At 45.8% G+C, this 57,671-nt stretch carries 40 protein-coding genes (2 of these 40 running past the window's edge); 29 read left to right on the plus strand and 11 right to left on the minus strand.

Features of this window, described 5'->3' with window-relative positions; translation table 11 throughout:
* Together ACSQ8O_RS12540 and ACSQ8O_RS12545 are read left to right on the plus strand one after the other, a co-directional pair.
* A protein-coding gene (locus ACSQ8O_RS12540; RefSeq protein WP_436241822.1) for a hypothetical protein crosses the window boundary here: on the plus strand, positions 1–1,291 show its 3' portion. Its footprint begins 521 nt before the window's first position; the window shows 1,291 of its 1,812 coding nt (coding positions 522–1,812); its start codon lies beyond the left edge, outside the window; the stop codon is at positions 1,289–1,291.
* A complete protein-coding gene (locus tag ACSQ8O_RS12545; RefSeq protein ID WP_436241823.1) occupies positions 1,288–2,733 on the plus strand; it encodes a glycosyltransferase in 1,446 nt (481 codons plus the stop codon). The genes ACSQ8O_RS12540 and ACSQ8O_RS12545 overlap by 4 nt, the downstream gene beginning before the upstream one ends.
* Positions 2,734–2,790: 57 nt before the next feature.
* Here ACSQ8O_RS12545 and ACSQ8O_RS12550 read toward each other — a convergent pair whose 3' ends face one another.
* A complete protein-coding gene (locus ACSQ8O_RS12550; protein WP_420794167.1) occupies positions 2,791–2,874 on the minus strand; it encodes a YjcZ family sporulation protein in 84 nt (27 codons plus the stop codon).
* A gap of 154 nt (positions 2,875–3,028) precedes the next feature.
* Here ACSQ8O_RS12550 and ACSQ8O_RS12555 point away from each other — a divergent pair, with 154 nt between their 5' ends.
* Positions 3,029–4,114, plus strand: a complete 1,086-nt coding sequence (locus ACSQ8O_RS12555) for a hypothetical protein (RefSeq protein ID WP_056616191.1) — start codon at positions 3,029–3,031, stop codon at positions 4,112–4,114.
* Positions 4,115–4,186: 72 nt separating this feature from the next.
* On the opposite strand, the gene ACSQ8O_RS12560 is transcribed toward ACSQ8O_RS12555, so the two are convergent.
* Positions 4,187–4,816, minus strand: coding sequence for a nitroreductase family protein (locus ACSQ8O_RS12560; RefSeq protein WP_436241824.1), 630 nt, complete (start codon positions 4,814–4,816; stop codon positions 4,187–4,189).
* A 211-nt stretch (positions 4,817–5,027) separates the two neighbouring features.
* On the opposite strand from ACSQ8O_RS12560, the gene ACSQ8O_RS12565 reads away from it, so the two are divergent.
* The 9 genes from ACSQ8O_RS12565 (at position 5,028) to ACSQ8O_RS12605 (ending at position 15,670) form a co-directional block, all read left to right on the plus strand.
* Positions 5,028–5,309 (plus strand): hypothetical protein, encoded by a 282-nt coding sequence (locus tag ACSQ8O_RS12565; RefSeq protein WP_056616186.1) that lies wholly within the window; start codon positions 5,028–5,030, stop codon positions 5,307–5,309.
* A gap of 72 nt (positions 5,310–5,381) precedes the next feature.
* Entirely contained in the window at positions 5,382–5,855 is a 474-nt protein-coding gene (gene queD, locus ACSQ8O_RS12570; protein WP_056616183.1) for a 6-carboxytetrahydropterin synthase QueD, read from the plus strand.
* Entirely contained in the window at positions 5,855–6,535 is a 681-nt protein-coding gene (locus ACSQ8O_RS12575) for a 7-carboxy-7-deazaguanine synthase QueE (RefSeq protein ID WP_436241825.1), read from the plus strand. The genes queD and ACSQ8O_RS12575 overlap by 1 nt, the downstream gene beginning before the upstream one ends.
* Positions 6,536–6,599: 64 nt before the next feature.
* Positions 6,600–7,295, plus strand: a complete 696-nt coding sequence (gene queC / locus ACSQ8O_RS12580) for a 7-cyano-7-deazaguanine synthase QueC (protein ID WP_236285787.1) — start codon at positions 6,600–6,602, stop codon at positions 7,293–7,295.
* 29 nt (positions 7,296–7,324) lie between these two features.
* The gene (locus tag ACSQ8O_RS12585; RefSeq protein ID WP_436241826.1) at positions 7,325–8,002 is read left to right on the plus strand and encodes a response regulator transcription factor; all 678 of its coding nucleotides are present in this window, start codon (positions 7,325–7,327) and stop codon (positions 8,000–8,002) included.
* Positions 7,999–9,393: an ATP-binding protein gene (locus ACSQ8O_RS12590; RefSeq protein ID WP_436241827.1), complete on the plus strand. Its 1,395-nt coding sequence runs from the start codon at positions 7,999–8,001 to the stop codon at positions 9,391–9,393. The genes ACSQ8O_RS12585 and ACSQ8O_RS12590 overlap by 4 nt, the downstream gene beginning before the upstream one ends.
* A 107-nt stretch (positions 9,394–9,500) precedes the next feature.
* Complete coding sequence (locus tag ACSQ8O_RS12595) at positions 9,501–12,614, plus strand: efflux RND transporter permease subunit (protein WP_056616168.1); 3,114 nt, start codon at positions 9,501–9,503, stop codon at positions 12,612–12,614.
* Positions 12,615–12,626: 12 nt separating this feature from the next.
* Positions 12,627–13,925: an efflux RND transporter periplasmic adaptor subunit gene (locus ACSQ8O_RS12600; RefSeq protein WP_436241828.1), complete on the plus strand. Its 1,299-nt coding sequence runs from the start codon at positions 12,627–12,629 to the stop codon at positions 13,923–13,925.
* A 35-nt stretch (positions 13,926–13,960) separates the two neighbouring features.
* Entirely contained in the window at positions 13,961–15,670 is a 1,710-nt protein-coding gene (locus ACSQ8O_RS12605) for a hypothetical protein (protein ID WP_436241829.1), read from the plus strand.
* 81 nt (positions 15,671–15,751) lie between these two features.
* Here ACSQ8O_RS12605 and ACSQ8O_RS12610 read toward each other — a convergent pair whose 3' ends face one another.
* Positions 15,752–16,660 (minus strand): AraC family transcriptional regulator, encoded by a 909-nt coding sequence (locus tag ACSQ8O_RS12610; protein ID WP_436241830.1) that lies wholly within the window; start codon positions 16,658–16,660, stop codon positions 15,752–15,754.
* 150 nt (positions 16,661–16,810) lie between these two features.
* On the opposite strand from ACSQ8O_RS12610, the gene ACSQ8O_RS12615 reads away from it, so the two are divergent.
* The 3 genes from ACSQ8O_RS12615 to ACSQ8O_RS12625 all read left to right on the plus strand — a co-directional run bounded on the left by ACSQ8O_RS12615 (position 16,811) and on the right by ACSQ8O_RS12625 (position 20,223).
* A complete protein-coding gene (locus ACSQ8O_RS12615) occupies positions 16,811–17,653 on the plus strand; it encodes a sugar phosphate isomerase/epimerase family protein (protein ID WP_436241831.1) in 843 nt (280 codons plus the stop codon).
* 2 nt (positions 17,654–17,655) lie between these two features.
* Positions 17,656–18,675, plus strand: coding sequence for a Gfo/Idh/MocA family protein (locus ACSQ8O_RS12620; RefSeq protein WP_436241832.1), 1,020 nt, complete (start codon positions 17,656–17,658; stop codon positions 18,673–18,675).
* A 165-nt stretch (positions 18,676–18,840) separates the two neighbouring features.
* A complete protein-coding gene (locus tag ACSQ8O_RS12625) occupies positions 18,841–20,223 on the plus strand; it encodes an MATE family efflux transporter (RefSeq protein ID WP_436241833.1) in 1,383 nt (460 codons plus the stop codon).
* A 160-nt stretch (positions 20,224–20,383) separates the two neighbouring features.
* On the opposite strand, the gene ACSQ8O_RS12630 is transcribed toward ACSQ8O_RS12625, so the two are convergent.
* From ACSQ8O_RS12630 to ACSQ8O_RS12640, 3 genes are all read right to left on the minus strand, one after another.
* The gene (locus tag ACSQ8O_RS12630) at positions 20,384–21,145 is read right to left on the minus strand and encodes a MerR family transcriptional regulator (protein WP_436241834.1); all 762 of its coding nucleotides are present in this window, start codon (positions 21,143–21,145) and stop codon (positions 20,384–20,386) included.
* Between the two features lie 49 nt (positions 21,146–21,194).
* Positions 21,195–22,538: an amino acid permease gene (locus tag ACSQ8O_RS12635; RefSeq protein WP_436241835.1), complete on the minus strand. Its 1,344-nt coding sequence runs from the start codon at positions 22,536–22,538 to the stop codon at positions 21,195–21,197.
* A 76-nt stretch (positions 22,539–22,614) separates the two neighbouring features.
* Positions 22,615–22,914, minus strand: a complete 300-nt coding sequence (locus tag ACSQ8O_RS12640; RefSeq protein ID WP_436241836.1) for a Rieske (2Fe-2S) protein — start codon at positions 22,912–22,914, stop codon at positions 22,615–22,617.
* Positions 22,915–23,018: 104 nt separating this feature from the next.
* Between ACSQ8O_RS12640 and ACSQ8O_RS12645 the strand changes: the two genes are divergently transcribed.
* Both ACSQ8O_RS12645 and ACSQ8O_RS12650 read left to right on the plus strand, forming a co-directional pair.
* Positions 23,019–24,110, plus strand: coding sequence for a threonine aldolase family protein (locus ACSQ8O_RS12645; protein ID WP_436241837.1), 1,092 nt, complete (start codon positions 23,019–23,021; stop codon positions 24,108–24,110).
* A 346-nt stretch (positions 24,111–24,456) separates the two neighbouring features.
* On the plus strand, positions 24,457–26,097 hold the full coding sequence (locus ACSQ8O_RS12650) for a family 16 glycoside hydrolase (RefSeq protein WP_436241838.1): 1,641 nt from the start codon (positions 24,457–24,459) through the stop codon (positions 26,095–26,097).
* Between the two features lie 533 nt (positions 26,098–26,630).
* Here ACSQ8O_RS12650 and ACSQ8O_RS12655 read toward each other — a convergent pair.
* A complete protein-coding gene (locus ACSQ8O_RS12655; protein WP_436241839.1) occupies positions 26,631–27,614 on the minus strand; it encodes a 2-hydroxyacid dehydrogenase in 984 nt (327 codons plus the stop codon).
* Positions 27,615–28,276: 662 nt separating this feature from the next.
* Here ACSQ8O_RS12655 and ACSQ8O_RS12660 point away from each other — a divergent pair.
* From ACSQ8O_RS12660 to ACSQ8O_RS12690, 7 genes are all read left to right on the plus strand, one after another.
* A complete protein-coding gene (locus tag ACSQ8O_RS12660) occupies positions 28,277–29,593 on the plus strand; it encodes an ABC transporter substrate-binding protein (RefSeq protein WP_436241840.1) in 1,317 nt (438 codons plus the stop codon).
* An 88-nt stretch (positions 29,594–29,681) separates the two neighbouring features.
* On the plus strand, positions 29,682–30,602 hold the full coding sequence (locus ACSQ8O_RS12665) for a carbohydrate ABC transporter permease (RefSeq protein ID WP_436241841.1): 921 nt from the start codon (positions 29,682–29,684) through the stop codon (positions 30,600–30,602).
* Positions 30,603–30,614: 12 nt separating this feature from the next.
* Entirely contained in the window at positions 30,615–31,427 is an 813-nt protein-coding gene (locus ACSQ8O_RS12670) for a carbohydrate ABC transporter permease (protein ID WP_436241842.1), read from the plus strand.
* A 52-nt stretch (positions 31,428–31,479) separates the two neighbouring features.
* Complete coding sequence (locus ACSQ8O_RS12675) at positions 31,480–33,321, plus strand: sensor histidine kinase (RefSeq protein ID WP_436241843.1); 1,842 nt, start codon at positions 31,480–31,482, stop codon at positions 33,319–33,321.
* 9 nt (positions 33,322–33,330) lie between these two features.
* Positions 33,331–34,920 (plus strand): response regulator, encoded by a 1,590-nt coding sequence (locus ACSQ8O_RS12680; RefSeq protein ID WP_436241844.1) that lies wholly within the window; start codon positions 33,331–33,333, stop codon positions 34,918–34,920.
* 77 nt (positions 34,921–34,997) lie between these two features.
* On the plus strand, positions 34,998–36,305 hold the full coding sequence (locus tag ACSQ8O_RS12685) for an ABC transporter substrate-binding protein (protein WP_436241845.1): 1,308 nt from the start codon (positions 34,998–35,000) through the stop codon (positions 36,303–36,305).
* A gap of 122 nt (positions 36,306–36,427) precedes the next feature.
* The gene (locus ACSQ8O_RS12690; RefSeq protein WP_436241846.1) at positions 36,428–37,117 is read left to right on the plus strand and encodes a metal-dependent hydrolase; all 690 of its coding nucleotides are present in this window, start codon (positions 36,428–36,430) and stop codon (positions 37,115–37,117) included.
* Between the two features lie 17 nt (positions 37,118–37,134).
* Here the strand turns inward: ACSQ8O_RS12690 and ACSQ8O_RS12695 are convergent, their stop codons facing one another.
* Positions 37,135–37,509 carry a helix-turn-helix domain-containing protein gene (locus ACSQ8O_RS12695; RefSeq protein WP_436241847.1) on the minus strand — a complete coding sequence of 125 codons (375 nt, stop codon included), beginning with the start codon at positions 37,507–37,509 and terminating at the stop codon, positions 37,135–37,137.
* A gap of 243 nt (positions 37,510–37,752) precedes the next feature.
* Between ACSQ8O_RS12695 and ACSQ8O_RS12700 the strand changes: the two genes are divergently transcribed.
* The gene (locus ACSQ8O_RS12700) at positions 37,753–37,971 is read left to right on the plus strand and encodes a helix-turn-helix domain-containing protein (RefSeq protein ID WP_327205105.1); all 219 of its coding nucleotides are present in this window, start codon (positions 37,753–37,755) and stop codon (positions 37,969–37,971) included.
* A gap of 644 nt (positions 37,972–38,615) precedes the next feature.
* Positions 38,616–46,979, plus strand: a complete 8,364-nt coding sequence (locus tag ACSQ8O_RS12705; protein WP_436242007.1) for an endo-alpha-N-acetylgalactosaminidase family protein — start codon at positions 38,616–38,618, stop codon at positions 46,977–46,979.
* 75 nt (positions 46,980–47,054) lie between these two features.
* Here the strand turns inward: ACSQ8O_RS12705 and ACSQ8O_RS12710 are convergent, their stop codons facing one another.
* From ACSQ8O_RS12710 to ACSQ8O_RS12720, 3 genes are all read right to left on the minus strand, one after another.
* A complete protein-coding gene (locus ACSQ8O_RS12710) occupies positions 47,055–48,446 on the minus strand; it encodes an ABC transporter substrate-binding protein (RefSeq protein ID WP_436241848.1) in 1,392 nt (463 codons plus the stop codon).
* An 89-nt stretch (positions 48,447–48,535) separates the two neighbouring features.
* The gene (locus ACSQ8O_RS12715) at positions 48,536–49,357 is read right to left on the minus strand and encodes a carbohydrate ABC transporter permease (RefSeq protein WP_056616099.1); all 822 of its coding nucleotides are present in this window, start codon (positions 49,355–49,357) and stop codon (positions 48,536–48,538) included.
* Entirely contained in the window at positions 49,354–50,313 is a 960-nt protein-coding gene (locus tag ACSQ8O_RS12720; protein ID WP_056616096.1) for a carbohydrate ABC transporter permease, read from the minus strand. Before ACSQ8O_RS12720 ends, ACSQ8O_RS12715 begins: the two co-directional genes overlap by 4 nt.
* A gap of 215 nt (positions 50,314–50,528) precedes the next feature.
* Here ACSQ8O_RS12720 and ACSQ8O_RS12725 point away from each other — a divergent pair, with 215 nt between their 5' ends.
* The 3 genes from ACSQ8O_RS12725 to ACSQ8O_RS12735 form a co-directional block, all read left to right on the plus strand.
* Positions 50,529–51,251 carry a glycerophosphodiester phosphodiesterase gene (locus ACSQ8O_RS12725; RefSeq protein ID WP_436241849.1) on the plus strand — a complete coding sequence of 241 codons (723 nt, stop codon included), beginning with the start codon at positions 50,529–50,531 and terminating at the stop codon, positions 51,249–51,251.
* Positions 51,252–51,383: 132 nt separating this feature from the next.
* A complete protein-coding gene (locus tag ACSQ8O_RS12730; protein ID WP_436241850.1) occupies positions 51,384–52,850 on the plus strand; it encodes an alpha/beta fold hydrolase in 1,467 nt (488 codons plus the stop codon).
* Between the two features lie 227 nt (positions 52,851–53,077).
* Positions 53,078–57,671: the 5' portion of an S-layer homology domain-containing protein gene (locus ACSQ8O_RS12735; RefSeq protein WP_436241851.1), read on the plus strand. Its footprint extends 2,348 nt past the window's final position; the window shows 4,594 of its 6,942 coding nt (coding positions 1–4,594); its start codon is at positions 53,078–53,080; its stop codon lies beyond the right edge, outside the window.

Here is a 57,671-nt window from a genome sequence, read left to right on the forward strand (position 1 = left end):
TGTTACTCAGGATCAAGTAATAGACTTACTTGAAAATATTAGCCCATTGTCTGTTCAGAACTCGGATCCGTTTGAGTACAATATTGTCAATACAGCTCCTGTTCAAGTTTATCCTAGCTCATCCTATTTTTCCGTAAAAGAAGGAGAGCAAATTTACTTAGGGGAGATTCAGGAGCGAGTTCATAATTATTTTCATGATAAAGATTATGATGATATATCTCTAGTTTCAATCGAGAGTAATGCGGATTTTAGTGTTTCCACGGATTCTGAAGGTGATCGTATATATGATTACACAATAACCCCTTTGAAATTTGGTGATCTAAATCTGGATGTTGTTGTGACGGATCACAAAGGAGGATTCACGAAGGGGCAAATTCCTATTCACCTTGAACAACAATATAAATCGAATAGTGTTCTCGCAAAGCATTTTAATTCACCAGAACTCAACTACCCCGTTCTATACTTATCGAATGATGCAGAGATTAATTTAACAGAAATTTTCTACGATGCAGAAACTAATTTATACGATTACAAATTATTTGTTGAATATACGTCGGGTAATACAGTCGAAACAGAGATTGACATTCCCAATAGTGCGTTTTCTTGGCAATCACTTATGAATTTGCAATATGGTGTAACAAAAATCAAGCAACTTCGTGCATATAATTCGCAGAATACTTTAGAGGAACCAATGGTTCTAAATGTTGATATTGAACGAACAGACAAGGATCCTTTTCCTCAATCTTTAAATTTATATCAATCAATTCAAGATGTTGGAGTGAGTAGTTATATTCTAGATTACAGAAGCTCGAAAGGATTTAATGACGAGTCAATTACAATAAATAATTCAGATATTCAAAATTATGCCCAGAGTAGGGTTACAGCTGCTGTATATCAAGATCACTATCTGAAGTTTGATGCTGGATATGGCTCAGTTGATTGGACAACGAAAATGAAGGTTTATGCGCATGATTCCAAACCTGAACGTTTGTATCTAGATGATTTTAACTTTAATTTGGTGTCTGCTGAGCAAACGAAGGATTATTATTCCAGACCAGCGATACATATCACTCGGTTATATCCGGATTATCAATCCTCTTGGGATATGTTCTATGGACATATCAATGAGTATGTGTCACTTAATACTCCGACTTACATAAATTTCGGATATGTATCTGGTGCTTTGACCGCACACTATGGTAGTGGGGCTACACAAGGAACTTCCGAGGTCATGAAAATAGATCCGTTCAATGGGGCGAGTGTATTCTACGTTCCTTTCAAAAAACAATGACGTCCGAAGTAAGCCACATCATCACCCTTATCCAATCCCATAAACCCCAAGAAGCCGAAGCCGAGCTCTTCCAAGCCATTCGCCAAAAACCCTTGGAGGCGCAGCTTTGGGTGATGCTCGGTGAAACGCTGCTCCTACAGCAACAAGCTGGGGCAGCGAAGCGGGTGTTCGACCGCGCTTGGCTGCTGGATCCACAAGCCAAGTGGGTGAATCACATCTATAAGGCGATGCAGGAGATGCCGCTTGGCGAGTCGCGCCACGACATCGAGGATCTCTTATATGTTCCCAAGGTCTCGGTGACCGCGGCAATTTTATCACATAATGAAGCTGCAAATATTGCGAAGTGTATCGTTGCCCTGCAAGGGGCAGTGGATGAAATCTTGCTTGTGGATTCGTCGACGGATGATACACGCAAGATAGCTATGCAGTATCCGAAGGTAAGGGTTGTCCCGATCGTGTGGAAAGATAACTTCGGCGCCGCGCGTAACATAGGTCTTCAACATGTGACGACAGATTGGGTTATCTGGATCGATGCTGATGAGGTTTTGATTCCGGAGGATGTCGGTGCCATTCGCGAGGTCGCGAGTTTGTACGACCATTCGAACATCATCCCAGCTCTGCATGTCTGGCATTTAAATCGAATAAACGGAACCGTTCAACATGATTTCTCGCAAGTGCGGATGTTTCCAGCACAACGGGGACTTCGGTACTATGGTCGTATCCATGAGCAAATTGCTACGGACAAAGGGGTCTATCAGTTCGATACGTATCGAAGAGCTGTTAAAATCCGACTAGATCATAACGGGTATGATCCAGCTGTTATTCAAAGCAAGGGAAAGCTAGAACGGAACCTTCGTTTGCTTAAGCTTATGATCGAAGAAGAGCCTGAGAATCCAGGTCACTGGTTATTTTACGGTCGGGAATCGCTGGGACTCGGGCTAGAAGAGCAAGCGGTAACATCCCTCTTTGAAGCCGAGCGCTTAGGTTTACAAACACCTTTATTCGGGCGGATGCCTGAGATCTACCGACTTCTCATACAAATCATGATGCAGCGCAAAAATTACGCAGAAGCGGAAGCCTATTGCCACAAAGCATTGGCGCATTCGCCTGATTTCCCTGATGCGCATTATTTGCTTGCGCAAGTGAGAATGAGACAAGCAGATGAACTGCTGCGGTTAGCAGAAACGAGTATGAAGCAGTCGTTGTCTAGTCTGCCTAACTACCGCGGGAGCGTTAGCGCTGATTATCACATTGGCGAGTGGAAGGCCGCAACGTCGCTTGGCGAGTTAGCCATGCGTTCGGGAAAGCTTGCGAGGGCAAAGCAGATTTTCTCCCGGCTCAAGGATAAACCAGGTGCAACAGAGATATTATCAGCTAAATTAAATGACATTGAAACAGAGCGGCAACGGCTTAATCAAGTCGACCAGCAACACCACAAATAAAGACGATCACCATGCCTCAGTGGGCTGATGATCGTCTTTTTGCTTTTAGCTTAATGATTAAATTACGAATGCGCTAGTGATGATAACAAGAAGGATAAAAAGTACTAGAATTGCAGCTGATGAAGTTCCTACTGCTGACATGGACATTCCCCCCTTTCGTGGTGAGTGTTATAAGATAAGATATGTAAGTGGGGGCTGAAGTGTATAGACGAATATCCTGATTACTCATATTTTGGTCGATAATGGGCATGCTACAGAAGAATGACACAAGATCTGTAGAGGAGGCGACGAAGTCGTGGCCGATATTATGCTAAGACCCGACCTGAAAACAGCAGGCGGCGAAGTCTGCGATATTATGTACAATGGGGAGTTTGTCGGTACGTTAACGCTAGTCTACAGGGAATCGGATCGTCTTAAAGGCGCGATTCATCTGGAGCAACAATCCATCACGATTGTGAATAAGCAAGCGGTCTATGATTTTGCTCAGTCCTATATTCAGGATGTGATTGATGCGCTTGGAATCGCCCAGTGCGAGGTTACGGTTAGTTATAGTGATTATGATTTTGTCATAGTGACGGAGCATGCTGTTGAGCCGTCAACGTATCAAGAGGATTATATTTCGAGTGTAGATCTCCTGCATGATGATGGGTTGGATTATTCATGGCTCAGGGAAGATATTAGCTTGGATGATCAGGAGTCGGAACTGTCTTCGGAACAGCTGGAAATGCTTGAGGAACGAAAGAAAGAACAGGGATATGAACTTGTCATTGTTAACGAAAACAGGAGTAGTGTCGAATATCACGTGTATGATAAGGACGCCGAGTTAATCGCGGAAGCCATCCTGCATATCTATGGTTCGGAAGTAATCGGGGATATTTCGTGGAAATTCGATCCGTTTGATGAAGAGATGGATATTGTCACTGAACTCATGGTGGCAGATTTCAATGAAGAGCAAACAGATTCGTTCGTGTTCCATATGATCTTTAATGGAGAGACCGTAGATACGGTGGAATTAACGCATATTGATATGCTGGATTTGGTGGATGACATTCAATCTGAAGATGATATATGGATACCAACAAGAGATGACTATTCCATCGTTTTGGTTAGAGATGATTTGGATACGTTATCTTATGAGATTTATCAACAATCCTATGGTGGATTACCGATCGGAACCGCAACGGTGGATATCAGCTCACGGCAACTAACAGGATTTATTGATTTTCGTGAGCCCGGAGATTCGGATGATCGAGAGTTAATTGCCACACTGCTGTTAGATGAGTTAGATAAAGAGAAAGAATACGAAACCTTCAATTTATCGATGCTTTACCGGAATAAGCTAATCGACGAAATTATGTTTGAAACCGAACAATTTCACTAATCCAAACGCGCAAAAAAGGCATGATCTCTCATCCTAACATGAGAGGCATGCCTTTTACTACATTAACTTATCTTAGAAAGAGTTAGAAACGGTGATTTGATCTAATGAAAAGCGACCAGCCGAACGTGCTGGAGTAGATGCCAATCCAACGCTGATCAACATAACAGGTACATAACGAGCAGGAACGTTAAAGGCTTCTACGAATTTACCAGCATCATAACCACCCATTGGGCAAGTGTCATAGCCAAGTGCTTTTGCTGCAAGCATCAAGTTCATTGCTGCCAAAGAACCGTTACGAATCGCTTCATCGCGAGCAACTTGCGGATATTGGTAAGCACCTTCGATTTGAGCAACTAGCGTATCCATCACAACTTGTGGAAGGAACCCGCCAGCAACAGCTGGACCGAAAACAGCTTGCGCATTTTTGTTAGCTTCAAGATCACCAAGAACGGCGATAACTACGGAGCTTTCAACGATTTGCTTTTGACCGTAAGCGATTGGAAGCAATTTCTCTTTCTGTGCTTGGTCGTCGATAACAAGAAGTTTCCAATGTTGAAGGTTCCAAGATGATGGAGCCAAGGAAGCGGAAGTTAGAATTTGTTCAAGATCTTCTTTAGGTATTGTGTGTCCAACTTGGTATTGCTTTACGGAATGACGGTCTTCGATTACTTTCAAAACTTCATTTTGTACTTGTGTGCTCATTACGGATCCCTCCAAGGATAGTATAAGTTCTATATAGTGTTGTTCAACCATCGAAAATCATGCCTGTAAGTCGTTGGTAATCGATCGAGGAACTGTAAACAACTTTGTAACAATTTACTGTAATCATAAATGTTATAGTTGTGATTGTCAAGAGAGTCTTTCCCGTTGTCGTAAAATGTTGGATAATGGAAAAAGAAAGGGGTTGTTCCTCTTGAAATTAACGCAAAAAGAGTTGAATCACCTTGTTTTTTTGAGTGAGGTCGTATTGACGGGGAAAAAGAAGAGCCTTATGGACGAAACCCTGCAATGCTTGCTTTATATTGTGAAATCACTTGAAGAAGTGGAACTTCCTGATTCTGTTGCCCGCCAGATTGAGCAGCTGACTGCTTTAATTGAAGCAGACTTGCGTGATGAGAATGTACGCATGCAAGAGATCCGCGGACACTTAGATTGGATGCAAAAGAAGGAGCGAAATTCTTCCATGCCATCCTAGTAGGGTGACATTCAGTCTATTTATGATATAATATAGAGTACTGTTTTTTTTGAATATATGAGGTGATAAATAATGAGCTATGAAATCCCAAGAAATGTGCAAGAGTTGGGGCGTGACATCCAAGAGAACCAATTGAAATATCACCATAAATCCGTTTTGATTTCCAAAGAATTTACGTTTGACAGTGCGCATCATCTGCATTGTTATGAGGGAAAATGTAAAAGTCTACACGGCCATACTTATAAACTGCAAGTGATTATGCGGGGAAAAGTGGATAGCCGAGGGATCGCAATTGATTTTGGAGATATCAAAAGAATTACGAAAGAACGTGTGATAGATCGATTAGATCACCGCTATCTGAACGACGTATTGCCGCCGATGAACACGACGGCTGAGAATATGGTGGTTTGGATTTATGAAGAAATTCATCAAGCATTGCTTGATGAGAAGCTGTATCCAGCCATTTCTTTGGACGAGATTCGCCTATGGGAAACGCCGACTAGCTATGCAGCCATCACTCGCTCGATGATGGAGGAGGATCTGTAATGCGAGATATCCGCATTCCCATGGTCGAGATCTTCGAGACGGTTGAAGGGGAGGGAACCCGTGCGGGGTTCCCAACCATCTTTGTCCGTCTTTTTGGTTGCAACCTGCGCTGCACATGGTGTGACACCACGTACAGCTACCCGCCGGCGGAAGCCGAGAACGTCATGACCATTGCTGAAATTATCAGCAAGGTTGAGACGTTCCGCTCCCGGCATATTTGCCTGACAGGCGGTGAGCCGCTCCTGTACGGCAACAAATCACTCGCGTTGATCGAGGCGCTCGCCGAGCTAGAGCAGGTCGACGACCTGCACATCGAGACGAACGGCGCGATTGACCTAGCGCCATTTATCTCACAAGTAGCATCACCGAAGGTGCGCTACGTGATGGACTTCAAGCTGCCGGATTCCGGCGAAATGGATCAGATGATTTACAGTAATTTCGAGCTTCTGCGCGAGCAAGATGAGTTGAAGTTCGTCATCGGAAGCGATTTCGACTTCCGTACAGCTGTCAACGTACTTAAGGAGTACCCGACGAAGGCGCTGCCGATGTTCAGTCCCGTGTGGGAAACGATGCCGCCGCGCAAGCTGGTAGATCTGATGCTAGCTGAAGGGTTATCGAAGGTGAAGCTGAATATGCAGTTGCATAAGATTATTTGGGACCCGGCGATGCGAGGCGTCTAGCCAGCAGGCATTGTACACCATGTGTACAGTGCCATTTTCTACTTATATGAAAGAGGTGCTAAGGATGAGTGAAAACACAAAAAGAGCCGTCATTATTCTCAGCGGCGGTTTAGATAGTACGACATGTATGGGACTAGCGAAGGAAGCGGGCTATGACTTGTTTCCGATTTCTTTTGACTATGGACAGCGTCATAAGATTGAAATCGAGAATGCCAAGCAAGTTGCTGAGCATTACGGGGTTGCAGCGCGTCACAAAATTATCAAGTTGGATTTCCTGCGTGATTTCGGTGGCAGTGCACTCACGGATGATTCGATAGATGTTCCGAATGTGATGGAGGGGACAGAAGTTGAAGAAATCCCTGTAACTTATGTACCTGGACGCAATCTTTTATTTCTTTCCATTGCAACCTCTTACGCAGAAGTAACAGGCTCTCAAGCGATCTACATTGGTGTAAATGCGCTAGATTACAGCGGTTACCCGGATTGTCGACCTGAATTCATCCACAAAGTAGAAGAAGTTATCGCATTAGCTACAAAGGTTGGGGTCGAAGGTAAGGGAATTACGATTGAAACACCTCTGATTTCCTGGACGAAAGCGAAGATCGTAGAAGAAGGTTTGAAAATCGGTGTTCCTTATGAGCTGACAACATCTTGTTACAATGGCAAAGCAGAAGCTTGTGGCGAATGTGACAGCTGTCGTTTGCGTTTGAAAGGCTTTGAAGAAGCGGGCTCTAAGGATCCGATCGCTTATTTACCGTAGCTGCATGGTTGGAGAAAGGCGGTGCCTGCATGACTCGTATTATGGTTGTTGATGATGACGCTGATATCCGAGAGTTGATTCGCGTTTATTTGGCAGGGGAAGGCCTAACGGTTGTGCAAGCCAGCAATGGGCAAGAGGCGCTAAGTCTTATGGAATCCGTTCCTGCTGACTTAGTCGTACTAGATGTCATGATGCCCTTGATGGATGGTTGGGAGCTGTGCCGCGAATTGCGATTGCATTATCCAGAACTTCCGTTATTGATGGTGACCGCGAAGAGTGAATCGGTCCATAAGGTGAAGGGCTTCCAGCTCGGTACTGATGATTACTTAGTAAAGCCTTTTGATCCCGTAGAGTTAGTCATGAGAGTCAAAGCGTTGTTAAAACGATACCGGATTCATTCCTCACAAGTCATTCTCATTGGTGGAGTGACCATCGATCGTACAACGTATGAAGTACGTTATCAAGATCAGCGGTTTACTTTGCCTTTGAAGGAATTTGAGCTTCTCTATAAGTTCGCAAGTCATGCGGGCCAAATCTTTACGCGTACACAGCTGATTGAGCAAATTTGGGGAATGGATTATGAAGGCGATGAACGCACGGTGGATGTGCACATTAAACGTTTGCGAGAACGCTTTGAGCATTACCAGGAAGGATTTCAAATTACAACGATACGGGGATTAGGGTATAGGCTTGAGGTGAAGGTATGATCAAATCGCTTTATTTGCGCGTGGTTTTAACCTTTTTAGCGATTGTAGTAGCGAGTGTGCTTGTCGCTTTTCCTTTGGCCATGTACTTTTTTACCAATATGATTTCGACGCAATTTCAATCCGAGATGTTAGCCGTTGGACGTCAAATTGTCACGTTAAGCAATGAAGTGCAGCCTAAGAACCTGTATTCCTTTGTAGCAGGGAGCAATCGACTGAACGAGAATTATTTGTTCACTCTATTTGATTCCAGCGGCGCTTCATTAGGTCAGACTCCTGTTGATGTAAAAGGAAGGCCGCGTATCCAATCGTCCGAGGTTGCTGACGTGTTGAAGGGTCATATTTATAAAAGCTTGGATTTCAGTGCTCCCTTTAGCGGGATTAACGGCATTAAAGTCGGTGTGCCGCTGATCGTTGGTGATGAGAGCTACGCGTTATTCATACATACAAACATCACAGATGCTGCACGAAGACAACTCCAGACATTGATTGTATCTGTTCTTGCCATCGTCCTCCTTGTAGGGAGCATACTTATTCTCTTCGCTTCGCGCTACCTGGTGAATCCTTTGAAGAAGCTGACCCTAGCGACAGAGAAGCTGGCACGAGGTAATTTTAACGTCAATGTGAGTGTGAATAATAAGGACGAATTAGGCAAACTCGCAGAGAGCTTCAACCATATGGCTGGAGAGCTAAAGCAGTTGGAACAGATGCGTCAGGATTTTGTTTCAAACGTGTCACATGAGATTCAATCGCCATTGACCTCGATTCGCGGTTTTTCCAAAGCATTAAGAGAGTCGGATATCGCTGAAAACGATCGGATCAAGTATTTGGAGATCATTGAACGCGAGAGTGAACGCCTGTCTCGACTAAGTGAAAATCTACTGAAGCTGGCTTCGTTGGAATCCGAACATCATCCCTTTCATCCTACGATCTATGATTTGGACGAGCAATTGCGTCGCATCGTTGTTTTCTATGAACCTCAATGGTCGATGAAAGAGTTAGATATGGACCTGGCTCTGCCTCGTGTGAAAATCTTTGCAGATAGCGACCAATTAAGTCAAGTGTGGATGAATGTGATTGGTAATGCGATCAAATTCACAGCTACGGGTGGACATATTTATATCAAGCTTGTTCCACTGCGTGACCGGGTTCAAATATGGATACAGGATAACGGGATTGGTATTCCAATCGACGAACAAGGTCGTATTTTTGATCGTTTCTATAAGGTGGATCAAGCCAGGCAGCGTGATAGCGGCAGTGGTCTTGGACTTGCTATTGTGAGGAAGATCATCGATATGCACGATGGATCGATTGAGGTGCAAAGTGAAGTAGGCAAAGGAACGTTATTTCTTATCGTGTTACCGACAACGCACTCACCAACTAAAAAGAGTTGAACAAGAAACTTGGGATTGTTCACCAAGTTTTTTTGTTTTGTTCATATTGAGTTCATATTGAACCTGTATTCTTTATCTCACAATCATTAGTTGAGGGGAGTACAGGAATGAATCGACTCACACAGTTTTCGATGAAAAACGTTTCCGCGTTATTCATCATCATGATCATGCTTTTTGTAGGCGGCTTGTATTCAGCAACACAGCTCAAGGAAGAGAACATGCCGAACGTTTCCTTCCCTGTTGTGGCCGTTACAACGACCTACACGGGCGCGCCTAAAGACGTTATGGATGAAATTACGGTACCCATCGAGAAGAAGTTGGCGAATCTGGAAGATCTAGATTCGATCCAGTCCACTTCCAGTGATAATTTCTCCATGGTTATTATTTTGTTCAAGCAGAATGTCGATGTTGACAAAAAGAAGCTAGCTGTACAGGATGCCCTTTCCACGGTTTCCTTACCGGCAACGGCAGGTGCGCCTAAAGCATCTACTTTCGGTGCAGCATCCTTCCCATCTAACTATTTAGTCGCTTATGCGAACGAGGGAGTCAGCCAAACAGAGCTTGATAAAACGTTCAAAGATACGATTAAACCAGGTCTTGAAGGTATTAAAGGGATCGATCATATGGACATTATCGGGGCTAGAGATACTTCACTCGATATTGAGCTAGATGCAGCGGCCTTAGATGTCTACGGTTTGTCACCAGGGATGGTGAGTAATGCGATTAATACTGCGGCGACGAAAACACCGATCGGTTCTGTTGAAATCGATGGGAATAGCAAAATGACCCGAGTAACTGGCAACTTAGCCAGTTTGTATGATCTACAAAAAGTAGAAATTACAACACCAACTGGTGCCATTGTTACCCTGGATCAAGTATCTAAAGTAAAAGCCATTAGCGAATCCGACTTCAATGGACGATTAGATGGCAAACCAGCAATTGGGATGATTTTATACAAAGCTGGCAGCGCAAATGCGGTTGAGTTCTCCGATGAAATTGAGAAAAACATTACAGAGTGGAAAACAACTTTACCGAATATTACGTTCAAAAGCACCTTCGATAGTGCCGATCAAATTAAGGAATCTATCTCCGGACTTGTCCGTGAAGGGATTGTAGGAGCAGTTCTTGCCTCCTTAATGATTCTAGTATTCTTACGGAATGTACGTATGACACTCATCGTTCTCGTCTCGATTCCGCTTTCCATTTTGATCACCTTATTATTAATGTCGACGTTAGACCTTACGCTCAATACGATGACACTTGGTGGTATATTTATCGCAGTTGGACGGGTTGTCGATGACTCGATTGTTGTTATTGAAAATATTTATGCTTCCTTGGAAAAAGCGCAGGAACGTAAAGAATCCGTTATTGCTTTGGCAACGAAACAAGTTTCGATGGCGATTACGTCGTCTACCTTGGCTACTGTAGGGGTATTTGCTCCACTTGCTTTGGTCACTGGGGTTGTAGGAGGTTTCTTCCGACCTTTCGCATTAACAATTGCTTGTGCACTTCTTTCATCCTTAATCGTAGCTCTAACGGTTATTCCAATGCTTTCGAAATTACTTGTGTTGCGCAGCAAACCAGGTAAAGTGCAGCATGATGAATCTGCGCCAACGAAGTTATCGATGTTTTATGAAAAAGTGCTTACATGGAGCTTGAAAAATAAAATTAAAACGCTGCTAGTCGCTTTAGTTATGCTGATTGGGACGATGGCTGGAACGATTCCGTTCTTATCAGTTGCCTTTTTACCGGCGTCAGGCGCGTCACATATCATGTATTTCCAATTAAAATTGCCGTATTCAACGTCGTTTGATGCGACAGATAGCAAAACGAAAGAAATCGAAACGGTCTTGTTAGACCTGAAGGATTCAAAAGGTGAACCGGTATTTAAATTTGTTGAAGCACTTGTGGGTTACGCAGGTAATGATGATGAGCAAACCCCATATGCGTCGCAAATTTTCCTTGAAGTGAATGACAATGTGGATCCTGAACAAGTGAAGGATCAAACGACAGCTTATATTTTATCGGAGTTGCCAAATGGTTCTGAAGTTGAACCTAAATCTATGGAAGGTGATTTCGGCGTATCAAGTACAGACTTCGCCTACACACTCCAAGGTGATGATCAGCTTCAACTAGAGAAAGCAGCGAGAATGGTGAAAGAGAAATTAAACACTTTCCCTGAGCTTGCCGAAGTTGAAGATAATTTGAGCGATGCCAAAACAGAAATCGAAATTGCTGTTGATCAGAAGAAAGCTAGAGCCTATGGTTTAAGCGCAGCTTCCGTAAGAGATTCAGCACGTACATGGATTCAAAAGCAAAATCTAGGCGATATGAAATTCGATAATATTGTGTATACAACAACGGTTTCATTGGAAAAAACAGACAAAGATTCTCTTGAGAAGTTGGGTAATATTCCGTTAACGGCTCAGAATGGCTCAACCATTCTATTGAAGGAAGTTGCCAAAATCAATGAAACGAAAGGCGCTGCTTCGCTTGCAAGAGAGAATCAGGCGCAGCTCGTGAAAGTTTCTGCCAAAATTAATTCAGACAATAAGACTGCTGTAAGTGCGAAATTAAGTACGGCTTTGAAAGAGCTAGAGCTTCCGGAAGGTGTTACACCGCAAATTACAGGCGTATCCGAAGATGTTAACGAGAGCTTTACTCAGTTATTTGTGGCTATGGCTGCTGCGGTATTCGTGGTTTACTTGATCATGGTATTGGCGTTCGGGAATGCAAGTGCACCATTTGCTATTCTGTTCTCACTTCCTCTAGCTGTTATTGGAGGCCTTTTAGGACTCGTCATTGCAAATGAACCATTAACCGTAACTTCCATGATCGGATTCCTCATGTTGATTGGTATCGTTGTTACGAATGCGATCGTATTGATCGACCGTGCACAACAGTTACGCGAAGAGGGATATACCGTTCGTCATGCGCTTATTGAAGCAGGGAAAATCAGACTTCGTCCTATCATCATGACAGCCGGGGCAACCATTATGGCGTTAGTGCCATTAGCGCTCGGGATCTCAGCAGAAGGCGGATTGATCGGTAAAGGTCTTGGGGTTGTTGTTATTGGTGGATTGATTACTTCGACACTCTTGACGCTAGTCGTTGTACCTATTATTTACGAGTTGATTGAAAGTATGAAAAACCGCATTAGCAACATGTTTAACCGGAAAAAAGGCAAAGAAAAAATGACAACGAGTTCGTTAGAGGTATAAGGAGGCACATCGATGATTAACGAAGGTTCACGAAGAGGGCATAGCAAATATCGCTGGATGGGGGTCATCACGCTGTTAACTGCAGCGACAGTGTTGGCGACAGCCTGCTCTGCACCAGGAGCTAAGGATGCGGCAACCGTACAGTTAACTCCTAAAGCGGTCAAAACAGAAGCGATCAAGCTTCAGAAAATAAGTAATCCGATTGAACAGGTGGCAGATGTTGTAGCAGGAACAACGCTCGATGTGATGGCGAAAGCGAATGGTGAAGTTACGGAAGTTCTGAAGAAGCGAGGCGAGTATGTGACGAAGGGCGATGTCCTTTTCGTTATTGATAATAAAGATGCCTTATCTGCGAAACGGAAGAGTGAGCTTCAAGTGAAGAGTGCAGCGGATTCCTTGCAGCAAGCTAGAGATAATAAAGTGAATACACGGAAAGATTTGGCTGATAACGTAGCTCGTACACAAACGGCTTTGAATAACGCTCAGCAAGATTACAACAAAATCAGAAATGATTTTGAAGCAGGTAGTGCAGTTCAGCGCCAAGTAGATCAAGTTAAACAAGCCTTGGATAACGCTCAAATGAGTTTAGATGCTGCGCAAAGTAAGCTATCCGCTTTCGATAATACGGATTCTATCTCCAGTATTGAAACACAAGCAGAATCCGCACGTCTAACATTAGAGGATGCTACTCGCTCGTTAGACAATTACGAAGTGAAAGCTCCTGGTAGTGGTGTTCTGACAGATTTCAATGTCGTGGTTGGTCAAACAGCGTCTGCAGCGGCAGGCAAGGTTGGTCAAGTTCAGCAGATCGATCCTATTAAAATCAAAACAGAGTTAGCAGAAACGAACTACCAGCTTGTGAAAAACAAGAAGGAACTCGTGTACTATAACCCGAATACACCTGATAAGAAAGGGACAGCTAAGATTAGCTACTTAGCGCCAATCATGAGTGCTGCTTCCAAAACTTATACACTGGAATTAGAAATTCCGAATCCAGATCGTACGATTCAACCAGGTGGACGCTATCTCGTCCAATTGACAACGGAGACGGAAGAAAACGTTGCTGTCGTGCCTACACTCAGTATCATTCGTGAAGAATCCGATACCTTCGTATTCGTTCAACAAGGTGACCAATATACGAAACGGAAAGTGAAACTTGGACGCATTAACGGCGAGTTCCAAGAAGTACTGGAAGGTGTGAAAGAAGGCGAGCAACTGGTCGTCACTGGACAGAACACATTGAAAGATGGTCAAAAGGTATCAAGCCCAGCAGCATCCACACAACCGACGACATCACCAGCTGCCAAATAGCATCATTGAAATTCATATTAAGGGAGACGTTATAGATGAAAAAAAGACCATGGAAATCCAGTCTAACAGCCATTATGCTGGGAGCAATGATCGTTCAAGGAGGTACCGCAGCATGGGCTGCGGAGCCTTCCACGCCAACTGTTGTCGCACCAACTGTGAATTATGGTTTAACGAAGGATATTCGCGCTGCTATCAAAAGTGTCGGTGAAACACCGACAGCGACAGGGTCACAGCTTGCTGTGACGGTTCGTTTGTACAATGGTGGCACAACGCAGAATCGCGTGCCGGAGCATGAGCTTCGCGTGCAAACCTCGAGCGGGATCTCTTACACGCTGAAACCAAGTGCAAGTAATAAAGCTTCCCTGCAACCGAAGGAAATTGCAGAGCTGGTTTATTTCGCAGCCATTGATTCGAAGGAAATCGGTAAGATTGAAAGCCTTTCGTTCGTGAATGTTGATTTGTATGCTTATCCGAAGGTTGAGACTACGCTGCTTTCAATGCCAACCAATCAAGTATGGTATGGTGGTACGGGCAGTGCAGCGCTGGAAAGCATCGCTAGTGCGGGGTGGGGACAAGAGTTCACTATTTCTGGTGTGAATTCAGGACTTACGTATAAGACGGTGGAATCATCACTACAGAACACAGCAACAGGTCGTGTAGCCGTTGTGACCGTCCTTGTAAACAATCCGGGAGCTGGTCGTGAGACGGTACCGGCTTTCCGTATTGATGCACAAACGGAGTCGAAGAATTATGAAGGAAAACGTACTGAAGTGGCCCCAGTTGTCTTGGCAGCAGGAGAAACGAGCTACATCCATTACGCGATCCCGGTGGAGAGCGGTGTGACGTTAACGAATATCGTCGTACTATCGACAGATACGTTTGTCCCGAAAGACGGCGGTCAGCCTTCAGAATTGGCAACAGCGAAGTTGGCTATCAACTGGCCGGTAGATGCTGCTAATGCAACCGCAGCCGCGTATACAATTGGTAAACCGATCACTTTCAATGAACAAGCCAAAGTAATTGATAAGTCAACGGAAGTGTCCTTAATGGAACTTCATTTGCATGAAAATCCAGGTGAGGGCTATAAGACAGCCGTTGCGAAGTTCAAATTAACGAATACAAGCACAACGCCAGTGGCAACACCAGCATTCTTAACGGAACTAACAAGTAAGCTAGGCGCTTCTTATCAAGGTGTTCGTCAATCGAATGTAACAACTATGCTGAATCCTGGTTTGAGCTATGTGGTCAGCTATTCCTATATTGTTCCACAATCCGAAGATAGTGAAAGTTTTGCTTTGAAAATATTAGATGCTCAGGCTGCAGCACCATATACGACGACGATTGCTGCCCTGCAAACGGATCTACAGAAGGAAACGACGGATAATATTATATCCTTGTACCCGATTGATGTGACGTTCAAAGACATATCAGTTAGTATGCAATATGCACTGGGGACATACAGTTATAAGGTGAAATTGGATCTAAGTATCACACAGGCGCCAAATGTCGTGGTTGATAACAATTTCTCCAAATTAAGATTTGAGATCGTGGATAGCTTAGGACGAGTTGTAGGTTCTAAAGACGCATCATTTAATGGGCCTAATAAGTTAATTAGTGGCAGTCAAATCCTTGATGCAACAGGTGCTAATTTGGACCAATTTAGCTCCCCATTCACGATTAATGTCTATGAAGCCATTGATACGCCAACGGGAATCGCTAAACGTTTAATCAAAGTAATGAAATAATTGCACAAGCATTGGATAGAAAAAGAAGCCTGCTAGTAGTGACATCTACTGGCAGGCTTTTTTCTTTTGTAAATATGTCGTTTACCGCTGTACTCTAGCCTTCACGGATTTCGCATAATCCGATGGTGACATGCCGACGGTTTTCTTAAAATCCCTAGAAAAATAATGAATGCTTGTATAGCCAAGCAAGTTAGCAATTTCTGTTATATTATAGGGTCCTTCACGCATATAGGTTTTGGCTTGCTCGATTTTGAGTAGTTTGAAGGCTTCCATGATCCCCATGCCTTTCTGGGATTGAAAAAGCTCCTTCATACGACTTTTGCCCAGGTGAAAGGTTTGGCAGAGGTCATCAAGGGTAAAAGAATCTGCCAGATGTTCACTCAAATAGGCCATAATCTGACCGACGAGCCCTACCGCAGCTTTTTCTTTTTGCAACGAGGACTGTTTCAATTTCTGAGCTTCCTGAATGTTTCCCCGAGCTTCTTGTTTACGGATGAGGGTGATAAGGAGGATTTCTAAATACGCTTTGATGAGCTGCTCACTAGCAAACGACGCCTCTTCGTTTCTTTCTAACAAATGAACGGAAGGAGAATCGAAGGGAGGGAGGAACGCATGAAATCCCTCTTGCGTGATGATTGAAAGCATATTACGTTCGCGATCGCCCAACGATATGACTTTATTAGCTAGCTGAGACATAGCCTCAGAATGGCAGACGAAGGCGATGACAATGAGATTCGGCGGCTTATGCGCATGTCTGACATGAACGGTATGGAATTCCTCAGGCTTGTGGAAGATCATATTCCCCTGCTGGAGGGTATGGATGACATCATCGGCACGCACCTCGACTTCCCCCTTGTCCACGTAGAGAATTTCCCAGAAGTCATGCTGTTCACCGTCGAATACAAAGCCTTTGGCATATTCAAAATAGTGAAAGGAAATGAGAGCCTCGATCGAAAGTGATTCCTGTAAATAGATTCTTGGGAAATCCATGGTGTCCGTCCTCTCTAGGGGATTTTCTTCCCGATTACAGACATTTTACCACATTCAATTTAGCTAAAGTGCAAATAATTCGGCTTAATAGATAAATCCAATGGGACTTCACTCTTTTATAATAAAGGAAAGAAGCGGAGGGGATTAACAATGAAAAAAGGGATTAATATTTGGTCATTTCCAGGCTCCATGAGCGTGAAAGATTGCATTACAACTGCGAAAAAAGCCGGATTCGATGGCATTGAATTAGCGTTGAACGAAACAGGTGAGCTTAGCCTGGAAAGCACGGAAAGTGAAGTTCGTGCTTATCGCCAGCATGCTGACGAAACAGGGATTGAAGTAAGTAGCTTAGCAACAGGTTTATTCTGGTCCTATTCCTTGACAAGCAGTGCCCCGAAAACGCGTCAGAAAGCAAAGGATATCGTGAAGAAGCAGCTTGAGCACGCCGCGGCACTTGGTGTTGATACGATTTTGGTCGTACCTGGTGCGGTAGGTGTTGATTTCATTCCTGATTCTGAAGTGGTTCCGTATGACCAAGCCTATGACTACTCCCTTGAAGCCATAAAGGAGCTTTCGACGGTTGCTGAGTCCTTGAAGGTTTCAATTGGGATTGAAAATGTGTGGAATAAATTTCTACTATCACCGCTGGAAATGCGGGATTTCATTGATAAAGTAAATTCACCGTATGTAGGTGCATATTTCGATGTAGGGAATGTGATCTTCTCTGGGTATCCGGAGCATTGGATTTCTATTTTGAGCCATCGTATCAAAAAAGTGCATTTCAAGGATTATCGCCGCGCAGCTGGCGGTTTGCATGGTTTCGTTGACCTGCTTGCAGGCGATGTGAATTATCCGGAAGTGATGAAGGCCCTGCAAGCCATTGGGTACGAAGATTATGTGATCGCTGAAATGATTCCTGGCTATACGCATCACGGCGAGCAAATTGTTTATAACACATCCGGCGCTATGGATGCTATTCTGGGGAGGAAATAATCATGCTAAGAATCGGACTAGTTGGACTAGGCTTCATGGGAAGAACACATTTGGAGAATTATGTACGCCTGGAAGCAGAAGGTGTTGCGATTAAAGTCGTAGCATTATGTGATATTGATCCGGTGAAACTAGAAGGCAACGCGGTTGCTGGAAATATTGATACAGGTGATTCAGCGATCGATTTCAACCTCTATGCGAAGTACACCAGTGTGTCCGAGATGATTGAGAAAGAACAGTTGGATTACGTGGATCTAGCTCTCCCGACATACCTGCACCGTGATATTACGATAGAATGTCTTAATAAAGGTCTGCACGTGCTGTGTGAGAAGCCAATGGCTTCGAATCCGCAAGAGTGTGCAGAGATGATAGAAGCTGCTGAAGCGAATGGTAAGCAATTGATGATTGGACAGTGTCTGCGCTTTTGGCCATCCTATGTGTACTTGAAAGAAGCTGTTGAGAATGGGACTTACGGTAAAGTAACAAGCGGTTATTTCTACCGCGGCGGCGCTACGCCGACTTGGGGACCATGGCTAATCGATAAAGAGAAGAGCGGCGGCGCTTTACTCGATATGCATGTTCATGATATTGATATGGTTAATTGGCTGTTCGGAAAACCTGAATCCGTTTCCTGCTTGGCACGAAATGTAGTTCCAGGCAGCGGCTATGATGTTGTGTCTACGAATTATTTGTACGGGGATGGCAAAGTTATCAATGCACAAGCCGATTGGACTCTCGAAGGTGATTATGGCTTTGATATGCAGTACCGCGTCAATTTCGAGAAAGCGAATATTATCTTCAACGCAAGTGGCCTGAAAGTGAACCTGAATGACGCGCCTGGGTTTAACCCAGAGCTTTCTCCAGAGATGGGCTATTATTTGGAACTGAAATATTTCATTGAGACGCTTCTCGCAGGGGAATTGGTCACAACCGCAACGCCGGCTAGTACACGGGAAACGATTGAAATTGCTGTCGCTGAGATGGCATCGGCAGACAAGCAAGGGGCTTGGGTAGAAGTGAAGTAAAGGACATTGAAAAACCTTGGAAATCGTTCCTGATTTCTAAGGTTTTTTGGCTATGCTTGAAGCGACCATTTCCGAGCAAGTCTGAGTGTTAATTATTTTCATTTGACTGCAATCGCTTTCGTATTCTATGCTAATTGCATTTGCAATAACTAGAGGTGAAGACGAATGAAAGACATAGATTCAACAGCATCGTGGCAAAAACTCCGTCTATTCGCAGTCACTTGGCCGATTTTTATTGACTCTGTTTTACGTATGATGTTAGGTACTGCGGATGTCTTCATGTTAAGCCGAATTTCGGATGAAGTAACAGGAGCCGTGGGTTTAGCGAATGAAATCATCGTGTTCTGTATTTTGATGTTTGGTTTTGTGGGTATCGGGACCAGTGTGGCTGTTGCTCAGCATCTGGGAGCAGGTAAGGTGAAGGAAGCGAGTCGGATTTCTGCTTTAGCCATCACGATTAATTTGATTTTCGGCATTATCGTAAGTATCGCGTTAGTTGTGTTTGGTGAGCCGTTAATGCATCTGATGCATTTGGATCCTCAGCAAATTGCGATCGCCAAAAAATATTTAACGATTATCTCCGCATTTATTTGGATAGAAGCGTTGTCGTATGCGATTTCGTCGGTATTGCGCTCCAATGGTCAGACCCGAGACGTGATGTTCGTTACGTTGGGGGTTAATGTGATTCATATTCTGGGTAACAGTCTCCTGATTTTCGGGAATCTGGGATTCCCAGAATGGGGGGTTACTGGGGCGGCTGTTTCAACGGTTGTAAGTCGACTCCTCGGACTCGTTGTTCTTGTGATCATCTTGTACCGTCGCTTACAGGTTCCTATTCTTCTTAAGCATTATGTGAGCTTCAAGTCGAAGATTGTGAAGCAAATTCTTAGTATTGGATTACCTTCTGCTGGAGAGCATGTTTCATGGCAGTCTCAATATCTGATGATTTTCAGCTTCATTAATATTATCGGGGCCACCGCGCTAAGTGCGCATGTGTACGTGATGAATGTGACCAATTATTTCATGGCCCTGGGTATGGCGATTGGCATGGGGACGGAAATTATTATTGGGCACATGGTTGGTGCAGGGGCTTTCCAAGCGGCTTATCATAAATTGATCCGAAGCTTGAAGATTACGTTTGTTCTGACATTCGTCATCGTGGGCATTACGTCGATTTTCCGCAAAGAACTGCTCGGACTATTTACCGATAATCCCGATATCATTGCTATGGGATCGACAATTCTACTTCTTTCTATCATTCTAGAACCCGGTAGAACGTTTAACTTGGTTGTCATTAATTCCTTACGTGCTGCTGGAGATGCTAGATTCCCGGTAATGATGGGGGTTGTCTCGATGTGGGGGATTGCTGTTCCATTAGCTTACTATCTCGGAATTCATCTAGAAATGGGCTTACTGGGTGTCTGGATAGCTTTTACAGTTGATGAGTGGGTGAGAGGCTTGCTGATGTATCTACGTTGGCGGAGCCGTGTATGGCAAAGTAAATCACTGGTTAAACCAAGCGGCGAGCTACTGGCTCATTCGGTTTAATGGTAAATGAAGAAGCCTAAAACTCTTGATGAGAGAGTTCTAGGCTTCTTTCGTATTTTGAAAAAGATGACATGAAGGTTGTGGCTGGCGGCTGGTAATTATACTATATTCAGTTTCTTGTAAAAGAATTGGATGTTTGTAGGAAATCATAGAAAACGTGCTAGTGTACCCCTGTATAGATGTGGATTGCATCTCTTAGAAACTCTGCCGTACCTGGTTGTTTCACATCATAATAGGCTTTGAAGCGTTCATCATCCACATACATTTGGGCAAGCCCGGCATGCGCTTCTTTACTGTACTCACTCCAATAGGACATGAGCCATTGTTTGTGCAAATCAGCCGCTTTTTGTGCAAGCTCACTTCCAGGGTCACCTAGCTTGAAAGCTTCAGCCAAGGTTTCGGCTACATCCTCTGCTAATCGAGTTACTGCGTCGTGCTGCTCTTGCGTCATATTTTGTAGTTTCTGATTGCTCTTATTCACTTTGTCATCGCCGTATTTCTCACGAATCTCTTTCCCATATTTCTTTTCATTATCATCAATTAACTTTTGTTTAAAGCCTTCAAATTTCTCTTTATTTGACATGGTAAGTCTCCCTTCTTTGGAAGCAATGGTTTGTTCAACGTTGGCAATGAGAATATCCAATTGTCTCCGCTTGTCGAGAAGCTGCTCTCGATGGTCCATCAGTGCACGGGTTCCGTCATAAGTAGGGGACGACATGATGTCTTTAATTTGCTCCAGAGGAATGCCCAGCTCCCGATAAAATAAAATCTGCTGCAGTCGGTCCACCTCATTTTGCCCATATATGCGATATCCTGATGAGTTGATTCTTGCCGGCATAAGAAGTTCAATCTCATCATAATAGCGAAGTGTACGGGGGCTGATTCCAGCCAACTTCCCCAAGTGCTGTACCGTGTATTCCATCTGCTCACCTCCTGACAACTTAACTGTAAAGGTTTACGTAGCGTTAATGTCAAGTCCTTTTTTTTATCTTGTGAGTCCAGCTGAAGTGAACGACGAAGGTGATGAGTCCAATCAGCACGATGAATAACAGACTAACGAAGAAGCCAGGACGCGTGGTAGGGTGAAAAGCAGCTCCAGAAATGGCGATAAGAATAAGAAGCATGCCCACCCAGCGTTTGAACATTTTAGCAGGCGTATGAATTAATAGTCGTCCGGAAGACAGCAAGATCAATAACCAGATGAATAGCAAGGTGAGACCTGCTGCCGTCGACATAACCGTGTAAAGTTCATCGGGTAAAAGCAAGGAAAGAATAACAGCGGCAGCCATTCCACCGGAAGTTAAGGCAAGAGCAGGGTATGGGATCTGCCTCCTTCCACTTGTCGTACGAGTGAACATGAAAGGCGCATCATGATCCTTCGCAAGGGCAACGAGTATGGAGGTAACGGCGAATAAGGAAGCTACCATCGTTGAGAAAGCAGCAATAATGAGAATCGAATTGAATACATGCGGAACATATGGCAATGGGTAGCTTTCCAAGCTGACTTGGAAGGGGCTTTTTTGGTCATGAAGCGCGTGCAAGGGTAAGAGGGTTAAGACTAAGAAGAGCGAGACGATGTAGAGGATAGCTAAAAGGAGGATCATGATGGAGCCTGCTTGATGAGCTTCGCTCGATTTCTTTAGACGCATGGCGAAAAGCCCCATCATTTCCGTTCCGCCGAAGGCGTAGAACGCATAGATGAAGGATGACCAAGAGCCCTTGAGCCCTGAAGGCAGAAAGGTGTCTTTTGAAATAGGGAATGAAAGCGGATGGAGACCTCCTCTGATCCATCCAAGTACCGCGGCACCGGCAAGGAGGAGAAATATCAGCAACGCTGAAACTTTGATGAGTGCGAAAATATGCTCCGAACGCTCGAAGGCTTGGGCACCGAGCAAGATGACACCTACGCCGAGACTGGCATAGAAGAAGGCAAACAACCACATCGGTACCGTGGGAAACCAGAACTGCGTAAACAGGGAAAGCGCCGCTAATTGACTCCCCATAATCATCAACTGGGAGCCCCAGTAAATCCAACCGCTGCTAAATCCAGCCCAGTGTCCATAAGATAATTTGGCATAGGAGCGGAATGAGCCTTGTTGGGGATGCTCTCCTGTCATTTGTAGCAAAGCGTCAAGAACAAAATAGGTGCCTGCTGCAGCTAAAAGGAACAAGAATAGCATGGAGGCGCCGCCCATCGTTAGGCCGATACCGACGCCTAGAAAGTAGCCAGTTCCGAGCGTGCAAGCGACGCCTAGCAGTGATAGCTGCCACCACGCCATCGTGCTGTTCTTCGTTGGATTTGCTTTTGTGGACATGCCGCCTCCTAAGCTGTTTATGAGAAATGGATCACAACAGCCCATAGTATAGCTTGTCCATTGGTAAAATATACAGTTAAGCCAGGTCCATAAGTGCGAATAGAAGACCTTCTTTTTCGATGACGTCAAAGGGTTGAAGCCTTGCATTAGGGACATTGTGGCAACGGCCAGTGTGCACTTCAAAGGTCCAGCCATGCAGTGGACACTCTAATTCGCCATTTTCAAGTTCGACCACATAACCTGCGTGAGGGCATCGACTGGAAAGCAACGTGTAGACACCATCCGCTTCCGTAAGGAAAAATCGCTTGCCATTCACTTTCACTTCGGACGGGTTTGCAGTAAACTGTTCCTTAGAACCAATCAGGATTTCATTCATGGGGATGCTCCTTTTCAGAAGGGATATCTTTATTAATATCATTATAATCCAAACGACATCAAAGATCTCTAAGCAGATGGCAAAAACAAAGGAGCACGATCCACATGAGTACAATATCTCCATTAGCAGCAGCCTTTCGCCAAACCTCGTATCCAGTAGGTGGCCACGGCCGCAGAAATATTCAAATTTTAAAAGAGGCCTTAGATGAGCTGGATGGCAAGCTCGAGAGTGATATTTATGGAACTGGCGAAAGTATAGAGAGCTTTCAGGCGGAAATGGCCGCTTATCTTGGCAAAGAGAAGGCTGTGTTCTTCCCTAGCGGGACGATGGCGCAGCAGATTGCCCTAAGAATCTGGTGTGATGAGAAGGGAATCCGCAAGGTTGCGTATCATCCGTTAAGCCATTTGGAAATCCATGAAGAGGATGGCTTGAAGGAGCTGCACCAGATTGAATCGATTTTGCTGGGCGAGAAAGATCGCTTGATTCGATTGGATGAGATTCTTGAGCTCAAAGAGGAAATTGCCTGTCTCTTGATTGAGCTGCCACAGCGTGAAATTGGTGGTGTGCTGCCGCCTTTCGAGGAGCTCGTTGCGATTTCGGCACATTGTCGTGCCAAGGGGATCAAGCTGCATCTGGACGGGGCAAGATTGTACGAGGTGCTGCCGTATTATCAGAAAACTGCTGCAGAATTGTGTGTGCTTTTCGATAGTGTGTACATCTCCTTCTACAAAGGAATCGGCGGCATTGCAGGTGCGATTCTAGCTGGTGATGAGGCGTTTACGATGAAATCAAAGGTGTGGAAAAGGCGGCATGGCGGCGATTTGATCAGCCTGTATCCGTATTACCTTAGCGCGAGCTACTATTTCAAGCAGCGTGTGCCGAAGATGGGTCAATACTATGAAGATGCGGTGGAGCTTGCTGCGCTGTTTAATAGCTGTCAGCATGTGACTACCTTGCCGCGGGTACCCGTAACGAATATGTTCCACGTTTATATCGCGATGCCGAAAGAGAAGCTTGAGCCAATACTTGTCGAGTTGTACGCTGAGACAAGTGTAGGGTTGATTCACTATCTGCGTGAATCAAGCGAGGGAATTTGTTCCTTCGAAATAAGTATAGGCGATGCATTCGCGCAAATTCCGAAGTACAAGCTGAAGTTGACGTTTGAGCGGTTGGCTGCGGTATTGCGAGAGGGATAGTTAGCCGATCTACCTATGAAGTGTAACTCATAGCGCACTATTTTCTGCTTGGTTTGACAAGCGGAACAACAGTGCGCTATTTGCTGTTGAGGAACGCCGATTGAAACAATCGTAACTTTGTACGCCACGATGGTAAGCATCAGCTTCTGAATAGGGTGAAATCGTAACATTTGTCACCTTAGTCCGTCAGATTGTAGGTGTTGATGATCGTGAAGAATCGGTATACTTCAAAAAGTAAGCCCTTACATTTTATTGCGGATCATATGGTCAGGAGGAGGGACACCTTGCAAAGACCGCCAGGTAATCACATGGTCGTTATTTTTTATACTATTGGAGGGAATTTGATATGTTCAAAAAGAGTTTAGCATTGATACTCAGTCTGGCATGTATCATGATGATATTCGGCATACTCCCAGCATTCGCTGCGAATGGGCCGATTATATGGGGATCCTCGGTCACGATAACGAATATCAATACGTTTACAGATGCGGGAACGGATGCACGTGGCATTAGTCCAGGTACGTTTGGCTCGGAATATCCGCGTATGATTAAGCTTGCCAATGGTAACTGGTTAGCAGTTGCAGCCATATATGATAATAACGGCTATACGAAAGTATCCTGGGGCGGTACGCGATTACAGGTATTCCTCAGCACAGATAATTGCCGTACGTGGTCATTAGCAGCGACACTTTGGGAAGATGGACGTGATCTCGATAATGGTCAATTCGCGCAACTAGCGAATGGCGATATTTTGCTAGCGATGCGATCGGTGCGTTGGCAAGAGTCTTATCAGTTAAAAGTGTACAAAAGTACGAACGGCGGTTCAAATTGGAGTTATCTAAGCACGATCGATGAGAAAACAGGTGCTCCAGGTACATTAGGTAACCCCGATAAGGGCGTGTATGAGCCGCATATGCAAATTTTGACTGATGGCACGCTAGCTGTCATGTATGCGAACGAAAAGCATGTGACGGAGAGTCCATCGTATAGTCAAATTATTTCGGAGAAGCTTTCGACGAACGGAGGCGCAAGCTGGGGAAGTGAGATTTATGTGGCTTGGGACCCGAGCAATGCAGCAGCACGGCCAGGTATGCCGGTTTGGCAAAAAATGAACAATGGTCAGTATCTCGTTACTTTCGAGGTATGCGGTACGCAAAGCTGCAATGTGTTCACGAAGAATAGTAGTGATGGCAAAACATGGGCAAGCGGTATTGGTACGCAAGTACCAAGCCAACAAGGTGGACCTTATCTACTTTCGCTCACGGATGGCAGAATTCTACTTACGTCGAATGCCAATGTGCTATCCATCTCCAATGATTATGGGAATTCCTGGTATACGAATGATACCACAGCTTTTGGCAACTCGCTCTGGTCCGCGATGTATCAAACGGCTTCCAACGAAATTGCTTTCATCGATTCGGTTAACCGAACGGGTGGCGGACATAATGTGCAGGTGAAGTTTGGTACGTTGACGAACACGTATTCCAATGATTTTGCCTCCAATGATACGGGTTGGGCTCGTTATGGTGGAACTTGGACAATTAGCGGAGGTACTTACAATGTAACTTCAGCGAGCGGGGATAAATCCATACTTACCCCTTATCCATCCAAGCGAAATTACACCCTTGAAGGAGATATCAAGCTTAACAATGCGGGGCAGGGCAGTCTTATTTTTAATGTGACGAATCCAGCAACGGGGACGGACAGTTTGAAAGGGTATGCCGCAGGCATTGATTCTGCGGGGCAAGTGTGGCTAGGTCGTTTTAACAATAACTGGACGCAGCTTGGTCTTGTCAATACAACGATCAGCACGAACACGTGGTATCACATGAAGGTTGTAGTCAATGAAGGGAATATGAAAGTGTACGTAGGCGATATGGCCACTCCCAAAATTAACTTTACCGATACAACATTTGTAAGTGGGACGATCGGGGTCCGTGGTGGCTTCGGGAATAGTGTGAGTTTTGACAATATAACGATAAACTAACTTGCTTGTAAATAATCTATAGAAAAAAGAGCCCTCGGGCTCTTTTTTAATAGATATAAAGTAATGCAGTGTTAGCTTTGATTTTTACTGCGTTACGGACAGGAGAGCCGTTATTTGATGAGAAAAGCAGGGAGTTCAAAGGCTAACGGACGCCAAGGCCGTTATTCAGTCCCTTGCTACACATGTTGGCACGCAAATTAGTCAATAACGCCTCAGGTGTCCATTAAAAATCAAAACTGCCTCATTTTCAGAAAATAGAGGCTGTCACGTCCGTTAGAATATCAACCAACCTCTTTTCGCGATACTCTCTATGTTTGGGAATTTGTACGTCTGTTTACCTAGAAACATGGACAACCCTCCCTATACACATCAGATTGGGTGGTTTATACCAAGGACCTGAGGCAGAGTCTCAGGTCCTTCTTAAATTATGTTTCAGATCATAATTTGGCTATATTTCTCCAAAAACGCTCCCGTCCCAGAAGGAGGACGTAGCCGTTTATTTTGGTAGTCTCGGAGGGAAAGGGATGCTAACGTTAGTTCGGAACCAAATCCTTTAGTTCCTGCACAACATAGGCCTGACCGCCGTTCAGAGCTTCCACAAGATTCTTGGCTGCAAGTTCAGCCATGTCATTACGCGTTCTTGCAGTAGCCGAACCGATATGAGGTAAAGTGACCACATTCGGCATGGATAACAACGGATTATCCACAGGAGTTGGTTCGATATCGAAAACATCCAGGCCGGCTCCGCGAATTTTTCCTTGTTGAAGCGCCTTAATCAGCGCTTGTTCGTCTACAGTTGCTCCTCGGGAGGCATTGATGAAGATGGCTGATGACTTCATCAAGTTAAACTGCTCCTCGCCGATCAAATGTTTCGTCTCTGGAGTTAAAGGAGTCATCACAACGATGTAGTCGGATTCACGTAGTAACTCATCCAGCTCGCAGAAGCGGGCATGGAAGCGCTCGTCTACTTCTTTTTTGGGACGGCGACTGTGATAGAGCAGATTCATATCGAAGCCAAATACAGCTCGCTTAGCAATCGCTTCGCCAATCCGTCCCATACCGATGATTCCGAGTGTTGAATGATGAACATCTACACCGAATAATTCGGTACCGCTCGTTCCCTTTTGCCATTTCCCCTGTTTCACATAAGCGTCCAGTTCTGCGATTCTTCGCCCTGCACTTAACATTAAGGCGAGAACGAGATCAGCTACGGTGCTATCAAGTACATATGGAGTATGAGTGCCAATTACACCATGGGATCTCATTGCATCAAGATCAAAATGATTGTACCCGACTGAAGAGGTACTCGCTACACGTAACCGTGGTGCGCGGCTTAACAGTTCCTCGTCAATTGTTCCTCCCAAGATTCCCTCGGCATCCGAGACTTTATCCAAAATGACACTCCGAGGCATACTGCCTTCCTCATTCCAGAACGTACAATCACCATGGAGATTTAAATAATCTTGAACGGTTTCCGGTAATTTGTGGGTAACGAGTATTTTGGGCTTGGTCGACATGAGTATTCCTCCTTGAGTTTCACATTTAATAATTCTTTGCATGCGATAATTAAAGTGCCGAGATAACGTGTTTATTCGAATGGGGGGTTACAGTCCCGGCCAGGCACTTTTTCTTCTTTATTAAGCAAAAGATGATCTGACTAGCCAAAGTAGTCTTTATGTAGTCTGTTCTATTATAGCTAAACTGATCGGAATGATATATGAAAATCTACTAGTTCACTAGAGAAGCAGCCCTCCGAAGAAATAACTGGATTACCTGCATCTAAATTGGTCACTTTTGGGCTCATTTGCGGAATAACTGGATTTCCTCCAGTTAATTTCCTTGTAGTTGGAGGATTGGGGGAATTCCGTGGAAATTACCTGTACATTTTCCATCTATATTCAAATAATCGTCTTTTTCACTCGAATTAGCTGTATGTTTTCCAGTTAAGCGTCGCTTGTCTTTTCCAACGTACGATTTACCCCTCCAATCGTAACATCGTCACCTTTTAGTCACCATACAGTCTGAGGATTTCTTACGTTTGTTACCTAAAGTTGACGGTTTTATCGGTTTAGACGTGGAGCGATTCCATGTAAAGTTAGAACCAAGGAAAGCCCTTACATCCGAGTGAAAGGGCTTTCGCATCTAACATAAACCGAATGAGAGAGGGTTGTTCATCACAATGAAAAAGAAATTCACTAGCTTACTTACCGCAAGTATTGCGCTTGCTATGGTAGCGACAGGCTGCTCGAGCACAAAAGAAAGCGATACCAAAACTGCAACTGCTACAACTGCACAGACTGCGAAAGCCCCAGAAACAACCAAATCAGCGAGCCCGGTAGAGATCACCTTCTGGAATATGTTCGGCGGTGGCGAAGGCGATTTCGTAGATCAAATTGTCAAAGGGTATAACGACTCCCAGAAGGAAGTCATTGTGAAACAGCTGCGCTTAGAATCCAATGAGTACTATGCAAAGCTAAGCACGGCACTTTCTTCTTCGAAGGGGCCCGATGTGGCTGTAGCTCACGTGGATCGAATCTCGCCCTTCGTCAAAGCCAAGCAAATTTTACCACTGGATGGGCTTGCCAGCAAGGTTGGCTTTGATCTGAAGCAAGTCTCAGATTCCAATATCAAAAGCGTGAGCTATGATGGAAAGCCGTACGCTGTACCGTTAGATACCCATTTCCATATGTTCTATTACAACAAGGATCTGCTTAAGAAAGCTGAGCTGCTGAACGACGATGGCACACCGAAGCTGGGGGATTTAACGCCAGATGGCTTTAAGAAAACATTAGCGCAGATTCAAGCCAAAGTACCTGGTGTGCAGGCGTTAGCCGTGAATACCCCTTATTTCCAAGAGCCATTCCTGAATTTGTACTATGAAGCAGGCGGCGATATCTTGAATGGGGATATGACGAAATCCGCGATTAACAATGAGAAAGCCTTGAATGTCCTTAAGTTTTACATGGATTTGTACAAAAACAAGTACAGTGATCTCAATGATAAAACACCTTGGGATTCCTTCCATAGCGGGAAAGCAGCCCTATGGTTCGGCGGTGTGTGGGAAGCGGGGCTCTTGCTTAACGATAAATCTTTGAACATTGGTGCGATGCCGCTGCCTGCGATTTTCGGTAGCCAAACCCACTGGGGAAGCTCCCATTTACTCGTCGTACCTTCTTATGTAACAACAGAGAAGCAAGAAGCATCCGCGAAATTCATGAAGTACTTCTCGGAGGTAGGTGGCAAAACGTGGGGTCAAGCCGGACACGTACCTGCTAACAGCACAGTAACAACAAGCGATGAGTACAAAAAACTGCCATACCGTAATTTCTTTATCGAAGCTCAGAAAACAGTGAAATTCGCACCGAAAACAGATAAGTACACAACGATTATCACGACGGTTTCAGAGTCCTTACAGAACATCCTATTCGGTAAGCAATCTCCAGAAGATGGCTTGAAAAGTATGGATAAGCAAATCAATGATATTTTGACCAATTAATCGTCCGCGTGAATCGGGTGAAGCTCTCGTGAAAGCTAACGGTGGCTTCACCCGCTCTTATACAGAAAAGAAACAAGGAGTAGAGCCAATGGAGACAAAAGTAAGTGAGCGTGATCGGACGTGGGTCCTCCGCGAACGTAAACCGTTACGAATAGCTTTGGAATTGAAGGCAATGGTGTATCTGCTGCCGTTTCTGATCCCTTTTGCCATCTTCTATCTGTGGCCTGTAGGGCGAGGCGCTTGGATGAGCTTGCACGTTTGGGGCATTCAGGGGATGCAGAAGTATGTTGGCTTAGCGAATTATAAAAAGATTTTCAGTGATTCAAATTTTTATCTGTATGTGTGGCACTCGATTTACTTTGTCATCATCTGTACACCGACAATTATCGTACTCGGCCTTATTTTAGCCTTGCTGATTAATCAGAATCTCCGCTTTCGAACGCTTATCCGTTCCATGTTTTTCCTGCCATATGTACTGTCCGTCTCGGTCATCAGTTTCATATGGCTCCGACTTTTCGACTCGAAGTATGGCCCGATTAACGCGTTCTTGAAATTCATTGGTTTACCTGGTGACATTCACTGGCTGACAGATAAACATTTTGCTTGGTGGGCCATTACCCTAACAACCGATTGGTGGTCAGTTGGTTTCGTGATGGTACTATTCCTAGCTGGTTTGCAAGAAATTCCTACGGATCATTATGAAGCTGCGAAAATAGATGGCGCTGGCGCTTGGAAGCAATTCATTCATATTACGCTCCCAGGTTTGTCGAGAGTCATGCAAATACAAGTTTTTTATCAAATTATCTCGTGTTTAAAGCTATTTGGGCAAGTACAGATTATGACCGGCGGAGGTCCAGGGGACTCCACGAATACCATGATTCGCTACATTTATGTCACGGGGTTCAAAAAGGATATGTTCGGGCTTGCTTCGGCTCAGTCCATCGTATTCTGCGTCATCATGCTGCTCCTCGCTATTGTACAGTTCAAATTAACAGACAGAAAAGATTGACGGAGGTTGAACATGAAAGGAATCGCAATTAACATCATCGCCGTGATCCTGGCTCTCTTATTTATGTTTCCATTGATTTGGATGCTCATTGTATCTCTGAAACCGGATGGCGTAAATGTCTCCGCGCTAAGTGACTGGGTGAATCTCTCGGATTTACATCTGCATAATTATACGAAGGTGATCAAAGATTCGCAGATCCTGCGATGGACATGGAACAGCGCTGTTATCGGTGTACTGACAACCGTTATATCACTCATCTTCAGTTCCTTGGCGGCGTTCTCCTTTTCGAAGCTGCCTTTCAAGTCCAGAAGTTTGTTTTATCTGGTTATCGTTTCAGGCTTGTTAATTCCTACGGAGGCGATTCTGATACCACTTTACGAAACAACACTTCATCTGAAGCTGATTGATAACATGTGGGCGATTATTCTGCCTGGGCTTACGAATCCAATCGGCATCTTGCTCTTGAAGCAATTCATGGACGGTGTCCCGAAGGATTATATCGAAGCAGCACAAATCGACGGGTGTAGAAATTTCGGTTTATGGTATCGGATATGTCTCCCGCTTACTAGATCTGCTATGTTCTCTGTCGGGATTTTCTACTTTATTTTATCGTGGAACAATTTCTTGTGGCCGTATCTTTCCATTACCTCGCAAGAGAACATGATCTTATCAGCAGGACTACCGACATTTTTGTCGAATAATACGATGTCCTTAAATCTGATCATGGCAGCAAGTGCAATTGCGGCAATTCCAACGATTCTGGTGTTTGCTGTCCTGCAGCGTCAAATTGTGCAAGGTGTGGCCATGTCTGGTATTAAAGGTTAATAAGCTAATATCTACCAATCAGATTCTCTTCCCAGAAAGGGTTGCTACAAAGATGACCCAAGCATCAGAGGTTGCGACGCGACAACGCCACAAACGAATTCCTTCATGGATGTATACATGGACGAGCAGCATTCGCTATAAGTGGATGCTGTTGTTGTTCCTTTTTTCGCTAACCCCCCTGCTTGCTCTGGGGTTTATTTCATATTCGATATCGAAGTCAACGATCAACAATAAAGTTACGGAATACTCGGAACAGCTCTTGAAGCAGACGGCGGAGAATATGGATACGAGACTTGGCATTTATAAAGATATGATGATGCAAGTCGTCAATAACAATGACATTGTCACGATGCTACGGACTTTGGATCGCACAGATCCTGCTCAATACGATCTAGATAGTCTATCCCTGACTACGAAGCTATCGACCATTATTGCAATTAATCAGGATATACAGTCGATTTCGTTCCTTTCACCGCAGCATTTTATCAAAGGTATATATAGATGGAACGATCGGTCTTTAGACAAGGTATCACCATTCCTGCAAACCTTGGAGGATGGGAGTAATTTTCGGTGGTTTTCTACGCGATTAGGAACGTATGTCGATAGCCTAAACACTCAAAATGTACACGTTTTCTCACTGGCCAAGCAAATATATAAAATGTCGGACGATAGTCCTGTTGGGATTATTGCCGTATTAGACATCCGCGAGGATGTGCTGAAAGAAATTGGTGCTCGAACGACGAAGAGTAATATGGATATTGAAAGTTTCGTTATTGATGGTTCAGGACACATCATCTCGTACCCAGACAGTCGCGTATTGGGTAAGAGTGTGAAAGAAGTACTTGGCGAAGATGGCTACACAGAAATGTTTCGTTCCACGACAGATGAATCCGTATTTCCACTGAGATATCAAGGCGAAAGATTGATTGTGAATTATAAAAAGCTGCACACAAACGACTGGATCGTCGTTAATGTCATTTCGGAGGCTTCTCTGTACAAAGATTCGAATCGTCTGCTGCAAATTATTTTGGTGATCGCTTTCATGTGTATCTTATTCTCCATCTTGACGGCATTTTTACTGGCTAATTCGATCTCCAAGCCCATTCTGAAAATGATTCGATTGATGCGACAAGTCATGTCAGGTGACCTGACCGTCCGTTTCAAAGCCAAGCGCCGCAATGATGAATTCGATATTTTGGGCGAAAATTTTAACTATATGGTTACACGGATCGATGGTCTATTGGAAACGGTTTATGAGGAACAGAATCATAAGCGTGTAGCGGAATTGAAGGCTTTACAAGCGCAAATTAATCCGCATTTCCTGTATAATACACTGGATATTATTAAATGGACGGCGCTCCTCCAGAAAGCTAATCATGCGGCTGAAATGGTCAGTCTTTTATCCCGATTATTGCGGATTAGCTTAGGTAAAGGCGAAGAGACAGTAACCATCGAAGAAGAGATCGAGCATGTACAGTGCTATCTGGGGATTCAAAAGTTCCGATTCAACTTTAATATCGAGACGTTCGTTCATCTAGACGAAGAAGTACGTACGTATCGTACGCCTAAGCTGATCCTACAACCCATTGTAGAGAATGCGATTCTACATGCTTTTACGGATAGAGAAACAGGTGAAATTCATATACGGTGCGGCATCCATCCGGAAGGTGGAATTCGCTTTGAGGTCGTGGATAATGGGCGAGGCATGGACGCAAGTCTTGTACAAAGTCTGAATCGGCATGAAGTTCCCTCCGTTGATAAAGTAAGCGGGATTGGTTTAGCGAATGTAGATGAACGAATTAAACTCATTTGTGGGAAGCTCTATGGTTTAGACATTCAAAGTGAACTCGGAGCGGGTACACATATTCGTATCAGACTTCCAGAAATGAAGTAGGTGAAGAGCATGTTTCGAGTTGTGATTGTGGAAGATGAATATATCGTAAGATTCGGTATTCGCTCGATGATTGAATGGGATAAGCTTGGTTTAACGGTGAGCGGTGAAGCAGCGAATGGGCAAGAAGCGTTGGCGTTGATCCGAGAGACCCCACCGGATATTCTCATCACAGATATCAAAATGCCCGTTATGGATGGCATCACACTAATTACGGAAGTACGTAAAAGTTATCCGCATATGAAAATAGTCATCCTTAGCAATTTGGAAGATTTCCAATATGCGAAAGAAGCAATTCGCAATGGGGTTTCCGAATATATGATTAAATCAGATATGATGCCTCGGGACTTGGAGGAAACGCTGCTGCGAGTCAAGGAATCGATCCTAGCGGCGTCACCAGCAAGTGAGCAGATGCATTCGGTAAGTGACATTGAGCCCCTCTTCAAAGAAAAACGGATGCTAGAACTCCTTGAAGAAATGGCCCCTGATCGCAGCCAACAAATCGTAGAAAGCTTAAGATTCTCCGACGTTATGCTACCCTTATATGTGCTTCATATCGTGAAGAATGAGTGGGCGCAGAGTGTTGAGGAGGGGCAAGCTTTGATACGTAAGGCGATTGCAGAAGTGATGACGACTTTCTCAGAGGATGTCTATGAAGCTTTTCCAGATCGACAAGGGGAAATAAACGTACTTCTTTTTGCAAGGGAAATGACGGTTGTTGGTTTGTCTGAGATGAAGACATGGGCACAGTCCGTCGTTCTCTATCTCAAGGACCACTGTGACATGTCGTGTACAGTAGGTGTTAGTATGAGTACGTCTACTTGGTCAGGGCTGCATCAAGCCTACGAGCAAGCGAAAGCCGCAGCGAAATATAAAATGTTCATTGGCCCTGAACGAGCGATTCTGTATGGTGTTGATTATGTGCCTCTACCTAGTCAGTTGGCGGAGAATATTAAAGTGAGCACAACGCATATTCATGCGATGGTCTATGCTTTTCAAACGAAAGAGCTGCAAGCTTATTTGGAAGATATTTTCGAACAGCTTACAGCACGTAAAGACTATGACCTCGTGGAAATTATTTCGCTGGAGCTGCTAATCCTACTCACGACACTATGGTCAGAGGTGGCAAGTGATCAGCAAAGCATCCTCCAATTAAAGAAACAGTATTATGAGCAATTATCCAAATTAGAGACGATTCAGATGAGTAAAGCTTGGTTTCTGCAAGCATTTGAGGAACTCGTTCGACATATGATTGGTGTGTATAATAGTGATCGCAACGGCATTATTAAGGCAGCGCAGTATATTGGGCAGTACTACCAACAAGAGATTTCGCTGCAATCGATCAGCAGTTTGGTGCACTTAAGTAAAAACTATTTTGCTAATCTGTTCAAAAAAGAAATGGGTGAAAGCTTTCTGGAATATTTGACTCGGATTCGCATCGAGAAAGCCATGACCTTATTAACAAGTGAGCTCAAGACAGCAGATATTGGCCATTTGGTAGGCATTCCAGACCCAAAATATTTCTCGAAAGTATTTAAGAAAATAACAGGTCTATCCCCGTCGGAATATCGTATTCGAGCCAAAGAAGACAAGTCATCGTAGTTTTCTTGAAAAACTTGATTGCAAACGCTTACCGAGGAGCTGTTAATTAGTATCATGAGGGGAAAGGGGGGATCGAATTGTTAGAGAAAATAAAGATCAAACGGGTCGTCGGAATCGGGTGTATATGGACGCTCACATTCGTGCTTACGGGATGCTCTTTTCTGTCCAATAATCCTAAACAAGTAGCTGAGAACAAGAAAGTCGTGGCGGGCCCAGCAGCGCCAGTGGAAATTTCATTCTGGAATCCATTCGGCGGTGGTGAAGGGGAGTTCGTGGAACGTATTGTTCAAGATTTCAATACTTCACAGAAGGATGTCTACGTGAAGCAGCTTCGCTTGGAATCGAACGAATATTATGTGAAGCTGAGCACGGCGCTTTCTTCGGGGAAAGGTCCCGATGTCGCTGTTGCTCATGTTGACCGCATGTCACCGTTCGTAAAGGCGAAGCAAATTATGCCATTGGACGAATTGGCGAGTGAGGTTGGATTTGATTTCAAGGACTTAGAGGAGAGCAATGTTCGAAGTGTGAGTTTCATGAGCAAGCCGTACGCGCTGCCATTAGACACGCATTTTCACATGTTATATTACAATAAGGCTATTATGAAAAAAGCAGGTTTATTGAATGAAGATGAGACGCCTAAGCTGGCTATGTCAACGCCGGAAGCCTTCATTCAGATGCTGCAGCAGATTCAAGCAACAGTACCGAATGTTGAACCATTTGCAGTAAATACGCCATATTTCCAAGAGCCATTCCTTAATATGTATTATCAAGCAGGCGGAGAATTATTGGATGTTAGCAAGGCGAAGGTAACTATCCATAATGACAAATCGCTTCGAGTGTTGAAATTTTATCAACAGATTTATGCAAGCAAGCTCTCCGATCTTAACGATAAGACCCCGTGGGATACCTTTCATAATGGCAAAGCTGCGCTATGGATGGGGGGTGTCTGGGAGGCAGGCTATCATTTAAGTGAGTCTTCCCTTCCCGCGGGGATCATGCCGCTTCCAACTCTATTCGGCTCTTCGATGCAGTGGGGGAGTTCACACACTCTCGTGATTCCTAGTTATGTAACGAAGGATAAACAACGTGCTGCCATGACATTCATGTCTTATTTCTCCAAGGTAGGTTCCATGCTATGGGGCCAAGCCGGGCATGTGCCCGCCAATCGAGCTGTTCTTCAAAGCCAAGCCTATAAGCAATTGCCTTATCGGAAGCTTTTTATCGAAGCGCAGCATCAAGTTAAATTTGCGCCACAAACGGATAACTATGCAACGATGTTTACAACATTGTCCGAAGAGCTCCAAAGTATCGTAATGGGAGGTATGGATCCCGAGGAAGGGCTCGTGCAGTTAGAGAAAAAAATGAATAGCGTGTTGGCTAACTAAGATGTATAAATGTCCCCTTGCGGAACTTTCCGGGAGGGGATATTTGTAACGTCTGGAAGAATTTTAATTCAAAAAGGTACCTATGATAAAATGAACCTATTAACCCAGAGGAGCTGAAATAAGTGAACATTATTTTCCATGGACAAAGCTGTGTCGAAATTAGATTGAAGCAACACACCTTGATTATAGACCCCTTCCTTACTGGTAATCCGCAAGCAACGGTCAAAGCGGAAGATATCAAGGCAGACTACATCCTTGTTACACATGGACATGGAGATCATGTTGGAGACACGTTATCTATTGCAGAGCGCAACGATGCTACTGTTATTGCTCCTAACGATTTGGCCAGATATTTGGGCTTTGAGGGGGCAAAAACACACGGGATGGGAATCGGCGGGACTTATGAGTTTCCTTTTGGTAAAGTAAAACTGACCCTAGCCTTACACGATTCTTCCTATAATCCGCCAGGCACCAAAGAAAATATCTATACAGGCATGGCGAGTGGATTCTTGCTTAAAGTAGAAGGAAAAACCATTTATCATGCAGGGGACACGGGGTTATTTAAAGATATGAAGCTGATTGGCAAAATGAACGATATTGCTCTGGCCTTTCTGCCGATCGGGGATAACTACACGATGGGACCGGAAGATGCCGTGATCGCTGCGGGATATTTGAAAGCTGACACCGTTGTGCCTATGCACTATAATACGTTCCCTGTGATTGAACAGGATCCGAACGCTTTTGTTGCAAGCCTAGAAGAAAAAGGCATCAAAGGCTTAGTGATGGCACCGGGGCAACAAATAACGCTGTAATCGAGTGAATGGAGCCATTATGATGAGGGTTCACTCTCGGTGCTTTTGCTGGATTGACGCTCTTTCCAGAATAGGACGGTAAGCATGCGCTCTACCCATTCCTTATCTTCAGGTGTAAGGATAATACCATCAAACATGAGCTCATTTTCACGAAGAAAACGCCGCAGATTAACAGGATTGCTTTCAAACTGTTGGTTCGCTTGAGAGGACTCGAGATAACCAGCAATATCCATCAGCTCCGAGTAAGACGTGTTGAGCCCCTCAGATAATTTCATCAAAACATCGGGAGAAGGAATTCCGCGGTTACCATTCTCAAGTTGAGAGATGTATGCCGCGGACACACCGGAGCGATCAGCTAGTTCGCGGATTGTGAAGCCTTTCATTTTGCGCATATCTCGTAATTTATCGTAAAAGTACATGCCTGCTCATCCTCATTCCGTAAAGTAAACATTAGTAAACGTTATAATACTATCAGTTTACTATAGTAATTACAACGATGAGTTTCGATCCTAATAATAAATGTATGTATACCCATATATTCGATTACTAATGTAAACTTATATTGTTGCATTAGTGAATATGCGGTATACTTCAGATAGGACGAAGTGAGGATGGGGGACTGACATTCAACGCCGATGCATATTCAAATTAAAGCCAAAACAGATGCATTCATTAAGGCAAGGGTCATGAAAGGCTATTCGCAACGAGAGCTGGCACGGCATTCTGGCCTGAGCCATGCGTACATAAGTTTACTTGAACGATCGATTAAATCGGTAGGTCCATCAACAGCTAAGCGATTAAGCGAAGTGCTGGAGATGGAGTTAGAGGAGCTTTTTCATATCCATATAGCCTGAAAATCATAAAACCGATGTCCCCTAGGTTGGGGAGCATCGGTTTTTGTTATGCACTACCGAGCAGATTCAGACACAAAAGAACAGAAAAGCAGGGAGTCCAAATGCTAACGGACGCCACGGCCGTTACGTCCGTTAGAAAAGCAAGCAACCTCTTTTCGCGATACTCTTTAGGTTTGGAAGTTTGCTCGCCTGTTTATCTAGATACATTGACAACCCTTCCCATACACACATCAGATTGGGTTTATACCAAGGATCTGAGGCAGAGCCTCAGGTCTTCCTTAACATTACGATTGACTATTGACGATTTCTAAGATGGACTGATGTATTCTCTTAATGCCTGTCATTCTTACTTTAATACAACGGAAATGAGAACTAGGCTGTATTCAGGCTCTGGCTAGTGAATCATACTTGGAAGCAGGTGGGAGGGCCAGCGTGCTGACCTTCAACAAGAAACACACTTATGTGTAGAAAGCATAACTGATAGGGAGTGATCATGACTCGATAAAATAGGATGTATTCTTTAGCTTTCCGTTATGGTTTGAGGGTTCTTTAGTTGAAAGTTGACAATCTGATATATGTTTAAGGAGGGAATAACTTTGAGCAAAATGAAACGCAGGCTTCTGAGCATGGTAGTGGTTTTGGCCATGATACTGTCGCTAATCGGCGCCAACCTTACGCCGTTGACAGTATTTGCGGCCGCCCCAGATGGAGCCGAGGCTGATTTAACCGCAACACAGCAATCATCTGCAAACGCTTACAACGTAGCGTTTACCATCAACAAAGACGGCCAGTCGTTTGACGAGCACGGCAAAACGTTCACCCTGCGGCAAAATGGGGAAATCATTGATAATGGTTCCGCCATTGGCGGCACGGTTACATTTGACGTTTACGACGGTACATATAACATTTTTGACGGCAGCGACGACACTGGCGAAACGATTGTCGTCTCTGGAACTGCTGCCAAAACGCTCAACTACTACACGGTTGAATTCAAGGCCGAGGATGCAGGTGCGTCCAATGGCTCAGCGATCATCGCTAAATACAACGACAACTTCATTGCCAGCGGGGCTGTGGTTCTCGGTGGCAAAACACTGGTGATTACCGCCGAAGGCCGGGGTGCGATGTCATCGCCGCCGAACGCGCTCGAAGCCGGGTATTCGTACAAATGGAGCGGTGAAGGTGCAAACGATCAAACCACCGACACGCTCACAATTAACAATCTGAACAGGAAGATTGATGTGCTCTGCAGCGTGAAGGGAAGTCTGAGGTTGTACGCTGCGGGCAGAAACAGCGCCAATGCTGCTAAAGCATACTATACGCTGCCAGAGGTTTTGACGAGTGGACTAATGACTGTTAAGTTCGATTACGTCACATCGGTAACCAGTCCGAACACGGCTGTCTCCTTGGTTCAAAGCGGTACCGCTTTGAATGCGGATGTCGATAAAATGAACGCCCTTGTGCGGTTCAATACAGGGATTGGCGCATATAACGGCACAGGGTGGGGTGCTGATGTCATTTCTCCTTTAGTGGCAAATAAAGTGTATCATGTCAGTGTCGCGATTGATATGACCGCTAAAACATACAGCGCATGGGTAACGCCGGAGGGCGGTTCGGAGACGCAAATTGCCACAAACTTTGCGTTCAGGGCAAAAAATCCTGCAAACATTGCCGAGCTACGGGTACTTGATACAAGGACCTCAGGCAATAACGGCGTTACAAAGCAAATGTGGATTGAGAATATAACAGTTTCCAAGAAACCGGAGCTGACGGTTCTTCTTAATGGAGAAGCGCATCCTGACATCAGCGCAGTGGATTTCGTACTGATGCAAGACGGCGTCGTAAAGGCTAGCGGCGTCAAGAATGGCAACAAGGTTGTCTTTAACGAGACGTTGAACGACGGCATATATGACATATATGTCAATAGCACTAATTCTAACGTAAAGCTCAAGATCACCAACGGGGGAGGCAGCGCGACGGTTGATCTGGGCACTGACGAGAGCAGGGCGAGGAAAGCGCTTCAAGATCTTATCACGACTATTGAGGGGCGTGGTCTTAAAGAGGACCGCTACACCTCGGCTACATGGGTGCCGTTTGCCACCGCGCTGGCTGGGGCAAAAAACCTGCTTCTTGACAATATAGCGACGGCGGAAACACTCAATACCGCAACGAGCAACCTGAGCAACACGTATGAAGCTCTTGCGCTTATCCCGCGCGCCAACGGTATCTACAAGGCTGCGTACGCGGATAAGTTCGGCGGCACCGTAGTTCGCACCAATATTGGTAACACTAGTAACGGCGCGACTTATCCGAATGGCAGCTACTCGTCGCCTCCAGCTGGTCAACCTAACGACAGATCTGTTTTGGGCGGCTTATACACAGGCAGCGACCCCCAAACTTATAGGGCGAAGCCAGGTGCCGGCGTTACATACCCTTTTACAATTCATAAAGATGGTAAATACGGATTCATGTTGAAGTTCTCCCGCGTCAATTACGAAATTGAGGACTATATCAGTGTGTATATCAATTACGACCAGGTTGAAAAAAATGAAAACGGCTCTCCGAAAACACCTGGTAATTACCGTATTTCCCTTGCAGGCAAGGACAGCGAGCTTGTGTTTGTTGAATCCGATATTTGGACGATGGACCTGAAAGAGGGCGATACCATCTCTCTGGTGCTGGACACCTCCAGTCTTGATGTAGTGGACTATCCAGACAAGGGTCTTGTCAATATCGACTATATTTCCGTCTGGGAGGTGGAGCAGTCTTACACATACGACTCCTTCAACCGCAACTTCTACCTCCTGGCAGGCAATGAGATCATTATTCCGGAGCCCGTGAGCTTCCCACTCACTTGGTCCAGCAGTGACCCGGAGACTGCGACAGTTGATCCTGTGACTGGAAGGATTCAAACGATTAAGGCCGGGGACGTCGTCATTACGTCCACTGGTACCGGCGGTACGTTTAAGTACAATCTGTACATAAAGAATAACGAAAGCGATATTAGGTTGAAAACCGCCCAAGTCTCGCTGTGGGATACGGCAAACAATGTGTTCGACCCGCCGGCGGCGGTACGGAATAGCAACGCCAGTGAAGTCCCGGAGAACATCCCGATCGCGTTAACTGGCCTTAGCGGCGGGATCAGAGTAGGCAATGGGTTTGTGGATACGATGGACTACGTCCCTGTCGGCTCGTCAATTGAAATCGACGTTCCCGATGCCGTCGTGAAAAAGCCCGGTATGTATGACATCACCCTGAACTATGCGAAAGGCAGCTCTCAGGCGGCTGGCCAATTGGGGCTGCTTGTGAACGGACAGCTTGCAGGCACATTATATACGAGGACAACGGCCAGCCTCACCAGTACAGAACAGTCGAACATCGTAACGGTGTATTTGAAACCCGGCGATACAATCGGCATTCGGACGATTGTCAATCCGAAGGACGCCGTTGGACGCTTTAACAGTTTGACGGTCACCGAGAACGTGGTGATTCCGCCGTCATCTGTTACACTGTCCACGGCCACTAGTGTGAATCATCAAGACCAGACAACGCTGAATTATACAACGGTCCCAGCGAACGCCACGCCAGCCTTTGTCTGGACAGCCGCCAACACCGACATCGTGTCCGTGTACGGCAACCTAGTGGTCGGAGAAAATGTTGGTGAGACAACGGTTACGGCGACTTCCATTTATAATCCGGAGATTAAGTCAACCGGTACGGTGACGGTTGCAGTAAACAGCAGCGTTTTCAGCATCGAAAGCAGTGATGTAAAGGTCTATCTGGATAAGGACTTCCCTCGCGCCATTCAGTATGAGATGAAGGACAGCGGTGCGAAGATCGACGGCAACCGTAACAAGCTGGACACGCTCAAGTTGACCACTGGCATGACATATAGCTTAAATACGTCCCAAGGGTTGACAGGTTCAACGGTTAAGGACTACAAGCCCATCGTTACATCCAGTGAGCCATTCCAGAACGCAGACGGCAGCCAGCATGTTATCTATACCCTGCGAGTGACCGAGTTGAACGCGGAAATAAAGATCAAGGCGACGGTGGAGGGGATGGTGCTCAAGTTTGATTTTATTGAGATTAAGGAGGATCCTGCCAACCGCATTTTCGTAATCGAAATACCTAATCATAATCCGGTAACTGTCAGCAATTTTAATACTGGCTCCTCATTTGCCGGTTCCAAAATGGAAAGCAATATCGGAAGGAGCGGAGATAGCTTTTACAATATCAAAGATATGATGACCGGCTCTGATTATTATAACTACGCCTTTGTGTCAAACGGCAGCGTGGCCGCCAGCATTCAGAGTAATGCCTTCGGATTGACTGACGGCAGCGTGGCAAGACGCGTTTTCGCGGACACGAAGAGAAACGATTCGCTGGTCACAACGAGTCTGCTCAGCGGATCCTGGGTATGGCGATTCCCTGATGCTACCAAGAAATTTATTGACAATGAGGGTAGATACGGAGAGGAGGAAGCCTTAATAACCAGAACGTATACAGATGAACCATACGAAAGGGATATGCCGCATGTCTGGGTCGTGCTGGCTGAAGAAAACAATAACGATGGTATCGTTAACTGGCAGGATGCGGCCAATGAGTACCGCAGCGTCGCTAAAGTGGCGGTCGGCTCGGACAAAATTGCCGACGCGGTCGTACAACGGCTGATTATGTCACAGGGTAACGAATCCAACTACCCGTATCTGGCATCAGTGGACGAAACTAAGCGTATCTGGCTGCATACGGACGGCTTGGGACAAATCATCCTGCAAAAATACCATAACGCAGGCAACTGGGGCGACTTCAGCGTCTACGATGACCAACTGGGCGGCTTGGACGAATTCCGAAAGTTTACTGACATTACGACTAACCAGTACAACAGCTTTGTCGGTGTCCACACCAACTTTACAGAGTATTTCGCGAAGGTTGACCAGTTTAGCTATGAGAACGTCGAAATGCAAGCCGACGGAATCACCCCGCGAAGCAAAGGTTATGTGGCGTTCGGTTACTACCTGCACCAAGCCTATGTGATCGACGACCAGTTGGATGCGTTAACCCGAGATAATGATAATGAGGCAAGCCAAGAAAAAAGCCGTTATGAGCGCATGAATCGTTTTAAAACCGACATCCCGGATTTGGGCTTCATTTACAGCGATGTGTACTCCCACAACGGCTGGCGCGGAAACGCCTTGGCGCGGGATTACGAGGATAATGGCCTTGCATACTTTGTGGAGTGGCCGTACGTCTCAGAGGACTCCGCTGCATGGGCGCACTGGTCCGTGGAAAAGAGCTATAGCCCGGCGTCGCTCAAGGGATATTCCAGCGATATTGCCCGGTTTATCTTCAACGACTCCAAAGACCGTTGGGATAACTACACGACCGACAACTGGAAGGCAGACATTGAGGAAACCCGCGTACCGAACAGCGCTTTCCTGCTGATGGGCGCCGATACGACCTCCTACGAGGGCTGGGTGCACAATGGTATCAACGAATATGACTCGATTGTTGAGAAAATCTATCGCAACAACATCCCAACCAAGTACATGCAGCACTTCCCCGTTACGCGCATGGAAAAGGATAAAGATGGCTGGGCGGACTACATCGAGTTTAATAACGGAGAAGTGAAGGTTTATGCAGAGGGTTATGAGAATCTCAATAACGAAACAAGAAATAGCAAACGCATCATAGAAAAAGACGGAAAGAAGATTTACGAGCAGGTTAACGCCATCGGTACAGATCAAGGTTCAACCAAGTACCTGATACCGTGGAACGAGGGCGACATGCAAAAGCTTGATAAGCAAGAACAAAAGGAGATCAAACTATACCATTGGAACGATGACGGCGGCAGTACGACCTGGGAACTCCCCGACAGTTGGTCGGGCCTCGAGACCGTCTACGTGTATAAGTTGTCCGACCTGGGCAAGTCTTCTGAACAGGTTCTAACAGTAGTAAATGGAAAAATTACTATCCATACGGATGCAAGAACCCCGTACGTGGTGTATAAAGAACAGCAGGATATGGATGTGGATGTCGACTTCGGCGAGGGTCAATACGTGAATAATCCAGGCTTCAGCACAGGCGACAACCTCAAAGGTTGGAAAACTGTAAATGGGAATCCCGAAGTAGTACGTAACGACAACACAACGATGCCACTCTTCACCACTGACGGTGCCGTAGCGCAACCTAACTCGAATGCCGACAACCATGGTAGAAGCCGCAATTGGGAGCTGGCGGTTAAGGATGGTAACGAAACGGAGGTCAGCCAGACAATCACCGGCCTGAATCCAGGCGACGAGTACGCCGTATCGGTTATGGTGGAGGTTCAACGTGGAAAAACGCGCAAGGCGTCGCTCATCGTGGATACAGATGGAGCTAGGCGCTCTAGTTACACAGATTCCTCCGTCTTGCTCAACTATGACCGCTACGACTCCAAAGAAAAAACCGGTATGCTCCGTATGCGCGTCGTATTCACCGCGGACGCACCTACAGCAACAATACGGTTGCAAGCAGTGGCGGGCGAAGGCGAGGTGCGATTTGACAACGTACGTATGTACAGGACTACCACACCAACACCGAAGACTCCGGTGACCGACGGGAAAATCATCCTGTATCAGGATTTCGAATCCGCGCCGGATGGAACAACTGAAGCGGGTACGTCCATCAACAAACCTACTTTTGAGGGCTTCTTGCCCTTTAATCTTGGAAACGGCGGAGGGTTTCGCGAAGCCAGAACCATCATGCAGCGCAGACATGATCCCTATACGCAAAACAATACTGTACCCGTTTGGAGTAGTAACGCTCCCGAAAGTGTAAGAAACTTTGTGCAGCCAACGAAAGACCAAGCGGGAAATACGGTTACTGGCCAATGGTGGGATACTACGACCATCCCGGTTGATCTGGTTGTGGACGGCAAAACCTCATTCTCTAACATCACCGGCAGTGGGGGCATTATGTACCAGACTACACCTCAGAGCCTCCGGTTTGAAGAGGGCAAGGCATACCGTATCAGCTTTGACTACCAAACCGGCCTAAATGGCATCTTCGCCTTTGTGCTAGGGAATGGTATGAAAGGGACACTAAGTCAGAGAGTTTCTTCGACAACCGTGGAATTTACAGGGCTTCAACACCATGATTATCTGCAAGGCACGATGGGCCCGTATTTTAACAATGTGAATTCGAACCGGTCGGACGGCGGCGTGCCAATAACCGCGATGCCTGAAGGTTGGGCAGCCAATGGCACTTACCGCAACATCGACATTAAGAAAGCAGTGCCGAACTGGAAAGGGTATTATGAGTACGAGTTCGTTAGCACATCCGACCAGACTTGGTTCGGTATCTTACGGAACAATGACTCACCGACGCCGAGCGATAACCCCAATCCTTTTATCATCGACAATCTGCTAATCGTGGAAGTAGGTGAGGTTGTCTCGGGAGACGCAACGCTTTCTAACTTGACCGTTAGCGCAGGTGTACTGTCTCCGGAATTCAGCTCGGACACTACGAGTTACGCAGTAAATGTGGATAACAATGTCAGCAGTATTACCATTGCTGCCACAAATAACCACAACGCTGCGACGGTCAGCGGAGCGGGCGTAAAATCTCTGAGCGTAGGGCTGAATACATTTGAGGTAGTTGTTACTGCCGAAGATGGTACGCAGAAAACCTACACGGTAGCTGTGAACCGTGCTGGGAAAGACGCCTCCAATGACGCAACGCTTTCTAATCTGACTGTTAGCACAGGTGTACTGTCTCCAGAATTTAGCTCGGACATTACGAGCTACGCAGTAAATGTGGATAACAGTGTCAGCAGTATTACGATTACTGCCACAAATAACCACAGCGCTGCAACGGTTAACGGGGCAGGCGTAAAATCTCTAAATGTAGGGCTGAATACATTTGATGTAGGTGTTATTGCTGAAGATGGTACGCCGAGGACCTATACCCTAGCAGTGACCCGTGCCAGCGCTCCGCAGACAGACAACGGTTCTGAAGGCAGCGGTTCTGGGGACACCAGCTCCGAGACTCCTTCTCAGCCAGTCCCGACACCTGTCCCGACTCCTACTCCGAAACCAGCCGAAAATGATTGGATCCTACAGGTTGAGGAAGATACGGATGCAACCACCATCATCGAAAGCACATCGGAGCAAACGAAAGCAGCTGAAGACGCAGTAGCGGCAACTGCGGCGAACAACGCAAACACAAGTGTGACCATTGTGGCAGTTGCACCTCCAGTGATTGTGAAAACATCAGGAGATGTCAACAAACCTTATGCTGTAACCGTGAATATGCAACCCGACGAGGACAAAGCGGAATTCACTACGATGGCAATCGTAAATGCCGACGGCACATTGACCCCGGTACCTACCAAATTGAATAGTGATGGTACGGTAACCGTCATCGTCCGCGGCGATGTCACGCTGGTGCCAGTGAACGTCAAGTCCAACTTCATCGATGCGATCGGGCATTACGCAAGTGATGAAATTAACAGGGCGGCGGCGTTGATGCTGATCGTCGGCGTGGGTAACAGCAGATTCGCCCCATCAGAGTCGGTCACTGTTGCGGAAGCCAGTACGATATTCCTACGGGCACTTGGCATCCCGGCCAATAAAGCCGCTTCTGCCGTGAACGGAGTAGATCAGAACATATGGTATGCTGTTAATGTCAATACAGCAGCTGATAATAAGCTGATTGACATAACCGAAAATAACGTTGAACCTGACAGCCCCATGACTCGCATTGAGACAGCGACATTGATTGTCAACGCTCTGAAGGCATTGAACATGAATCCAACGATGTCACTTCAGGAGGCGGATGAATTGTTGCTGAAAGACTTCACCGATCTGCCGGGGCTGACGACATCAGAGCGTGTCGATCTAGCTATCACGGTTAAGCTGGGGATCTTTACAGGCAATGGCGATGGAACCATGGCCCCGCACGCTGACCTGCAGCGAGCTCATCTGGCAAGTCTTGCGGTTAGATTTCAGGATTATATTCTGAAACGCTGAGGAGTCACCTTAGTCGTAGGCAGTTGAAAATCAGAAAACCGATGCCCCCGTAACCTCGGGAACATCGGTTTTGTTTTATTTCACGGTCTTGTTATAAGCACCAATTTTCTCTGTAATACTCTTTGCTGCGTTATCCAGCGCTTCTTTGGGAGCTTTTTTGCCAGTCAAAGCCTCTTCGATAGCTGTTTCGACAATTTGACGAGCTTCTGGGAATACACCCATAACCGCACCTTGCGTTGCTGTGTTGGCTTTTGTTTTGTGCAATTGATCGATGGCTGTTTGGAATTGCGGGTATTTCGTAAGATTATCTTTGATAATTTGTTCATCATAGGCTTTTTTCGTAATTGGGAAGTAGCCTGTGTTTACGTTCCACCATGCTTGTGTTTGCGGATTCGTTAGAAATTTAATAAATTCCCATGCGCCTTGTTGCTCAGCTTCCGACTTATTGTTCAAGATGTAAAGACTCGCTCCGCCTACAACTACACCGCCTTCTTTGGCATCCGATGGCTTCGGAAGCGGGCCTGTACCTACTTGGAATTTGCCTTCAGCTCCGCTGACAATACCACGGAGGGATGCTGTGGAATCTAGAGTCATGGCGATTTGGCCAGCTAGGAAAGCTTTTTTCGTATCATCTGTTTTACGTCCAAGATTAGCGGACGTTTTGCTGTCGACCATCTCTTTCCACCAGGTTAGCGTTTTGACACCAGCGTCATTGTTAACCAAGGCTTCTGTTGCAGCAGCGGTACGGCCATTCCCGTTATTAAGGAATTCAACACCTTGGTTAGCGAAGAATTGCTCCATAAACCAGCCATAGATCGCAAAAGAAGAACCGGATTTTCCATCTTTACTTAGTGCTTTAGAAGCATTCGCAATTTCTTCATACGTGGTTGGCGGTTTCTCTGGATCAAGACCGGCAGCTTTGAACATGTCTTTGTTGTAATACAAGATAGGGTTCGACGTATTGAATGGCATGGAATTTAGTTTGCCATCGACTTTATAATAATTCAGAATGTTCTCTTCGAGCTGGGAAAGATCAAATTTATCGGCATCAACAAATTTTTGAACAGGTGTAATGGCTTTAGAATCGATCATAAAGCGGGAGCCGATTTCGTAAACTTGAATGAGGGAGGGGCCGCTTTTGGTATCCATCGATGCTTTCATTTTGTTAATACTCTCATCGTAGGTACCTTGGAATACAGCCTCAACTTGTACATTCTTCTGGGAGCTATTGAAATCTGCCACTAATTTATCGACGGCTTTCCCAAGCTCTCCACTCATCGAGTGCCACCAGATTACTTTAACGGGTTCAGTTGGTTTTTTGACATCCGCCGCTGCCGTACTTGTTGCAGGTTTACTTTCTGTCGTAGTGCCTGAAGTCGTTGTTTCTGCTTTGCCGCATGCACTAGTTAACAGCACCATAATTGCAGTCATAGCAAGGATGGAGCTTCTTGTTTTCAATGATTTCATCGTCTATTTCTCTCCCTTATCTCTAATCTAAAATATATGGAAATCTGCTTCAGCATTGTAGCTGAACAGAGTGGCCATCAGAGGATGGATTAACCTTTCACAGCACCAGCGGTAAGTCCGCGAACGAGCTGTTTTAAACCGAGAATGAGCAATAAGAGGGACGGCAGTAATACGATGGTTACACCTGCCAGAACCAAATTCCATACGGTTAACTCTTCGAATTGCAGCATCGCGATGCCAATTTGCACGGTTCTCATGGCTTCGCTGTTCGTTATGAGCAGTGGCCATAGATACATGTTCCATGCATTTAAAAAGGCATACACAGCTAACGTTGCCAAGGCTGGACGCCCGAGCGGAAGCACAATTCGAAGGAACATGCGAAAATGTCCGCAACCATCGATTCGTGCCGCTTCGAACAGCTCTTTGGGCAGCTGTAAGAAGAATTGCCGCAGAAGGAAGGTTCCGAAGGCCGTAGCCAAGAATGGAACGGTTAGCCCCTGCATGCTATCGAGCCAGTCCCATTTTTTAACCGTCAAATAGTTGGGAATAATGGTGACCTCCCAGGGAATCATCATGGTAGCCATGAAGAGCGCAAAGATGAAGGCTTTACCCATGAACCGAATATTGGTAAAGGCATAAGCGGCCATGCTGGATGTAATCAGCTGTCCCAGGGTAATCACGATAGATACAATGAGACTATTGGTAACAAATTTGGCGATGGGCACAAGCTTGAATACGTCGATGATACTTCCCAGATAAAAGCTGCTTGGCAAGAAGTGAGGGGGATAGGCGGATGCTTCCTCTGGTGTCATCAATGCAGATGAGAATGTATAGAAAATGGGATAAAGAACAAGTGCGGCACAGATGATCAATAGGGTGTAGACGAAGGTATGTTGCAAACGGGTCATCATTGATAGTGCACCTTCTTTTCAAATACTTTAAACTGAATGATTGTGAAAATAAGGATAATGGTAAAGAGGACAAGTGCTTGCGCGCTGCCAGTTCCGAACCGGAAGTTGATAAATGCATCCTGATATAAGGTGTAGACAAGTACATCTGTAGAGTTGACGGGTCCACCTTTGGTCAGAATATGAATTTGTCCGAAGGACTGAAAAGCACCGATGATCGACACGATCGTGACGAAGAATACCGTCGGTGACAATAATGGAAGGACGATTTGCACAAAGGTGCGAATGGGGCCAGATCCATCGATTTTGGCGCTGTCATAGATTTCATCAGGAACTCCTTGTAAACCACTTAACAAGACAATGTAGGTGAAGCCGAGATTCATCCAAACAGTCATCATAGAAACAGAAAGCAGTGCCCATCGCGGGTCAGTCAGCCATGCCACAGGTTCTAGGCCAACTTGTTGAAGTAAATAATTCAACATGCCAACACTCGGGTGAAATAGCATCATCCAGATCACAGCGGAAGTACCTACGGATAGGACAACAGGCAATGAGAATATGAATTGAAAGATTCGCATACCTTTGAGTTGATTATGCGTTAACGCAGCGAGCATCAGCGCAATGATGATCACAGTAGGAACCGTTAGTAGAGTAAACAGGCCAGTAACGCCGAGACTCTGATAAAATCGTTCTGAAGTAAAAATAGCTGTGAAATTATCGAAACCGACATAGGAGGCCACTCGGCCACGAGGATCAGTTTCGTGTAAACTGAGATAGAAGGTTTGTATCAAGGGATAGAACAAGAAGACAGCGAACAACAAGAGTGAGGGAGCTAAGAAAACATAACCAAGGATTGTCTCCGCCCATTTCTGGCTAATTGCTGCCTTGCGCGGATGCGCTGCTTGTACAGTCGTTTTTGATTTTCTTGCATGAGGTAAATCTCTTTCTATTGCATTCATTTCAAGCTCCTCCATGAACATTATTCAACATGTACGCCTCGTTACTAGACTAACGCTTGTTTATTTGACCAATGTCAAATTCAAGTGAAGATTTTGTATATTTTTAGATGAATTTACAAAAACAATAGAATTTCTTACTGGGCAGAATTAGGTGCATTCAACTATAATTTGAGCATATTTAGCTAGTCTATCTGGATAGGAGAGTGAATTTGAACATGCAGCAACCGATCGTAATTGGACATCGCGGAGCATCTGGTGAGGCGCCTGAAAACACATTAGCCGCTTTCGCACTAGCTTTTGAACAAGGTGCTGAAGGGATTGAACTTGATGTACAAATAACAAAAGATGGCGAGATTGTCGTCTGTCATGATTTAACGCTGGATCGGACCACAAACGGATCCGGACTTATTTGTGAGCATAATTGGGAAGAGTTGAATTCCTTAGATGCTGGCATCTGGTTCTCTCAAGCATTCACGGGAGAGAGAATTCCTCATCTGCGTCAAGTATTCGAGCTGGTACCACGGGGACATCTCATCAATGTGGAAGTAAAACACGCTTATGAGGGAAGAATGGTGAAGGCGTTGTTGGCATTTTTGGATGAAATGGATAGATGGGAAGATATCGTGATCTCTTCCTTTGATCACAAGCTGATTCACGAGATCAAACAAGCGCAGCCTAAGGCGAAAGTGGGATTGCTTTATGCAGCCAATTTAATAGACCATGCAGCCTATGCTAAGCAATTGGGGGTAGATGTGTTTTCTTTGCATCCGTATCACCAATGTATTAACAAGGAGGATGTTGTCGCGGCTGAAGCTGCAGGACTGGCTGTTTATCCATATACGGCAAATGATGTTGCGGATTATAAAAGGTTGATTGCTGCTGGTGTTACGGGGATTATTACCGATTATCCAGCGCGATTGCGGAATCTGCTTGGCTAACTTGGTCAGAGGATGAGATATAATGTTGGAATTCCCGAATGTTCTACATTTTTCGTCAAAAGCGGAAGGAGTGTATGCCGAATTTGTCGAATTTACCTACACATTGAATTTTCAGCTAAGAGGTGAACGGGAGTGCCATTCGTACCGACTGATCAAGATACCCTGTATTATGAATTTCATCAAGCGAGCCGCAGCGATCAGCCGGTAGAAACCATAGTTATGATCCACAGTCTGGGAACGAACCTGAGTATTTGGAATTGGACGATACCTTATCTTCAATCCCGCTACGATATTCTTGTTTATGATGTTAAAGGCCATGGCAGAAGCAGGCAGGTGGACGAGGAAGACGTCACATGGCGAATGCTTTGCGACGACTTGGCCGGACTTCTAGCTTATAAACAAATCGATCGGTTTCATCTTGTCGGTCATGGGATGGGCGGTTACATCGGTCTGGAATTCGTTCGCGAATATCCGGCCAAGGTGATATCGCTTAGTCTGCTTTCAGTACCGCTTTATTACCCGGTTAAAGTAATGCCGATTTTATCAGGTGATCGGCAGCAAATTATACGAGAGAGTACCTCGATCATGCCGGTTGCTGAACGCTTGCTGAGCGCCGCTTGCCATCGCGTTACACCGAGCAAACAAGAGTTATTATATGAAGCTTATAGCCAAGTTTCCTTCCATCACTATATTCAAATTAGAGATTTGATTACCGCATATATCTCAGCTCAACAGATTAGAGGTGTCGATGTTCCTGTGCTGTTTTTGGGCGGTGAATACGACAGACTTTTCCCACCGAGTGTGCTCGCGCTAGGGACGATTTTGCTTCAAAACTACCGTTTTTTAGTCGTATCCGACGCTGCAAACGCGGTTCAACTGGATCAGCCGGCAATCGTGGCAAATTGGATTGATGAGCATATCCAGAAAGCAGGCGATTCTCCTGACGTTCGAGTGGTAGACAAGCTGTCCGCACATATGCAGAATCAAATCAAAGATTTCGTGGAACAGGTTCGCCAGCAGCATGAATCGTCCACTGTTTTGGAAGTTGAAGTCATGGGCACATTTCGTGTAACCATCAACCGACAGGTCGTTTTAGGAGAGTGGAATCAGCGATACGCCAAAAGACTGCTCGTCTATTTGCTGTTCCACCCTTCCGTCACGCGAGAGCAGCTATGTGACGCCTTGTGGTCGGAAGCGGAACTGTCCAACGCGAAGAACAGGCTTCGCGTATCGCTCAGCTATTTGAAAAGCTTGCTGGACAAGCATTCGGACGAAGCTAACCCTCTCCTCGTTGCAGACCGAGAGTACATCTATTTACGCGGCAATATCAAGTGTGATTTGCTGGATCTGCTGGGAAAACTGCAAACGACCGTAGACGAACCTGATAGGGAGCGGAAAGCGCTGCTTAGTCGGGAAATTCTCGAAAAAACGGCGTACCCGTTCGCCATGGGTATCTTCGACAATTGGCTACTTGCACATGTTGAGAAGGTGGAACATAAACTGGAGGAGCTTGCTCGCTGGACGGCGGAATACTATCGGCAAAATAATGATTTGCGGCAGTCGGAGAGGTATATGAAATTCGTTGAACGATTTATATAAGGTGTATCCGAACAGAAACAAGACAGCAGCCCTCGATTTCACTTGTGAAATCGGGGTTTTTTCGTTGTGCGAGGCTCTCTTTCCCAGATTAATGATAGCGTAACGGTCGGTTTGATAGAATGTTTGGAGCAAATGGGAGATTAGAAGATTGTTACGGTATGAGGGAGATGGGTTTGAGCATGCAGAGAGCAAGGCGAAATCGGAACAAAGTTGCATATGGTATATTTTTGAAAAGCATTCTGGTGATTGCGATAGTCGTACAGTTGTTTGGCTTTACGGGCAATCAATCGGTGCAAGCGGGGAGTATGTGGTCGAGCCTGGGTACGGGACTTAGCAGCTCATATGTACGCTCGATTGCAGTATCAGGTACAGACGTATATGCAAGTGGAAATTTCAGCACAGCGGGCGGTAATCCGGCAACTAATATAGCGAAATGGAACGGAAGTCAGTGGTCCAACCTTGGTACCGGCCTTAATAGCTATGTCTTTGCGGTAGCCGCATCGGGATCTGATGTATATGCAGGTGGAATTTTTAGCACAGCGGGTGGCAACTCGGCAAATACTATAGCGAAATGGAACGGGAGCAATTGGTCCAGCCTGGGCACGGGTACTAACGGTAGTGTATATGCGATAGCTGTGTCGGGTTCGGATGTATATGTAGCCGGAAATTTCAGTACAGCAGGCGGTATTGTTGCAAATAATATAGCGAAATGGGATGGGACTAGCTGGTCCAGCATGGGCACGGGCTTTAACAATACAGTGTACGCGCTAGTCGTGTCTGGCACGGATGTATACGCAGCTGGAAGTTTCATCACAGCGGGTGGCACGTCGGCAGTTCGCATCTCGAAATGGGACGGGAACAGTTGGTCTAATCTTGGAACTGGCCTGAACGGTGATGCGTACGCGTTAGCTGTATCGGGCACCAATGTATATGTGGGTGGCAATTTCACCACAGCGGGCAGCAGTTCTGCTAATCGTATTGCGAAATGGAACGGGAGCAGTTGGTCTAGCCTTGGAGCGGGTTTTGATAACACAGTTAGTGCAATAACCGTATCGGGAAGCACCGTATATGCAGGTGGAGGATTCGTAACAGCAGGAGGTGGTTCGGCAAATCGCATCGCGAAATGGGATGGCAGCAGCTGGTCGAGCTTGGGTGCGGGTGTTAACAACTCTGTTAATGCAATAACCGTATCGGGCAGCTCCTTATATGTAGGCGGAGCTTTCACTACAGCAGGCGGCAACTCGGCTAACCTTATAGCAAAATGGGGTGATGCTGCTACGATCACTTTTAACAGCAATGGAGGTTCGTCCGTGAGCAGCCAGAGTGTGGCTTACGGGGATATAGCAACTGAGCCGAATCTTCCGCCAACGAAGGTAGGACACACGTTTGCGGGCTGGTATACCGACAGCGGATTGAACACGGCATACGACTTCGCAACACCCATCACAGTGGATTTGACGCTTCATGCGAAGTGGAAGGTCATAACAGCAACACCCGTGATAACCGGTACGGTACGTGCAGGAGATACAAGCGTAACGGGTACGGCGGCAGCAGAAGCGAGTATTATTCTTAGCGTGAACGGAACGCCGGCGACGCCTACAACCGCAACCGGCGGTAACTGGATAGTACCCGGGCTGACGCTTGCCTCGGGCGATACGATTAGCGTAACCGCACAGTCGGCAGGAGAGAGCGTAAGTGCAGCAGCAACAATAACCGTAGCGCCTGTGGCTACAAATATCACAGCCTTTGATGCGATTGGGGATGTTGCAGCAGGGACGGCGGGAGCAGCAAGCTATGGAAATGCAGGTGAAGTAACAGCCGCATTATTAGCAAGTCATGCGACTGTAACTGCAGATGGCGGGACGATCACGGTGCCAGTAACGGGATGGGTAGATACAGACAGCTACAACGCATCCGTAGCGGGTAGCTATACATTTACGGCAACATTGGGAAGTTTGCCGGCTAATACAACAAATACGGATAATTTAACAGCGACTGCGGAAGTTGTCGTAGCGCCTGTGATTACAAACATCACAGCATTTGATGCTATTGGAGATATTTCGGCAGGGACGGCAGGCTCTGCGGCTTATGCCAACGCAGGTGAAGTTTCGGCCGCGTTAGTAGCCAGCCATGCGACTGTAACGGCAAACGGTGGCACGATCACGGTGCCGATCACAGCGTGGGAAGATACAGACAGCTACAACGCATCCGTAGCAGGTAGCTATACATTTACGGCAACGTTGGGAAGTTTGCCGGCCAACATAACAAATACAGGCAACTTAACGGCGACAGTAGAAGTAGTTGTAGCACCTGTGATTACCAACATGTCAGCATTCGATGCGATTGGAGATGTATCAGTAGGGACGGCAGGTGGAGCAACCTACACAAACGCAGTTGAAGTATCGGCAGCGTTGTTAGCAAGCCATACAACAGTAACGGCAGATGGCGGTACGATCACGGTACCGGTAACAGCGTGGGTAGATACGGACAGCTACAACGCATCCGTAGCGGGTAGCTATACATTTACGGCAACATTGGGAAGTTTGCCGGCTAATACAACAAATACGGATAATTTAACAGCGACAGTAGAAGTTGTTGTAGCGCCAGTGATTACCAACATCACAGTATTCGATGCAATTGGGGATGTTTCTGCGGGGACGGCAGGCTCAGCGGATTATGCAAACGCAGTTGAAGTATCGGCAGCGTTGTTAGCAAGTCATGCAACAGTAACGGCAAACGGCGGCATCATCACGGTGACGGTAACCGCATGGGAAGATACGGACAACTACAACGCATCCGTAGCGGGTAGCTATACATTCACGGCAACGATAGGAAGCTTACCAGCAAACACAACCAATACCGATAGCGTAGCAGCGACAGTAGAAGTTGTTGTATCGCCACTCATTACCAACATCACAGCATTTGATGCCATTGGAGACGTAGCAGCAGGGACGGAGGGCTCAGCTGCTTATGCCAACGCAGGTGAAGTAAGAGCTGAGTTGTTAGCAACTCATGCAACAGTAACGGCAAACGGCGGCACGATCACGGTGCCGGTAACCGCATGGGTAGATACAGACAGCTACAACGCTTCCGTAGCAGGCAGCTATACATTTACGGCAACGTTAGGAAGTTTGCCGGCCAACACAACCAATACAGATAATTTAACAGCGACAGTAGAAGTTGTCGTCTCGCCAGTGATTACGAACATCACGGCATTCGATGCTATTGGGGATGTAGCAGCAGGGACGACGGGAGCAGCAATCTATGCGAACGCAGGTGAAGTGACAACCGCGTTGTTAGCAAGCCATGCGACGGTAACCGCAAACGGCGGTACGATCACGGTGCCGGTAGCGGCATGGGTAGATTCAGACAGCTACAACGCATCCGTAGCCGGTAGCTATACATTCACAGCAACGTTAGGAAGTTTGCCGGTTAATACAACTAATACAGGCAACTTAACAGCGACAGTAGAAGTTGTCGTAGAGCCAGTGATTACAAACATCACAGCATTCGATGCCATTGGAGATGTAGCTGCAGGGACGGCGGGTGCAGCAAGTTATGCAAATACTGGTGAAGTAATGGCAGCGTTATTAGCAACCCATGCGACGGTTACGGCAAACGGCGGCACGATTACGGTGCCGGTAACCGCGTGGGTAGATACGGATAGCTATAATCCGGCAGTAGCGGGTAGTTATACATTCACGGTAACGATAGGAAGTTTGCCGGTTAACACAACAAATTCAGGCAACTTAACAGCGACAGTAGAAGTTGTTGTAGCGCCAGTGATTACTAACATCACAGCATTCGATGCCATAGTAGATGTAGCATCTGGGACAGCAGGCGCAACAAGCTATGCAAACGCAGGAGAAGTATCGGCAGCGTTGTTAGCAAGCCATACGACTGTCATGGCAGATGGTGGCACGATCACGGTGCCGGTAACAGCGTGGGTAGATACAGATGGTTACAACGCATCCGTAGCAGGCAGCTATACATTCACAGCAACGTTAGGAAGCTTGCCGGTTAACACAACCAATACGGACAACATAACAGCGACAGTAGAAGTTGTCGTCTCGCCAGTGATTACGAACATCACGGCATTCGATGCTATTGGGGATGTAGCAGCAGGGACGGCGGGAGCAGCAATCTATGCGAACGCAGGTGAAGTGACAACCGCGTTGTTAGCAAGTCATGCGACGGTTACGGCAAACGGCGGCACGATTACGGTGCCGGTAACGGCATGGGTAGATACGGATAGCTACAACGCATCCGTAGCGGGTAGCTATACATTTACGGCAACATTGGGAAGTTTGCCGGTTAACACAACCAATACGGACAACTTAACAGCGACCGTAGAAGTAGTAGTAGTGCCAGTGATTACAAATATCACAGCATTTGATGCTATTGGAGATGTAGCAGCAGGTACGGCAGGCTCAGCCTCCTATGCAAACGCAGGAGAAGTAACTGCTGCGTTGTTAACCAGCCATACGATTTTAACGGCAAACAGCGGTACCATCTCGGTACCGGTAACGGCATGGTTAGATACGGACAACTACAACGCATCCGTAGCGGGTAGCTATACATTCACGGCAACGATAGGAAGCTTACCAGCAAACACAACCAATACCGATAGCGTAGCAGCGACAGTAGAAGTTGTTGTATCGCCACTCATTACCAACATCACAGCATTTGATGCCATTGGAGACGTAGCAGCAGGGACGGCGGGCTCAGTTGCTTATGCCAACGCAGGTGAAGTAAGAGCTGAGTTGTTAGCAACTCATGCAACAGTAACGGCAAACGGCGGCACGATCACGGTGCCGGTAA

This window comes from Paenibacillus sp. LjRoot56, from assembly GCF_964253335.1.
Taxonomy (GTDB): Bacteria; Bacillota; Bacilli; order Paenibacillales; family NBRC-103111; genus Paenibacillus_E; species Paenibacillus_E allorhizoplanae.

What these genes read in the sequence shown, in the direction of transcription:
- ACSQ8O_RS12645 (WP_436241837.1), top strand. Translation starts at nt 23,019, where the DNA reads ATGAGTACAATATCTCCATTAGCAGCAGCCTTTCGCCAAACCTCGTAT.
- ACSQ8O_RS12575 (WP_436241825.1), top strand. Translation starts at nt 5,855, where the DNA reads ATGCGAGATATCCGCATTCCCATGGTCGAGATCTTCGAGACGGTTGAA.
- ACSQ8O_RS12625 (WP_436241833.1), top strand. Translation starts at nt 18,841, where the DNA reads ATGAAAGACATAGATTCAACAGCATCGTGGCAAAAACTCCGTCTATTC.
- ACSQ8O_RS12545 (WP_436241823.1), top strand. Translation starts at nt 1,288, where the DNA reads ATGACGTCCGAAGTAAGCCACATCATCACCCTTATCCAATCCCATAAA.
- queD (WP_056616183.1), top strand. Translation starts at nt 5,382, where the DNA reads ATGAGCTATGAAATCCCAAGAAATGTGCAAGAGTTGGGGCGTGACATC.
- ACSQ8O_RS12670 (WP_436241842.1), top strand. Translation starts at nt 30,615, where the DNA reads ATGAAAGGAATCGCAATTAACATCATCGCCGTGATCCTGGCTCTCTTA.
- queC (WP_236285787.1), top strand. Translation starts at nt 6,600, where the DNA reads ATGAGTGAAAACACAAAAAGAGCCGTCATTATTCTCAGCGGCGGTTTA.
- ACSQ8O_RS12560 (WP_436241824.1), bottom strand. Translation starts at nt 4,816, where the DNA reads ATGAGCACACAAGTACAAAATGAAGTTTTGAAAGTAATCGAAGACCGT.
- ACSQ8O_RS12610 (WP_436241830.1), bottom strand. Translation starts at nt 16,660, where the DNA reads ATGGATTTCCCAAGAATCTATTTACAGGAATCACTTTCGATCGAGGCT.
- ACSQ8O_RS12720 (WP_056616096.1), bottom strand. Translation starts at nt 50,313, where the DNA reads ATGAATGCAATAGAAAGAGATTTACCTCATGCAAGAAAATCAAAAACG.
- ACSQ8O_RS12585 (WP_436241826.1), top strand. Translation starts at nt 7,325, where the DNA reads ATGACTCGTATTATGGTTGTTGATGATGACGCTGATATCCGAGAGTTG.
- ACSQ8O_RS12675 (WP_436241843.1), top strand. Translation starts at nt 31,480, where the DNA reads ATGACCCAAGCATCAGAGGTTGCGACGCGACAACGCCACAAACGAATT.
- ACSQ8O_RS12665 (WP_436241841.1), top strand. Translation starts at nt 29,682, where the DNA reads ATGGAGACAAAAGTAAGTGAGCGTGATCGGACGTGGGTCCTCCGCGAA.
- ACSQ8O_RS12700 (WP_327205105.1), top strand. Translation starts at nt 37,753, where the DNA reads ATGCATATTCAAATTAAAGCCAAAACAGATGCATTCATTAAGGCAAGG.
- ACSQ8O_RS12615 (WP_436241831.1), top strand. Translation starts at nt 16,811, where the DNA reads ATGAAAAAAGGGATTAATATTTGGTCATTTCCAGGCTCCATGAGCGTG.
- ACSQ8O_RS12705 (WP_436242007.1), top strand. Translation starts at nt 38,616, where the DNA reads ATGATACTGTCGCTAATCGGCGCCAACCTTACGCCGTTGACAGTATTT.
- ACSQ8O_RS12660 (WP_436241840.1), top strand. Translation starts at nt 28,277, where the DNA reads ATGAAAAAGAAATTCACTAGCTTACTTACCGCAAGTATTGCGCTTGCT.
- ACSQ8O_RS12680 (WP_436241844.1), top strand. Translation starts at nt 33,331, where the DNA reads ATGTTTCGAGTTGTGATTGTGGAAGATGAATATATCGTAAGATTCGGT.
- ACSQ8O_RS12595 (WP_056616168.1), top strand. Translation starts at nt 9,501, where the DNA reads ATGAATCGACTCACACAGTTTTCGATGAAAAACGTTTCCGCGTTATTC.
- ACSQ8O_RS12590 (WP_436241827.1), top strand. Translation starts at nt 7,999, where the DNA reads ATGATCAAATCGCTTTATTTGCGCGTGGTTTTAACCTTTTTAGCGATT.
- ACSQ8O_RS12635 (WP_436241835.1), bottom strand. Translation starts at nt 22,538, where the DNA reads ATGTCCACAAAAGCAAATCCAACGAAGAACAGCACGATGGCGTGGTGG.
- ACSQ8O_RS12710 (WP_436241848.1), bottom strand. Translation starts at nt 48,446, where the DNA reads ATGAAATCATTGAAAACAAGAAGCTCCATCCTTGCTATGACTGCAATT.
- ACSQ8O_RS12650 (WP_436241838.1), top strand. Translation starts at nt 24,457, where the DNA reads ATGTTCAAAAAGAGTTTAGCATTGATACTCAGTCTGGCATGTATCATG.
- ACSQ8O_RS12620 (WP_436241832.1), top strand. Translation starts at nt 17,656, where the DNA reads ATGCTAAGAATCGGACTAGTTGGACTAGGCTTCATGGGAAGAACACAT.
- ACSQ8O_RS12655 (WP_436241839.1), bottom strand. Translation starts at nt 27,614, where the DNA reads ATGTCGACCAAGCCCAAAATACTCGTTACCCACAAATTACCGGAAACC.
- ACSQ8O_RS12550 (WP_420794167.1), bottom strand. Translation starts at nt 2,874, where the DNA reads ATGTCAGCAGTAGGAACTTCATCAGCTGCAATTCTAGTACTTTTTATC.
- ACSQ8O_RS12715 (WP_056616099.1), bottom strand. Translation starts at nt 49,357, where the DNA reads ATGATGACCCGTTTGCAACATACCTTCGTCTACACCCTATTGATCATC.
- ACSQ8O_RS12630 (WP_436241834.1), bottom strand. Translation starts at nt 21,145, where the DNA reads ATGGAATACACGGTACAGCACTTGGGGAAGTTGGCTGGAATCAGCCCC.
- ACSQ8O_RS12725 (WP_436241849.1), top strand. Translation starts at nt 50,529, where the DNA reads ATGCAGCAACCGATCGTAATTGGACATCGCGGAGCATCTGGTGAGGCG.
- ACSQ8O_RS12605 (WP_436241829.1), top strand. Translation starts at nt 13,961, where the DNA reads ATGAAAAAAAGACCATGGAAATCCAGTCTAACAGCCATTATGCTGGGA.
- ACSQ8O_RS12600 (WP_436241828.1), top strand. Translation starts at nt 12,627, where the DNA reads ATGATTAACGAAGGTTCACGAAGAGGGCATAGCAAATATCGCTGGATG.
- ACSQ8O_RS12695 (WP_436241847.1), bottom strand. Translation starts at nt 37,509, where the DNA reads ATGCGCAAAATGAAAGGCTTCACAATCCGCGAACTAGCTGATCGCTCC.
- ACSQ8O_RS12640 (WP_436241836.1), bottom strand. Translation starts at nt 22,914, where the DNA reads ATGAATGAAATCCTGATTGGTTCTAAGGAACAGTTTACTGCAAACCCG.